The organism is Pseudomonas sp. BF-R-19 (assembly GCF_019956445.1).
GTDB lineage: Bacteria > Pseudomonadota > Gammaproteobacteria > Pseudomonadales > Pseudomonadaceae > Aquipseudomonas > Aquipseudomonas fluorescens_BH.
In genome coordinates this window covers 226671-282422 of sequence record NZ_JAHBDN010000037.1, presented here as the reverse complement: position 1 = coordinate 282422, position 55752 = coordinate 226671, and the positions used below count along the sequence as shown (strand labels likewise).

Here is a 55752-nt window from a genome sequence, read left to right as displayed (position 1 = left end):
CTGGCGCTGGTGTTCGAGCCGGGCCGCTTCATCGTCGCCAACGCTGGTGTATTGCTGACCCAGGTCGAATACCTCAAGCACACCGAACACAAAGACTTCGCCATCGTCGACGCCGCCATGAACGACCTGATCCGCCCGGCGCTGTATCAGGCCTGGATGGACGTCACGGCCGTGCGCCCGCGCGCCTCCGCTGCCCGTGCCTACGACATCGTCGGCCCGATCTGCGAAACCGGCGACTTCCTGGCCAAGGATCGTCAGCTGGCGCTGGAAGAAGGCGACCTGCTGGCCGTGCATTCGGCCGGTGCCTACGGGTTTGTCATGAGCTCCAACTACAACACCCGCGGCCGTACCGCAGAAGTGTTGGTGGACGGTGATAAGGCATTTGAAGTGCGTCGCCGTGAAACGGTAGCCGAGTTGTTTGCTGGCGAAAGCCTGCTGCCGGAGTAAAACCATGCTGCTGCGTTTTACCAAGATGCACGGCCTGGGCAATGATTTCATGGTCCTCGACCTGGTCAGCCAGCACGCGCACATTCTGCCCAAGCACGCCAAGCAATGGGGCGACCGGCACACCGGCATCGGTTTCGACCAGTTGCTGATCGTCGAGGCACCGAGCAACCCGGACGTGGATTTCCGCTATCGGATTTTCAACTCCGACGGCTCCGAAGTGGAGCAGTGCGGCAACGGTGCGCGCTGCTTCGCCCGTTTCGTGCTCGACAAACGCCTGACCGCAAAGCGGCAGATCCGCGTCGAGACCAAAAGCGGCGTCATCGAACTGGATGTGCGTAACGACGGCCAGATCAGCGTCAACATGGGCGCCCCGCGCCTGGTGCCGGCGGATATTCCGTTCCAGGCGCCGGAGCAGGCCAAGAGTTATCAGGTCGACGTCGACGGCACCCCGGTCGATCTGGCCGCCGTGTCCATGGGCAACCCCCATGCCGTGCTGCGGGTCAGCGATATCAACAACGCGCCGGTGCATGAGCTGGGCTCGAAAATCGAACATCACCCGCGCTTCCCGGCACGGGTCAATGTCGGTTTTCTCCAGGTCATCGACCGGAGCCGCGCGCAGTTGCGCGTCTGGGAGCGTGGAGCCGGGGAAACCCAGGCTTGCGGAACCGGCGCCTGTGCCGCTGCAGTGGCCGCGATCAGCCAGGGGTGGATGGATTCGCCGCTATTGATCGACCTGCCTGGCGGGCGCTTGTCCATCGAATGGGCAGGCCCTGGCCAACCGGTGATAATGACCGGCCCGGCAGTGCGCGTATATGAAGGACAAGTGCGTCTTTGAGTGAGCGAAATCCATGACCGACAAGCCTCCGGTACCCGCACGACAAGCTGACGAATCACCGTCCGAAAGCCTGGAGGCGGCGGCTGTAGCCGCGTACCTGGAGGCTCATCCGGACTTCTTCGTCGAGCACGAAGAACTGCTCCCGTCCCTGCGCATCCCCCATCGGCGCGGAGATACCGTCTCGCTGGTGGAGCGTCAGATGACCATCCTGCGCGACCGCAACATTGAACTGCGCCATCGCCTGTCGCATTTGATGGACGTGGCCCGGGACAACGACCGCCTGTTCGAAAAGACCCGTCGCCTGATCCTGGCATTGATGGATGCCGCCAGCCTGGAAGACGTGGTGATGTGCGTCGAAGACAGCCTGCGCCAGGAATTCCAGGTGCCCTTCGTCAGCCTCATCCTGCTCGGCGACAACGCCATGCCGGTGGGCCGCTGGGTCACCCACGCCGAAGCTCAAGTGGCCATCGGCGGTTTGCTCTCGGAAGACAAAAGCGTCAGCGGCAGCCTGCGCGAGCATGAACTGGACTTCCTGTTCGGCGAAGAACAGCGCAAGCAAATCGGTTCCACCGCGGTCGTCGCCATCAGCCACCAGGGCATCCACGGCATACTGGCGATCGCCAGCCGTGATCCGCAGCACTACAAAAGCTCGGTGGGCACCTTGTTCCTGAGCTACATCGCTGAAGTCATGGGTCGCGTGCTGCCACGGGTCAACAACTCCCTGCGCTCGGTACGCTGAACATGGAACGACAACTGGACGCTTACTGCGAACACCTGCGCAGTGAGCGGCAGGTGTCGCCGCACACACTGTCGGCCTATCGCCGCGACCTGGATAAAGTGCTGGGCTGGTGCGTCAAACAGAATATCGGCAGCTGGACGGCGCTGGACATCCAGCGCCTGCGCAGCCTGATTGCCCGTCTGCACGCCCAGGGCCAATCGTCCCGCAGCCTGGCGCGATTGCTGTCGGCCGTTCGCGGGCTCTATCACTATTTGAACCGCGAAGGCCTGTGCGACCACGATCCGGCCAATGGCCTCGCGCCGCCCAAAGGCGAACGCCGCCTGCCGAAAACCCTCGATACCGACCGCGCGCTGCAACTGCTGGAAGGTGGTGTGGAGGATGACTTTCTGGCACGTCGGGACCAGGCGATTCTCGAACTGTTTTATTCCTCCGGGCTGCGGCTGTCGGAGCTGACGGGGCTCAATCTCGATCAGCTCGACCTGGCTGACGGCATGGTCCAGGTGCTCGGTAAAGGCAGCAAGACCCGCCTGCTGCCGGTAGGAAAAAAGGCCCGCGAGGCCCTGGAGCAGTGGCTGCCACTGCGGGCCATGGCCAACCCGGCGGACGATGCAGTGTTTGTCAGCCAGCAAGGTCGACGTCTCGGCCCCCGGGCGATCCAGGTGCGGGTCAAGGCTGCCGGCGAGCGCGAACTGGGGCAGAACCTGCACCCGCACATGCTGCGGCACTCTTTTGCCAGCCATTTGCTGGAATCCTCCCAGGACCTGCGGGCAGTGCAGGAACTGCTCGGCCACTCGGACATCAAGACCACGCAGATCTACACCCACCTGGACTTCCAGCACCTGGCCACGGTCTACGACAGCGCCCACCCACGGGCCAAACGCATTAAGGGCGACGATTCATGAGCATTCAGTTGATCACCTTCGACCTCGACGACACCCTGTGGGACACCGCCCCGGTAATCGTCAGCGCCGAAGCCGTTTTGCGTGAATGGCTGACCGAGCACGCGCCCAACCTGGGGGCGGTGCCGGTGGAGCATCTGTGGACTATTCGTGAGCGTGTATTGAGCAACGAGCCTGGCCTCAAGCACCGCATCAGCGCCCTGCGTCGGCGGGTGCTGTTCCATGCACTGGAAGAGTCTGGCTACACCCATGCAGAAGCCTCGGATCTGGCGGACAAGAGTTTTGAAGTGTTTCTGCACGCTCGCCATCAGATCGATGTGTTTCCGGAGGTCGAACCGACCCTGGAAATCCTCGCCAACCATTACGCCCTCGGCGTGGTCACCAATGGCAACGCCGATGTGCGCCGGCTGGGCCTGGCGGATTACTTCAAGTTTGCGCTGTGCGCCGAAGACATCGGCATTGCCAAACCCGACGCACGACTGTTCCAGGAGGCCTTGCAGCGCGGTGGCGCGACCGCTGAAACGGCGGTGCATATTGGTGATCATCCTGGCGATGACATTGCCGGTGCGCAGCAAGCGGGAATGCGGGCAATCTGGTTCAACCCGGCAGGCAAGGTCTGGGAAGCCGAACGGCTGCCGGATGCGGAGATTCGCAGCCTGACCGATTTGCCGGCATTGCTGGCGCGGTGGAATTCGGTGTCGGCCTGACGAAAAAACCTGTGGGAGCGGGCTTGCTCGCGAAGGCGGTGTACCAGCCACCTCCAATATTGAATGTGATGGCCTCTTCGCGGGCAAGCCCGCTCCCACAGGGACTTCGTCCAGCTCAAAAAGCTTTGTTTCATGCATGAAAAAGCCCGCGGCGACGGCGGGCTTTTTCAGCAAGCGGGTAGCAGGCTCAGATAGGCCGGCTGCCGTACTTGTTATCAGGCTTCTTGGGCGGATCGGCGACCACATTGGCCTCCACTTCCTGCACCTTGCCACCCTTGGCCAAAAACTCCTCCATGGCCCGCGCGAGAGCATCGCGTTCCTTGTTCTTGGCTTCGACACTCGGCAGCTCATCGACCGATACCGCTGCCTTGGCCTTGCCTTTGGCGGTCGGGACCGGCGCATCACCGCCGTCGTCTTCAGCGACGTCTTCCGCCGCTGCTTCCAGACCTTCTTCGGTTTCGTCGTCGTCGCCTACTTCGAGGTCGTCGTTTTCCAGATCATCGTCGCTCATGTTCTACCTCATGACTTGCGAAAAGCAGATTAGTTATAGCCCAGCTTTGCCCTCTGTCGAAGGCTGCAGGAAAAAATTCAACAGCCGCTGCTGACCAGCGGCTATGCCTCTTCACCGTGCACGGTGGCGAGGACTTTACGGGCACCGCCATGATCACGGTGCTCGCCCAGATAAACGCCTTGCCAGGTCCCCAACGCCAACCGGCCTGCCGCTATCGGCAAACTGAGCTGACAGCCAAGTACGCTGGCCTTGAAGTGCGCCGGGAGGTCGTCCAGGCCTTCGTCGTTATGCTCATAGCCGTCTGTTCCTTGTGGGATCAGACGATTGAAAAATCGTTCGAAGTCGCGACGTACCGCCGGATCGGCGTTCTCGTTGATGGTCAACGACGCCGAGGTATGCTGCAGCCACAAATGCAACAGACCGACCCGACACGCCTTGAGTTCAGGCAGGCCGGCGAGTAACTCGTCCGTTACCAGATGAAAGCCCCGAGGCCTCGCCCGCAAGGTAATCAGAGTCTGTTGCCACATACAGTTCTCCGCACGTTCGGGGCGCATTCTAGCGCGCTCTGGGAAAAAACAAAGACCCTAATATTCCTTCAATCCTGTAAGCCTTTGGCTGCACAAAAACACCCGACGTAAACATCGTAAAACCTGTAGGAAAAAACCTTTCAGCTCAGCCTTCAACGACAAATTCCAGACAAAAAAATGCCCGGCAAGCCGGGCAGTTTTTTTAGTGCTTGCTTACAAGTTGTAGCCGCGTTCGTTGTGAAGCGCCAGATCGATGCCGACCGCTTCTTCTTCTTCGTTGATACGCAGGCCCATGACCGCATCCAGCACCTTGAGGATGATGTATGTGGCGATCGCGGTGTAGATCACCGTGAAGCCTACGCCTTTGCACTGAATCCACACTTGTGCGGCGATGTCGGTCACGGTGCCGAAGCCACCCAAGGACGGAGCAGCGAACACACCGGTCAGGATTGCGCCGAGGATACCGCCGATACCGTGCACGCCGAAGGCGTCCAGGGAATCGTCATAGCCGAGCTTGCGCTTGAGGGTGGTGGCGCAGAAGAAGCACACCACGCCAGCTGCCAGACCGATTACCAGCGCGCCCATCGGGCCAACGGTGCCGGCAGCCGGGGTGATTGCCACCAGACCGGCAACCACGCCCGAAGCGATGCCCAGTGCGCTAGGTTTGCCGTGGGTGAGCCACTCGGCAAACATCCAGCCCAGTGCAGCAGCGGCGGTAGCAATCTGAGTTACCAGCATTGCCATGCCGGCGGTGCCGTTGGCCGCAGCGGCGGAACCGGCGTTGAAACCGAACCAGCCGACCCACAGCATGGCCGCGCCCATCAGGGTGTAACCGAGGTTGTGCGGCGCCATCGGTGTGGTCGGGAAGCCCTTGCGCTTGCCCAGCACCAGGCAGGCAACCAGACCTGCTACACCTGCGTTGATGTGCACCACGGTGCCGCCGGCGAAGTCGAGCACGCCCCAGTCCCACATCAGGCCACCGTTGCCGGACCAGACCATGTGCGCGATCGGCGCATACACCAGGGTGAACCAGATGCCCATGAACACCAGCATCGCGGAGAACTTCATCCGCTCGGCGAACGCACCGACGATCAGCGCCGGGGTGATGATCGCGAAGGTCATCTGGAAGGTGACGAACACCGCCTCAGGGAACAGCGCCGCAGGGCCGGTCAGGCTGGCTGGCGTGATGCCGGCGAGGAATGCCTTGCCCATGCCGCCGAAGAACGAGTTGAAGTTGACGACGCCCTGCTCCATGCCCGTGGTGTCGAACGCGATGCTGTAGCCATAAATGACCCACAGGACGCTGATCAAACCGGTAATGGCGAAGCACTGCATCATCACGGAAAGAATGTTTTTAGACCGGACCATGCCGCCGTAGAAAAGCGCGAGGCCGGGAATGGTCATGAACAGCACCAAGGCTGTCGAGGTCATCATCCAGGCAGTGTCGCCGGAGTTGAGGACTGGGGCCGCCACTTCGTCTGCCGCCAGAGCAAGGCTGGGCATTACGATGGACAACAGGGCGCCTAGCCCTGCGAATTTACGCAGAGTCATATTGTTTTCTCCTGGGGCGTTGGGTTTGTGGCGGCTTAGATTGCGTCGGTATCGGTTTCGCCGGTACGGATGCGAATCGCCTGTTCCAGATTGACCACGAAGATCTTGCCGTCCCCGATCTTGCCGGTGTTGGCAGCCTTAGTGATGGCCTCGATTACCCGGTCCAGATCCTTGTCGTCGATGGCGACGTCGATCTTCACCTTGGGCAGGAAATCGACCACGTATTCCGCGCCGCGATACAGCTCGGTGTGACCCTTCTGCCGACCAAAGCCTTTGACTTCAGTGACGGTAATGCCCTGCACGCCGATCTCGGACAGCGACTCGCGTACGTCGTCCAGCTTGAACGGCTTGATGATGGCAGTGACTAGCTTCATGAAAACTCTCTCCCGAATTGGTGGACTTGCCCCAGGAAAACAAACCCGACTCAAGTCTAAGCGCAGTGCCTGGCTTTGTAACGCATCGTCGGCCTTACCTGCCCGTCCGACGCCAGTTAACCGCTCCTTGCGAAACACTCCCCGCGTTCCGCCTGGCGCACTGCATTCGTCACAGCGACTGCATCAGTGCATGGGTTACCAGCATCTAAGCAGAAAGCTTGCCATCTCCACAAAACTCATAGTTTTCAATCTTTTGCTGGCAGATGTCTGCCATATCGCAACAACACTCGCCTGGTTACGCACAATAACGGTGCGACGCCGTCCGTCCCCATGCGCGAAAAGCGTGCGCCCTTCGCCTGCGCAAATGACTATAGACACTGCGTGATACACTGCCCGTCATTGTTTCCAGGACATTGCCCATGCTCGCGCCCAAAGACTTCCTCGACGCCCTCACCGGCACCGCCTCCCGCCTTTTCAGCGGTGACACGCCTCTGCCGAAAGCTGAAATCGAAAGCCAGTTCAAAATGTTGCTGCAGAGCGGCTTCAGCAAACTGGATCTGGTGAGTCGGGAAGAATTCGATAGCCAGATGGTTGTGTTGGCGCGCACCCGGGCTCGGCTGGAAAGTCTTGAAGCGAAAGTGGCGGAGCTGGAAGCGAAGCTCAATCCGCCGACCGAATAAATTCTGTTGTGAAATGCAGTCCCCTTGTGGGAGCGAGCCTGCTCGCGATTGAAGGTCGGAACGACCTTGCGCTTCACCTGTAGGACCTGCCGAAGGCTGCGATCTTTTGATCTTCAGCCCCGCAACAATCCCGGCAACGTCCTACAAACATCACACCGCCGTCCGATTGCGTCGCTAAGCCCCGGTTCCTAAGCTCATCTCGGCTGAATATTCAGCACTGGGTTTGGCGACCCGGATAGCATGTGACGCACCGCAACCACGTTCGATACTGGGCATTATTCCCTTCTCGAATTATGGCGGCTGGGCGTGGGAGACCTTCGGGTCTGCCGGTTTTTCGCATGCACCGGTTCGCCAACCCGCGCACAGCTGCCACCCTTTTCGTTTGGCGACGAACAGCGGCAGTTTCCTTCATGCGAATTTGGGTACTGCTCGATGGACGAAAATTATCTAATACCTCACGTCTTCACCCGCCACAAACTCCACCTCCACGCTCTCCTAATACAAAACCAACCCTGGTTCAGCGCCCGCGACCTAGGCCGATTGCTACGCATCTACCTCAACGACCGCCAACTCCGAAAACTCGATCCCGACCAATACCAAACAGCCAAAACCCTCATCCACGGTCACATCGAAAACATCCTGCTGATCAGCGAATCCGGCGTTTACGCATTACTGGTCTACCACTACTGCCCCGAATACAGAGCCCTGCGTGAATGGCTCACCCACGAAGTTGTTCCCGCCCTGCGAGATGCCCAATACCCCACCACAACCGAACGCCCGCAACTGAGCCTGCTCAACTGGCCGGAAATGTCGTTGAGCCTGCTGCACTGGAACAACCAGCCGTGGATTCGGTTGCAGGATGTGCCGCAGATGATGACAGAGCAGGATCAGGCAAGACGCCCGGTAAAACCGTGGTGGAAGCGGGCTTCACTCATCTTGCAGTCGCTTTGAATATTTAACGTTCAACTACGCTCGATCTGGGCTGAGCGCAACTCGTAGGTCGATTGCAGATTCAGCCAGAACTCGGGCGTGGTGTTCAGGTTGATGGATAGCTTTTGCGCCAGACCAACACTGACACCGCTCCGCTGATTCACAACATCGCTTATTTCCGCCTCCGGCTCGTTCAACGAGCGAGCCAGAGCATCGGTTGTAACGCCCAGTGGCTTCAAAAACTCCTCGCTGAGAATTTCGCCAGGATGAATCGGGCGCATTCCATTCCTGTTCATTCACGCCTCCTAAGGCTGCATTCAGCGAGATCATAAGCAGCAACCTTCATCCGGCAAGGCCATCCACGCTCTTTCACCGATGTCCTTCATCTTTCTCGGCAAGGTCCTACAAAAAGCGGCGCTCCGGCCTGATTTATCAGTCCTCACCCTTTTCTTTACGCTTTTCGCCTTGTTACTCGATAGACGCTAGCAATGAGAAGAAAAGGAAAAGGCACCGAACTTCGAAACCAGACTTACAAATCAGATGCACGAAAGCTCGCATATAAAATGTTCGTCAAGGACTGTAAATCTCGGGCCAGGAAACTCAACACCGAAGCGGTTAGGTTCGACCCAATAACTCCAGCTGCGATTACTGCCTGCCTCCCGTGGTTGGAAGCTGCACTCTTCCCATGGGAAAGCGTGTCGAACTGGAAGTGCAAAGATGCCAAGGGATTGGATTTGGCCATCTGGTACGAACAGAAACTATGTGGTCTGTGTTATGCCACTCCGCGTAAAAGCGCTATTTGCATAAAGATAATTCTTTTGCAGGGTCACCCAGACAGGTCTCATCCTCTTCGTGGTTTGATCGCCCCGATGGCACTGCTGGCTACAGATACCTATGCACGAATGCTAGGGTGCAAAGAAATAGAGATTCAGGATCCTGGCCCAAATGTCGTCCCCTACTACCAGAACCTCGGATTCAGCTTCGACCAGAACAATCGACTTGTCATTTACCTGGACGATTAATAGTATCGATCTCACTCCCAGGCACAGGAGGTGTCCATGATTCAAAGAAAGCGAAAAGCCAAGCTTTTACTCATCATTCAATATCATGCTGAAGCACTTCGGCTAGGCGGCAAGATTTCAGCCAATCAACAACGATTTCTTGATGTCGCTGCGGCTCACGGTAAAGACCTTGAACCTCCGGGCTTACTTGCCGGTAAAAGAACCTGAAACTGTCTACCAAAGAACCGCCCGAATGGCGGTTTTTTCTGCCCGCCCGTCCGGCGATGGCTCGCAACATCCTGCGAAAATTCACCTTCCCTGACACCACGCGAAATGCTCATCTCCTGACTACCCTTGAAAAACCGCAGGAAGCGGCTCCCCGTAATTTCAAGGAACGACCATGTCCCTCTCCATCGTCCACAGCCGTGCCCAGGTCGGCGTGGAGGCGCCAGCCGTTACTGTTGAAGTCCATCTGGCCAACGGTTTGCCGTCTCTGACCATGGTCGGCCTGCCCGAGGCGGCGGTGAAGGAAAGCAAGGATCGGGTGCGCAGCGCGATCATCAATTCGGGGCTGCAGTTTCCGGCACGACGGATCACGTTGAATCTGGCGCCCGCGGATTTGCCCAAGGATGGCGGGCGGTTCGATCTGGCGATTGCCTTGGGGATTCTCTCGGCCAGCGTGCAGGTGCCGACGCTGACGCTGGATGATGTGGAGTGTCTGGGCGAGTTGGCGCTTTCCGGCGCAGTGCGGCCGGTCCGCGGGGTACTGCCGGCGGCATTGGCGGCGCGTAAGGCCGGGCGCTGGTTGATGGTGCCGCAGGCGAATGCCGAGGAGGCTTGTCTGGCATCGGGGTTGAAGGTCATCGCAGTGGACCATCTGCTGCAGGCGGTGGCGCATTTCAATGGGCACACACCCATCGAACCTTACGTTTCCAACGGGTTGCTCTACGCCAGCAAACCCTATCCTGATTTGAATGAAGTTCAGGGGCAAATGGCGGCCAAACGCGCGCTGCTGATTGCGGCAGCGGGTGCGCATAACCTGCTGTTCAGCGGGCCACCGGGTACGGGCAAGACACTGCTGGCGAGCCGATTACCAGGGCTGTTGCCACCCTTGGCCGAAAACGAAGCACTGGAGGTCGCGGCGATTCAGTCAGTCGCAAGCTGTGTGCCGCTGAGCCACTGGCCGCAGCGACCGTTTCGCCAGCCGCATCACTCGGCATCAGGTCCTGCACTGGTCGGTGGCGGCTCGAAACCGCAACCCGGCGAAATCACCCTTGCCCATCATGGCGTGCTGTTCCTCGATGAGCTGCCGGAGTTCGACCGCAAAGTGCTGGAAGTGCTAAGGGAGCCGCTGGAGTCCGGGCATATCGTGATCTCGCGGGCGAAGGATCGAGTTCGGTTTCCGGCGCGCTTCCAGTTGGTGGCGGCGATGAATCCGTGTCCCTGTGGATATCTGGGCGAGCCCACGGGCCGCTGCTCCTGCACGCCGGACATGGTGCAGCGTTATCGCAACAAACTGTCGGGGCCGTTGCTCGATCGCATCGACCTGCACCTGACTGTTGCCCGCGAAGCCACGGCATTGAATCCTGCGTTAAAACCCGGCGACGACACTGCCACCGCCGCCGAGTTGGTTGCCGATGCACGAGAACGGCAACAAAAGCGCCAAGGCTGTGCCAATGCCTTTCTCGACTTGCCGGGCCTGCGCAGACACTGCAAGTTATCCACAACAGACGAAACCTGGCTGGAGACGGCGTGTGAACGACTGACCTTGTCACTGCGAGCGGCCCATCGACTGCTCAAGGTAGCGCGCACTCTTGCGGACCTTGAACAAGTCGATGAGATCAGACGCGAGCACTTGGCCGAAGCGCTGCAATATCGGCCAACAAGCCAGTAGCTCAAATTTGTAAGTGTTTTTTTGAGAAAAACGTCATTTCCAAATGTTTTTTTCGACCAATAAGCGGTTTTTCGGAAAGATGGCGAAAATCACCCCTTGGTAAGGTCAACCAACGGCGTCTGCCGCACCTCAGTCTCCCGCCCACCTTGAATCTCGCTCACCTGCTTCAACGCCTTATCCACAGCGGTCTTATCCGCCAGCAAGCCGTAGCTGATGCGGAACTGCTTCTGCTCCTTCGGCCCAATCATTGGCACCAGGTTCAGTGGCCGCTGATACCGGCGGTTGTAGGAAAAACTCGTGCCTGGCTCCAGCCCCGTGACATAGCCCTGCCCTTGGGTATCGGTGTTTTTCCACAGGGAGAACACGGGCAGTGTTTGAGTGTTGAAACCGACCGAGACGCCCAGGCTGCCGGCCTTGTTATGCAGGACGGTCAATGTATCGCCCTTGGCATCGGCGTACGGCACTACGTTGTAAACCGTTTCGTCGTAGTCCTTGGTCGGTGCGCGGTAGGTTTGCCAGTCCGGCAAATCGCTTTTGGCTTTATCGTTGAACGGCGACACCTGTTTCACCGGCGCGGCGAATCGGGCGCCCTGCTCCAGGAATGGGGTGCTGAAGTTGCTGTGATACAGCGCCTGGTATTCCTTTGGATAGTCGCCGTTGTTGGTCAGGGTGTCGTTGAGGGCGAACGCTACGCTGCCGGGCTCGGTGACCAGTTCGGTCGCGACCGAGAAGTCGACTTTCTTGAAAGCCTGCTCTTTCAGCTCGCCGCGCAGGCTGATGGCGTACGGCGGTTTTTCATCAATGTGCAGGGTGACTTTGTTGGCCGGGATATTGGCAGCGCGACCGTGCAGGGTCAGCAGTTCGCCGTTGTCGATGCCGGGGTGGCCGACCCATTCGTAGCCGCAGCGGGTGACCAGTTCATTGAAGCCTTCCAGCCAGCCCAGGCCACCACGGCCGTTGAGCTCGATGAAGGACGGATTGACCACTTCCTTGACTGGCGAATCCCAACCCATGCGCACGCTACCGACCGAGGCCTGCAGGACGTTCATGCCGCGAGTTGGAACTACCGAAAGTTTCATCGTGCCGTTATCGATGTCGACGATGCTGACGCCTTCCTGCCGACCGCCGTGCAAGGTGCGCAGGGTCACGCTGAAAGGTTTGTCGATTTTTACGCCGAGTTGCTGGCTGGTGATTTGCCAGTTCTGGGCGGCTTTGTCGGTGTCGAGCAGGACGTAATCCCAGGCTAGGGCTTGGGAGGCAGCGGACAGTGCGCTGAGGGCAACGAAGAGTTTGAGTGGAGTCATGGCAATAGCCTTTCTTGGAGTTGTGCCATTTTTATAGACTTGATGAAACGTTTCAGCAAGCATAAAAATCGAAACATCGGTGGCAAATGCAAAGAAAGACAATTGACCCGCAGATGTGGGACAAGCGGAAATTGAGTTGATGCCATCGCGAGTCTGCTCGCGATGGCGACTTTGGCAGCGACTCAACGAAACCGGTCAACCTCATGCCGCAAGCCCGCGGTGGAATACCGGGAGATTGCCTGAGGCCGCCATTGCGGCGGTTTCATCGTTTCAGCTCAGATGCACGACATCCGGCAATTCCATGGACCGGACTTCGTTTTGCAGAAAGTCACTGAGCCGGCGCATGCGTTCGCCGCCGGGCCGGGTTTTCGGCCATACCAGGTAATAACACTCGCCACTGGCGACGGCGGTCGGCCACGGCAAACTCAGACGTCCCTGCGCAACATCCTCCGCCACCATCAGCAAATCGCCCATGGACACGCCATAACCCCGCGCGGCGGCGATCATGCCCAGTTCCAGGGTATCGAACACCTGTCCGCCCTTGAGCGACACCTGATCGGCCAGCCCCATGCGCTCCAGCCAGTTGCGCCAGTCGCGGCGGTCCGGCGTCGGGTGCAGCAACTCGGTGTTGGCCAGGCGCTCGACATCCCAGGGCTGGTCGCCCCGCAGGTTGGGCGCGCCGACCGGGATCAATTCCTCGGGGAACAGGTAACTCGCCTCCCAGTCCGGGGGGAAATGTCCGTTACCCAGCAGCACCGCACAGTCGAACGGCTCGTCGTTGAAGTCCACCGAATCGATGTCCATCCACGCACTGGTCAGTTGCACTTCGTTACCCGGCTGCAGATGACGGAAGCGACTGAGGCGCGCCAGCAACCAGCGCATGGTCAGGGTCGACGGGGCTTTCATACGCAGGATGTCGTCTTCGGCGCGCAAGGTATTGCAGGCGCGCTCCAGGGCCGTGAAGCCTTCGCGAATGCCCGGCAACAGCAAGCGGGCCGACTCGGTCAGCTGCAGGTTACGGCCACTGCGGTGAAACAAGCGGCAGGCAAAATGCTCTTCGAGCGTACGAATATGTCGGCTGACCGCACTTTGGGTAATCGACAGTTCTTCGGCTGCGCGGGTAAACGAGCTGTGCCGCGCCGCCGCTTCGAATGCGCGCAGAGCATACAAGGGAGGAAGACGACGGGACATTGGGAAAGCTCCTACTGCGGGTTTCGCCCACACTAGCAGAAACTCTCCAGCATGAGTTTGAATCATGCCATCCATCCTTTTTATCCCTTTGTGCAAACCACGCAGAGCGCCGAGAATCGGTGCTTTCCTGTTCCCTTTGATAATCGAGCGTGATGACCATGCAGCATCCAGCACGTACTGAACTCTGGGCCATCCTGCGGCTGGCGGGGCCGCTGATTGCCTCGCAGTTGGCGCACATGCTGATGGTCCTCACCGACACCCTGATGATGGCGCGCCTGAGTCCCGAGGCGCTGGCCGGTGGCGGGCTCGGTGCGGCGACCTATTCGTTCGTGTCGATTTTCTGCATCGGCGTGATCGCGGCGGTCGGCACTCTGGTGGCGATCCGACAGGGTGCCGGTGATATCGTCGGAGCTACCCGGCTGACCCAGGCCGGGTTGTGGCTGGCATGGCTGATGGCGCTGGTCGCCGGTTTGCTGCTGTGGAACCTCAAACCGGTGCTGCTGCTGTTCGGCCAGACCGAAAGCAACGTCAACGCAGCCGGGCAGTTTCTGATCTTCCTGCCGTTCGCCCTGCCCGGCTACCTGAGCTTCATGGCACTGCGCGGGTTCACCAGCGCCATTGGCCGTGCGACGCCAGTGATGGTCATCAGCGTTGGCGGTACGGTTGCCAACTTCCTGCTCAACTATGCGCTGATTACCGGGATGTTCGGCCTGCCGAAACTGGGGCTGACGGGCATCGGGCTGGTTACGGCGATTGTCGCCAACCTGATGGCGCTTGCGCTGGCGTGGCACATTCGTCGGCATCCGGCTTATGAGGCCTATCCACTGCGCCAGGGCCTGTCGCGGCTGAACCGCCAGTACCTGAAGGAGCTGTGGCGCCTGGGCTTGCCGATTGGCGGCACCTACGCGGTGGAAGTCGGGCTGTTTGCCTTCGCCGCGCTGTGCATGGGCACCATGGGCAGTACGCAACTGGGCGCACACCAGATCGCCCTGCAAATCGTTTCGGTGGCGTTCATGGTCCCGGCGGGTATTTCCTACGCGATCACCATGCGCATCGGGCAGCACTACGGCGCCGGGCAACTGCTGGATGCGCGGCTGGCCGGGCGGGTCGGCATTGCGTTCGGGGCGGCGGCGATGCTGTGTTTCGCCATGGTCTTCTGGCTATTGCCAAACCAGTTGGTCGGCCTGTTTCTCGACCACAACGACCCGGCGTTTCGCGATGTCATCAACCTTGCCGTGAGCCTGCTGGCGGTGGCGGCATGGTTCGAGCTGTTCGACGGCGTGCAAACCATTGCCATGGGCTGCATTCGCGGACTCAAGGATGCCAAGACTACTTTCCTCGTCGGCCTGGGTTGCTATTGGCTGATTGGCGCACCGGCGGCGTGGTGGATGGCGTTCCACCTGGACTGGGGGCCAACGGGTGTCTGGTGGGGGCTGGCGCTGGGGCTGGCGTGTGCGGCGGTGAGCCTGACGTTGGGTTTTGAGTGGAAAATGAAGCGGATGATCAAGCGCGAGCCGGTGGCGCGGGACGGTTTCACTGTCGCTCAGCCCGACTGAAATCCCCTGTGGGAGCGAGCTTGCTCGCGATAGCGGAGTATCAGTCGACATCAATGCTGACTGAACTGGCCTCATCGCGAGCAAGCTCGCTCCCACAGGTTTTGGATCAACTGAAAAGTCGCGATCAGCTCACGACTTCCAACATCGGCTGCTGACTGGAGCCAAACGTCAAATACTCCACCAGCTCGGCCAGCGGCAATGGCATGCTGATCAAATATCCCTGCACCTGATCGCATTCAAACCCACGCAGCAGATCCAGTTGCTCCGGCGTTTCCACGCCTTCTGCGACCACCTCAAGGTTGAGGTTGTGCGCCAGGTTGATCATCGCGTGGACCAGTTTGCGGTTTTCCTCACGCTGTTCCATGCCGCCGACAAAGCTCTTGTCGATCTTCAGCAAGGTGATCGGCAGGCTGTTGAGGTGCACGAACGACGAGAACCCGGTGCCGAAGTCGTCGAGGGAGAAGCGCACACCGAGGCGCCCGAGGGCGTCCATGGTCTGCTTGACCAGGTCGCTGCGGCGCATCACGGCGGTTTCGGTCAGCTCGAATTCCAGCCACTGCGCCTCGACACCGCGCTCGGCAATCAGGCGACTCAGGGTCGACAGCAACTGGCTGTCCTGGAACTGCCGGAACGACAGGTTGATCGCCATGTGCAACGGCGGCAAACCCAGTTCAAGCAGCGCCTGCATGTCGCGCAAGGCCCGGGAAATCACCCAATAGCCCAGCGGCACGATCAGGCCGCTTTGCTCAGCCAGCGGTACGAATTCGCTCGGCGGCAGCAAGCCGCGCTCGGCATGCCGCCAGCGCACCAACGCTTCGAGGCCGACGATCTGCCCGTCTTCGAGGTTCAGGCGTGGCTGGTAGTGCAATTCCAGTTCATCGCGACGCAGTGCCCGGCGCAGCTCGGTTTCGAGGTCGGCGATGCTGCGGGCATTTCGATTGATGCGTTCGTTGAAAATGTGAAAGGTGCAGCCCTGGGTGCTTTTGGCTTGCTGCATGGCGATGTGCGCATGCCACATCAGCGGATCCGCATCGGTCTGGGCCCGGGCGTAGGCGATACCCAGGCTGGAACCGATCAGCAGGCTTTCGCCATCGACCCAATAAGGTTCGGCCAGCGCTTCGCTGATGCGCTCGGCCATCCACTCGGCACGCTGGGGAGCGCGACGGGTGTCGATCAGCAGAGCGAATTCATCACTGCCCAGGCGCGCCAGTTGATCGCCGACCTCAAGCTGGCACTTGAGCCGCGCCACCACTTGCAAGATCAGGCGGTCACCGGCCTGATGGCCGAGGGCATCGTTGGCGTAACGGAAATTGTCGAGGTCGAGATGACCGAGGGCCAGGCCACGACCGTCGTTTTCCGCCAGCCGCGCCGTCAGCAGGGTCTGGAAACCCTGGCGGTTGGCGATGCCGGTGAGCGGATCTTGCTCGGCCAGGCGTTGCAGAGTGTTTTCCAGGACGCCCCGCTCGCGCACATGGCGCAGGCAGCGGCGCAACATGCCGGAATCGAGCAGGTCGCGCACCAGCCAGTCACTCACACCGTCGGGCGGGGTCAGCGGCTCATGGTCGAGCAGCAACACCGTCGGCAGGCTGCAACGGCCCGGCGCCGGTTGAAGTTGCGGGATGGTCAATAACACCGCGCTGCGGTTGTCATCGAACAGGCTGCTGACCGACTCCCAACTCGGCGCGCTGATGAGAACGGCCGAGCTCCCCATAGGAACCAGACACTCGCGCAACAACGCTGCCCACGCTGGCTCTTCAGCCAGTAGCAGCAAACGCAAGGGTTCGACAGGCGTAGACAAGCTAGCTCCCTAGACTCTGCAAAGATGTAGGCGACGGGCATTATGCCGTTCCGATGATCAATGACAATGACATCAGTTGGCAAAACGAGCCCTTTGTATCCGGAATTACGAACATTAGCCGCAAATCCGTTGCGCATCCTGCGTGAAAATAACAAAACCGGCGATTACAGATAGCGTGGTACGTCACAAGTCGGACAGAGCAGCACAATTCGCTGAGCCTGTTAAAATGCCGGCCCATTTTGTGACTGACTCCTGAATTTACCTATGTCCCGACTCAATCCCCGGCAGCAAGAAGCCGTGAGCTACGTCGGCGGCCCTCTTTTGGTGCTCGCCGGTGCAGGCTCCGGCAAGACCAGCGTGATCACGCGCAAAATCGCGCACCTGATCCAGAACTGCGGCATTCGCGCCCAGTACATCGTCGCCATGACCTTTACCAACAAGGCCGCCCGCGAAATGAAGGAACGGGTCGGCACGCTGCTTCGTGCCGGTGAAGGTCGCGGGCTGACGGTCTGCACGTTCCACAACCTGGGCCTGAACATCATCCGCAAGGAGCACGTGCGGCTGGGCTACAAGCCGGGCTTCTCGATCTTCGACGAGACCGACGTCAAGGCCCTGATGACCGACATCATGCAGAAGGAATACTCGGGCGACGACGGCGTCGACGAGATCAAGAACATGATCGGCGCCTGGAAAAACGACCTGATCCTGCCGGCCCAGGCCCTGGAAAACGCGCGCAACCCCAAGGAACAGACCGCCGCCATCGTCTACACCCACTACCAGCGCACGCTCAAGGCGTTCAACGCGGTGGACTTCGACGACCTGATCCTGCTGCCGGTGAAGCTGTTCGAAGAGCACGCCGACATCCTGGAAAAGTGGCAGAACAAGGTGCGCTACCTGCTGGTCGACGAATACCAGGACACCAACGCCAGCCAATACCTGCTGGTGAAAATGCTCATTGGCAAGCGCAACCAGTTCACCGTGGTAGGCGACGACGACCAGTCGATCTACGCCTGGCGCGGCGCTCGCCCGGAAAACCTGATGCTGCTCAAGGACGACTACCCGTCCTTGAAGGTGGTAATGCTGGAGCAGAACTACCGCTCCACCAGCCGCATCCTGCGTTGCGCCAACGTGCTGATCTCGAACAACCCCCACGAATTCGAAAAGCAACTGTGGAGTGAAATGGGCCACGGCGACGAGATCCGCGTGATCCGTTGCCGCAACGAGGATGCCGAGGCCGAGCGCGTGGCCATGGAAATCCTCAGCCTGCACTTGCGCACCGACCGCCCGTACAGCGATTTCGCGATCCTGTATCGCGGCAACTACCAGGCCAAGCTGATCGAACTGAAGTTGCAGCATCACCAGGTGCCGTATCGCCTGTCCGGCGGCAACAGCTTTTTCGGGCGTCAGGAAGTAAAAGACCTGATGGCCTACTTCCGCCTGATCGTGAACCCGGACGACGACAACGCGTTCCTGCGGGTAATCAACGTGCCGCGCCGCGAGATCGGCTCGACCACGCTGGAGAAGCTGGGCAACTATGCGACCGAGCGCAAGATCTCGATGTACGCCGCCACCGACGAGTTGGGTTTGGGCGAGCATCTGGACTCACGCTTCACCGATCGCCTGTCGCGCTTCAAGCGTTTCATGGACAGGGTGCGCGAGCAGTGCGCCGGCGAAGACCCGATCTCGGCCCTGCGCAGCATGGTCATGGACATCGACTACGAGAACTGGCTGCGCACCAACAGCTCCAGCGACAAGGCCGCCGATTACCGCATGGGTAACGTCTGGTTCCTGATCGAGGCGCTGAAAAACACCCTGGAAAAAGACGAAGAAGGCGAGATGACCGTCGAGGACGCCATCGGCAAACTCGTCCTGCGCGACATGCTCGAGCGCCAGCAGGAAGAAGAAGATGGCGCCGAAGGCGTGCAGATGATGACCTTGCATGCGTCCAAGGGCCTGGAATTCCCCTACGTGTTCATCATGGGCATGGAGGAGGAAATCCTCCCGCACCGTTCCAGCATCGAAGCCGACACCATCGAAGAAGAGCGTCGCCTGGCCTACGTGGGCATTACCCGCGCGCGCCAGACCCTGGCCTTCACCTTCGCCGCCAAGCGCAAGCAGTACGGCGAGATCATCGACTGCGCGCCGAGCCGCTTCCTCGATGAGTTGCCGCCGGACGATCTGGCCTGGGAAGGCAACGACGACACACCGACCGAAGTCAAGGCCGTGCGAGGCAACAACGCATTGGCGGATATACGCGCGATGTTAAAGCGCTAGAATTGACCACTTTTTTAAAACCTTAGGGCGCACAAGGCGCCAACAGAGGACAGCTTCATGGAAGCCCTGCACAAGAAAATTCGCGAAGAAGGCATCGTGCTTTCCGACCAGGTCCTGAAAGTCGACGCCTTTCTGAACCACCAGATCGACCCGGCCCTGATGAAGCTGATCGGCGACGAATTCGCCACGCTGTTCAAGGATTCGGGCATCACCAAAATCGTCACCATCGAAGCTTCGGGCATCGCCCCGGCGATCATGACGGGCCTGAACCTGGGTGTGCCGGTGATTTTCGCCCGCAAGCACCAGTCCCTGACCCTGACCGAAAACCTGCTGTCGGCGACCGTGTACTCGTTCACCAAGCAAACCGAAAGCACCGTGGCCATCTCCCCGCGCCACCTGACCAGCAGCGACCGCGTGCTGATCATCGATGACTTCCTGGCCAACGGTAAGGCGTCCCAGGCACTGATTTCGATCATCAAGCAGGCCGGCGCCACCGTGGCGGGCCTGGGCATCGTGATCGAGAAGTCGTTCCAGGGTGGGCGTGCGGAGCTGGATTCGCAGGGTTATCGCGTAGAGTCGCTGGCCCGCGTGAAATCGCTGAAAGATGGCGTCGTAACCTTCATCGAGTAAGCCGCCACACCGCAATCCCCCCTGTGGGAGCGGGCTTGCTCGCGAATGCGGTGTGTCAGTCGACTTGTTTGTGACTGATACACCGCATTCGCGAGCAAGCCCGCTCCCACATTTGATTTATGTTGGCTGTTATTGCGCGGTGGCCTTGAGGCCTGTGAGCAGCAACCGCTGATACAAGTCCTCCTTCATCCCCTCCGGGTTGGCCAGTTGCATGCGTTGCAGATGCTCCTGGAACAACGCAGGCTCCGGCGCATCCAGCGCCGCCTTGCCCAATTCCAGCACCTCGCTCAGCTTGAACTTGCTCTTGAGCCAGTTCAGTGCCCGCAACAGATCACGCTCGACCTCGGTGAAATCACAGCCCAGCGGATACTCCGGAAACAGCTGCGGATGCCTCGCCTGAATCGCCCGCAAACGCTGCGGACTGTTATCGGTAAAGCGCGGATCGAGACGGAAGTCCTTGGGCAGTTTGCCGACTTTCTGCGCCTGTTCGATCAATCCCGGCTGAAAACGCGAGTCGCTGATGTTGAGCAAGGCCTCGATCACTGCCGCATCGGTTTTGCCGCGAAGATCGGCGATGCCGTATTCGGTGACCACGATGTCCCGCAAGTGCCGGGGAATCGTGCAGTGACCATACTCCCAGACGATATTCGAGCTGACATCGCCGCCAGACTCACGCCAGCTGCGCAGCAACAAGACCGAGCGCGCGCCTGCCAGCGCATGCCCCTGCACCACGAAGTTGTATTGCCCACCTACGCCGCTGAGCACACGTCCGTCTTCGAGCTGATCCGCCACTGCGGCACCGAGCAAGGTCACGGTGAACGCGGTGTTGATGAACCGCGCATCCAGGCGCTGCAAGCGCTTGAGTTCTTCCTGGCCGTAGAGCTCGTTGATGTAGCTGATGCGGGTCATGTTGAATGCAAGCCGTTTGCTTTGCGGCAATTCGCGCAAGCGTTCGTAGTAGCTGCGCGGACCGAGGAAGAATCCGCCGTGCACCGAGATGCCATCGGTTTGCGCAGCCTCGTCGAGGGTGCCGGCATTTGCCTGCTGTTGGGTCGCCACGTCCGGATAAACCTTGCGCCGCACGATCCCGGCATCGGCCAGCACCAGCAAGCCATTGACGAACATTTCGCTGCAGCCATACAGGCCATTGGCGAAGGCTTCGATGCCGCCTTCGCGCTCGATCAGTTGCGTCCAGTGGCTGAGGTTTACGTCTGCCAGCAAAGCCCTGTATCCGTCGTTGTCGGCTTGCCGCGCCAGCAGAGCCGCCGTCAGCGCATCGCCCATGGAACCGATGCCGATCTGCAAGGTGCCGCCGTCACGCACCAGGGTGCTGGCGTGCAGGCCGATGAAATGGTCCTGACACCCCACCGGCATATTCGGCGTGGAAAACAGCGTGGTGTTGTCCTTCTCATCGATCAACAGGTCAAAGGTGTCGATGCCGAGTTCCGCATCGCCGGGCATGTAAGGCAGATCGTTGTGCACCTGGCCGACCATCAGGATGGTTTCTCCGGCGGCGCGGCGCTTGGCAATCAACGGCAACAGGTCGAGGGTGATGTCCGGGTTGCAGCTCAGGCTCACGCGGTCGGGATGTTCGGCATGGCTGGCCACCAGCTGCGCCACCAGATTCAATCCGGCGGCATTGATGTCCCGCGCCGCATGGCTGTAATTGCTGCTGACGTAATCCTGTTGCGCCGTGGCACTGTTGAGCAGGCTGCCGGGCTGCATGAAGAACTGCTGGATGTGGATGTTGCCCGGTAGAACGTCGCGGCGCAGGTCGGCGAGAAATTCCAGCTCCGGATAATCGCCGAAGACCCGTTCGATAAAGGGTTCGAGAAATCGCTTTTGCAGACCATCGCCCAAGGGCGGGCGCCCCAGACACAACGCGGTGTAGATCGTCAGCCGTCGCTCGGGCGACTGTGCGATTCGCCGATACAGTGCGTTGACGAAGTGATTGGGTTTGCCCAACCCCAGAGGCAGGCCCATGTGGATATGCGCCGGTAACCGTGCCAAGACGTCATCGACTGCCTGTTCGATAGAGCAGAGCTGAACCATTCGATCCTCCCTTGCATTCCATGGTATGGGGTTGGACCGAGCTTGCCGGGTCTTTGCTGCAATGAACAGCCTGTAAAAACTGTAGGAGCGAGCTTGCTCGCGATGGTCGTCAACGATAACGCGGCGAGTCTGACACCACGCAGCGTCTGTGAGTCCTTCGCGAGCAAGCTCGCTCCTACAGAGGGGTCGCGGCGTTTATCGATACTGCAGGTACAAAAAAGCCGCTTGAAAGCGGCTTTTTTGCGAAAGAGGCGGGCTGGTTACAGACCGGACATCTCTTTGATGGCGCCCTTGAGCTCGTCGTCGGAGCAGTCGGCGCAGGTGCCTTTAGGCGGCATCGCGTTGACGCCGGTAATGGCTTTGGCCAGGATGCCGTCGAGGCCGCCCTGGTGATCGGCGCGTTCTTTCCAGGCCGCTTTGTCACCGATTTTCGGCGCGCCCAGCAGGCCGGTGCCGTGGCAAGCGTTGCAATGTTTGGCAATAACATCTTTAGGCGCCTTGGCACCGCCACCGCCGCCGGCCGAAGCGGCCACTTCCATGCCCTTGCACTCTTTACCCTGAACACAAACCTGGCCAACTGGCTCAAGGCGTTTGGCAATTTCGTCGTTGGTCGCAGCCTGAGCGCTGACACTGACAGCCCATAGGGCCAATACGGTTGCTGGTGCAGCCAGCATTTTCATAATTAGGTTCACGCGTTCACCCTCAATGGTGGCTAGTCACGCCTACGGCCACGGTTCGCAGGCGGGCGCAAGTATAGCGGTAACCCCGTCGCACTGAAACAACCCCAAAGTCGGAGGGGTCTTAGGCCGCGAGGGAAAAACAGCCAGGGCGCCTCTGCGATGCTGGCAGGACGCCTCTTTTCTTAGAAATTCGCCGGCGTGGCTGCGCTGATTAGTCGCGCCGGCACATCGAACGGATTACGGAAACGGTGTGGCTTGGTACTTTCAAAGTAGTAGCTATCGCCGGCTTCGAGGACAAAAGTTTCGAGACCGACCACCAGTTCCAGTTTTCCTTCGACCAGGATGCCGGTTTCCTCGCCCTCATGGGTGAGCATCTCGTCACCGGTGTCGGCGCCTGGCGGATAGATTTCATTGAGGAATGCGATAGCCCGGCTCGGGTGCGCCCGACCGACCAGTTTCATGGTCACGGCGCCATCGGAAATATCGATCAGCTCGTTGGCCTTGTAGACGATCTGGGTCGGTTTTTCCTGCAGGATTTCTTCGGAAAAGAACTCGACCATGGACATGGGAATCCCGCCCAACACCTTGCGCAGCGAACTGATCGAAGGGCTCACGCTGTTCTTTTCGATCATCGAAATCGTGCTGTTGGTGACCCCCGCCCGTTTGGCGAGCTCACGCTGGGAAAGGCCTTTGAGCCTACGGATGGATTGCAGTCGTTCACCGACGTCCAAAGCTTGCGCCTCCAGGATTCAGGATTGTTGGAATAGTGAGCGTTATCATGGCGACAGCGTTCAGTATTTACAACACCTTGACCTGAATCCTGCTCAGCGAGGCGACTTCCGGTCTGGAGCCCTGCTCACTAAGCCCCGGAATAGAGCAGTGGCACTCGGCGCAGGTTGCAGAAAATCTGGTAAGGAATCGTGCCGGCAGCCATGGCCACATCACTGGCGAGGATGTTTTTGCCCCACAATTCGACGGTCGAACCAAGACCGGCCTGCGGCACATCGGTCAGGTCGATACAGAGCATGTCCATCGACACCCGGCCGATCAACTGGCTGCGCTGCCCGGCAACCAGCACTGGCGTGCCGGTCGGTGCCAGACGCGGGTAGCCGTCGGCGTAACCCATGGCCACGACGCCAATGCGCATCGGTTTAGGGGTGATGAATTTGGCGCCGTAACCGACGGGCTCGCCAGCCGGCAACTCGCGCACACTGATCACTTTCGACTCCAGGGTCATGACCGGTTGCAGGCGCGATGCCACTTCGTTGGCTTCTTCGAAGGGCGTGGCGCCATAGAGCATGATGCCCGGGCGCACCCAATCGCTCGGAATCTGCGGCCAACCGAGCACCGCCGGCGAGTTGCGCAGGCTGACCTCGGCGGACAAGCCCTTGCGCGCCGCTTCAAATACCGCCACCTGATCGGCACTGGCCTGCTCGTGCAGTTCATCGGCACGCGCAAAGTGGCTCATCAGCACCACTTTCGCGACTTTGCCGCTGGCTAGCAGCCGTTGATAGGCCGCCTGATAATCCGCCGGGTGCAGCCCCACGCGGTGCATGCCCGAATCGAGCTTCAGCCACACGGTGATCGGCTTGCTCAACCCCGCTTTCTCGATGGCTTCGAGCTGCCACAGTGAATGCACCACGCACCAGAAATCATGCTCGACGATCAGCGCCAGCTCATCGGCTTCGAAAAAACCTTCCAGCAGCAGGATCGGCGCACGAATGCCCGCTGCCCGCAGCTCCAGAGCCTCTTCGATACACGCCACGGCAAACCCGTCCGCCTCGGCTTCCAGCGCCTGGGCGCAACGCACCGCGCCATGGCCATAGGCATCGGCCTTGATCACCGCGAGGGCTTTGGCCCCCGTGAGCTCACGGGCGATTCGGTAGTTGTTGCGCAGGGCTTGAAGGTCGATCAGGGCACGGGCAGGACGCATGGCGGCAGACTTCTGGTCGGGTTATCGGGAAGAAAAACCGGCGCTGGCTGACAGCGTGAACCGCCAACAGCACCGGGAGAGGGATCTGTCTGAAAGCTTATGGCAGAGCGGCGACAACCGACAGCTCGACCAGGATTTCCGGTTCGCACAATTTCGATTCAACTGTGGCGCGGGCCGGGGCGACGCCTTTTGGCAGCCACTTGTCCCACACCGCGTTCATGCCTTCGAAATGCGCGTCGATGTCTTTCAGGTAAATCGTCACCGACAGCAGATTATTTTTGTCGGTGCCGGCCAGATCGAGCAACCGCTCGATGTTGGCGAGGGTTTCACGGGTCTGCTGTTCAATCCCGGCGTTCATGTCATCGCCGACCTGTCCGGCAAGGTAAACCGTGCCGTTATGGGTGACGATCTGACTCATGCGCTCATTGGTGAGCTGGCGCTGGACTGACATGCTTTGCAGGCTCCTGGGTTTTGCTGCCATAACGGGAAATATCGAGGCCTTCGGCGCTGATCTGCGGCTTTTTCTTCGCCATCAGGTCTGCCAGCAAGCGACCGGAGCCGCAGGCCATGGTCCAGCCGAGCGTGCCGTGACCGGTGTTCAGGAACAGGTTCTTGAACGGGGTGGCGCCAACGATCGGCGTGCCATCCGGCGTAGTCGGACGCAGACCGGTCCAGAAATCGGCCTGGGCCAGATCGCCGCCCTGAGGATAAAGGTCGTTGACAATCATCTCCAGGGTTTCCCGGCGACGCGGGTTCAGCGACAGGTCAAAACCGGCGATTTCAGCCATGCCGCCAACGCGGATGCGGTTGTCGAAACGGGTGATCGCGACCTTGTAGGTCTCGTCGAGAATGGTCGAAGTCGGAGCCATCGCCGGGTTGGTGATCGGCACGGTCAGGGAGTAGCCCTTGAGCGGGTACACCGGCGCCTTGATCCCCAGCGGCTTGAGCAGTTGCGGCGAGTAGCTGCCGAGGGCCAGCACGTAGCGGTCGGCAGTTTCCAGCTTGCCGTCGATCCATACGCCGTTGATGCGGTCACCGGCGAAGTCGAGGCGCTGAATGTCCTGGCCGAAACGGAATTGCACACCGAGGTTCGCGGCCATCTCGGCAAGCTTGGTGGTGAACATCTGGCAGTCGCCAGTCTGGTCGTTCGGCAGGCGCAAGGCACCGGCGAGGATGTCAGTGACGCTGGCCAGGGCCGGCTCAACGCGGGCAATGCCGTCGCGGTCGAGCAGCTCGAACGGCACGCCGGACTCTTTCAGCACGGCGATGTCTTTCGCGGCGCCATCAAGTTGAGCCTGGGTGCGGAACAGTTGGGTCGTACCAAGGCTGCGGCCTTCATAGGCAATGCCGGTTTCGGCGCGCAGTTCATCGAGGCAGTCACGGCTGTACTCGGACAGACGGACCATGCGCTCCTTGTTCACCGCGTAACGGCTGGCGGTGCAGTTGCGCAGCATCTGCGCCATCCACAGGTACTGGTCGATGTCGGCCGTGGCCTTGATCGCCAAGGGCGCGTGGCGCTGCAACAGCCACTTGATGGCCTTGAGCGGCACGCCAGGCGCGGCCCACGGCGAGGCATAACCCGGCGAAACCTGCCCGGCGTTGGCGAAACTGGTCTCCATGGCGGCAGCTGGCTGCCGGTCCACAACCACCACTTCAAACCCGGCACGGGCCAGATAATAAGCACTGGTGGTACCGATGACGCCGCTACCCAAGACCATGACGCGCATTTTCATATCCCTCATCGCGGCTAACCGCTGACGTTTGTTATTCAGAGCTTTAGATGCGCGCAGTGTAAAAAAGATTCGCCAGTGCTTTTCACTATATAAGCGCCTATATTTGGCGACAATTCTCGGCAAAAACCCTTTTCACGGAGGCGCATCCCCTATGCGTACCAACACTCAGACCAAACGTGAGCTGGACAAGATCGACCGCAACATCCTGCGGATCCTGCAAGCGGACGGGCGGATTTCCTTTACGGAGCTTGGGGAAAAGGTCGGGCTCTCGACCACGCCCTGTACTGAGCGGGTCCGGCGTCTGGAGCGCGAAGGGATCATCATGGGCTACAACGCCCGGCTCAATCCGCAGCACCTGAAGGGTAGTCTGCTGGTGTTTGTCGAGATCAGCCTGGACTACAAATCCGGCGATACTTTCGAAGAGTTCCGACGTGCGGTGCTGAAATTGCCCCATGTGCTGGAGTGTCACCTGGTGTCAGGGGATTTCGACTACCTGGTGAAAGCGCGGATTTCCGAGATGGCCTCGTACCGCAAGTTGCTGGGCGACATCCTGCTCAAGCTGCCCCACGTGCGCGAGTCCAAGAGTTACATCGTGATGGAAGAGGTGAAGGAGAGCCTGACTTTGCCGATTCCCGATTGAGATGCGCGGTGCATGTTCAGCCGCTTTCGCGAGCAAGCCTGCTCCCACAGTGGATCAGTGTCGAACACAAACTCTGTGTTCATTGAAGATCGAATGTGGGAGCGGGCTTGCTCGCGAATGCAGGCGACTCGGTCTCTCTTAAACCAACACCTGTCGGTTCGAAGCCATGTACTCGAACACCTGCTTCTCCACCCGCGGATGAATCAATTCCACCGGCCCGCGCCCATTCGGGCACGGCAAGGTCTTGGTGGTGCCGAACAACCTGCAAATCAGCGGCCGCTCGTCATACACCGTGCAACCATTCGGCCCCAGATGCACACAGTTGAGTTCTTCCATAGCGGCATCCTGCTCGGCGTGGGTCTTGCGCGGCAGACGCGACATTTCTTCGGGCGAGGTGGTCACCGGCCCGCAGCAGTCATGGCAGCCGGGAACGCACTCGAACGAGGGAATCTGTTGTCGCAATGTGCGGATTGTCTGGCTGTTGCAGCTCATTGAAGCGGTGACCAATAGCGGAATAGAGCGCGATTCTGACGCAAAAGCCCCGATCCAGACAGCACCAGCCGACCAATGTTGCCCGTCCGGGAAGGTCCGGCTTATGCTCCGTAAGGTTTTCCAAACGTAAGAATCAGGAACACGCACATGAATGCCCGTGCTCAACAGCCTGCCCTGAACCACACCGCGTCCTACTACGCCGCCAGCAGCCTGCCGCAGCCCGAGCTTCCGGTGCTCAAAGGTGAAGTGCTGGCCGATGTCTGTGTGGTGGGCGGCGGGTTTTCGGGGTTGAACACGGCGCTTGAGATTGCCGAACGCGGTCTCAGCGTGGTGTTGCTTGAAGCCCATAGAATCGGCTGGGGCGCCAGTGGACGCAATGGCGGGCAGCTGATTCGCGGCGTCGGCCACGGCCTCGATCAGTTCACCAATGTCATCGGTGTCGAAGGCGTGCGGCAAATGAAACTCATGGGCCTGGAAGCCGTGGAAATCGTCCGTCAACGGGTCGAGCGCTTTCAGATCCCCTGCGACCTGACCTGGGGCTACTGCGATCTCGCCAATAAGCCCCGTGACCTTGAAGGTTTCGCCGAGGATGCCGAAGAACTGCGCAGCCTCGGTTATCGCTACGAGACCCGTTTGCTGCAAGCCAATGAGATGCACACCGTGGTCGGCTCCACGCGTTACGTCGGTGGCCTGATCGACATGGGCTCGGGGCACCTGCATCCACTGAACCTGGCCTTGGGCGAAGCCGCAGCGGCACAACGACTGGGGGTCCAGCTGTTCGAGCACTCGGCCGTGACCCGCATTGACTATGGCCCCGAGGTCAAGGTCCATACCGCCGAGGGCTCGGTGCGCGCCAAAACCCTGGTGCTGGGTTGCAATGCCTACCTCAATAACCTCAACCCGGAGCTCAGCGGCAAAGTCCTGCCCGCCGGCAGCTACATCATCGCCACCGAACCGTTGAGCGAAGAACTGGCTCACGCCCTGCTACCGCAGAACATGGCGGTCTGTGACCAGCGGGTGGCGCTGGACTACTACCGGCTCTCGGCGGACCGGCGCCTGCTGTTTGGCGGCGCCTGCCATTACTCGGGCCGTGACCCGAAAGACATCGCCGCGTACATGCGCCCGAAAATGCTCGAGGTTTTCCCGCAGCTGAGCGCAGTGAAGATCGATTACCAATGGGGCGGCATGATCGGCATCGGCGCCAATCGCCTGCCGCAGATCGGGCGACTCAAGGACCAGCCGAACGTGTACTACGCCCAGGCCTATTCCGGTCATGGCCTGAATGCCACGCACCTGGCCGGCAAGCTGCTGGCCGAAGCGATTAGCGGGCAGCACGGTGGTGGTTTTGATTTGTTCGCCAAGGTGCCGCACATCACCTTCCCCGGCGGCAAGCATCTGCGCTCACCGTTGCTGGCGCTGGGGATGTTGTGGCATCGGCTTAAAGAGTTGGTCTGAAAGATTGTCGGTGTCAGCTCTGACGCCTTCGCGGGCAAGCCCGCTCCCACAGTTGATCCGTGTCGAACACAAAATCTGTGTTCGCTGAAGATCTAATGTGGGAGCGGGCTTGCTCGCGAATGGGCCTAAAAATCACCATGGATTTCAGATCCGCCAGAAAGGCTTCAGCCCCTCCTCCCGCGCCTGCTCCCGCGTCAGCCCGATATCCTTGAGCTGATCGGCCGTCAGGGCCAGCAAGGCCTTGCGCGTGTGCAGGCGACGCCAGAACTGGTCCCAGCGACTCAGGCCGGACGACGCATTGCCCATGCCCGCCTCCCGCGTGCCGTTGTTCTGCCCGGTCGCCAGTTCCTGACTGTGTAACGTCAGCCGCACATCGCTCAAACCGTTCATCTTGGATGCTCCTGTTTACTTGGGTAGCCAGAGGTTCCATGATGCGTGGGCGCGCAAAAGCATTACAGATTCAAAGCATTTGTATTTATTCCATACAGTCTTGCCGATTCCGCCACTGAATCCTCATTTTTCGCCCGATCTGTACTGGTTAACCGATCACCCTTATCGAGGCTGCACCATGACCCTTTACGTCAACCTCGCCGAATTGCTCGGCACACGTATCGAACAGGGCTTCTATCGCCCCGGTGACCGGCTGCCTTCGGTACGGGCGCTGAGCGTCGAGCACGGCGTCAGCCTGAGCACGGTGCAGCAGGCCTATCGGGTGCTGGAGGACAGCGGGCTGGCCATGCCACGGCCCAAGTCCGGGTACTTCGTCCCCGCCAGCCGCGAACTGCCGGATTTGCCGGCAGTCGGCCGCCCGGCCCAACGGCCGGTGGACATATCCCAATGGGATCAGGTGCTGGAGTTGATTCGCGCCGTGCCGCGCAAAGACGTGGTGCAACTGGGCCGTGGCATGCCGGACATCACCAGTCCGACGATGAAACCGCTGCTGCGTGACCTGGCGCGAATCAGCCGGCGGCAGGACATGCCCGGTCTGTATTACGACAACATCCACGGCAACCTCGAACTGCGCGAACAGATCGCTCGCCTGATGCTCGATTCCGGCTGCCAGCTGAGCGCCAGCGAACTGGTGGTCACCACCGGTTGCCACGAAGCGCTGTCCACCAGCATTCGTGCAATCTGCGAGCCTGGCGACATTGTCGCGGTGGACTCGCCGAGCTTTCACGGCGCGATGCAGACCCTCAAGGGCCTGGGCATGAAAGCCCTGGAAATCCCCACCGACCCGCTGACCGGCATCAGTCTCGAAGCGCTGGAACTGGCCCTGGAACAGTGGCCAATCAAGGTCATACAGCTGACTCCCAACTGCAACAACCCGTTGGGCTACATCATGCCGGAGTCGCGCAAACGCGCATTGCTGACGCTTGCCCAGCGCTATGACGTGGCGATCATCGAGGACGATGTGTATGGCGAACTGGCCTATACCTATCCGCGCCCACGCACGATCAAGTCCTTCGACGAGGACGGTCGCGTCCTGTTGTGCAGCTCGTTTTCCAAGACCCTGGCGCCGGGCCTGCGCATCGGCTGGGTCGCGCCCGGTCGCTATCTGGAACGGGTGCTGCACATGAAATACATCAGCACCGGATCCACAGCGCCACAGCCGCAGATCGCCATCGCCGAGTTTCTCAAGGGTGGCCACTTCGAACCACATTTGCGGCGGATGCGCACGCAATACCAACGCAATCGCGACGTGATGATTGATTGGGTGACCCGCTATTTCCCGGCCGGCACTCGCGCGAGTCGCCCACAAGGCAGCTTCATGCTGTGGGTCGAACTTCCGGAAGGTTTCGACACCCTGAAACTGAATCGTGCATTGCACGACCTGAGCGTACAGATTGCCGTGGGCAGCATTTTTTCCGCCTCCGGCAAGTACCGCAATTGCCTGCGCATGAACTACGCTGCCAAGCCAACACCGCAGATCGAAGACGCGGTGCGCAAGGTCGGTGCGACAGCGATCAAACTGCTGGAGGAAACCGATCAGCTCTGCGACTGACTTTTATTCGGGGATCAGCGTCCATATGCCTATCTGCGCCGCCAAACGGAACGATCCTACGTGAGAGTCAGACAGCCCCTGCTTGCTCTTCTGCTACTCGCCGCGTTCCTGGGCGGTTGCTCCAGCTTCGACGTTCAGCGTGTGCCGAGCCAGGCGCTGCCGGCTGCAGACTCCGCATTCGGTCGCTCGGTCCAGGCGCAAGCCGCACCCTACAACGGACAATCGGGTTTTCGCCTGCTATCGGACAGTACCGAGGCCTTCACCGCCCGCGCCGAACTGATCCGTAACGCCCAAAGCAGCCTCGACTTGCAGTACTACATCGTGCACGACGGCATCAGCACGCGCATGTTGATTGAGGAGTTGCTCAAAGCCGCCGACCGGGGCGTCCGGGTGCGGGTGCTGCTCGACGACACCGCCAGCGACGGCCTGGACCAGGTCATTGCCACCCTCGCCGCGCATCCGAACATCCAGATCCGCGTGTTCAACCCGCTGAACCTGGGCCGCAGTACGGGGGTGACGCGCACCGTGGGCCGGCTGTTCAACCTGTCGCAACAGCATCGACGCATGCACAACAAGTTGTGGCTGGCGGACAACAGCATGGCCATCGTCGGCGGGCGTAATCTGGGGGACGAGTATTACGATGCCAAGCCCAACATGAATTTCACCGACATCGACATGCTCAGTGTCGGCCCGGTCGCCGAGCAACTCGGGCACAGTTTCGACCAGTACTGGAACAGTGCCCTGAGCAAGCCGATCGACGAATTCCTGTCGAGCAAACCCACACTCCGGGACCTGGAAAACACCCGCGCCCGACTGGAAGAGTCCCTGGCGGAAACGCGCAAACAGAATCACGCGCTCTACAAACACCTGATGACCTTCACCACCCACCCACGCCTGGACATCTGGCGCCGCGAACTGATCTGGGCCTGGAACCAGGCATTGTGGGATGCGCCGAGCAAGGTACTGGCCAAGGGCGAACCCGATCCGCAGTTGCTGCTGACCACGCAACTCGCACCTGAACTCAATAACGTCAGCAAAGAGCTGATCATGATCTCGGCCTACTTTGTGCCCGGCCAGCCGGGGCTGGTGTACCTGACCGGGCGCGCCGATGCCGGCGTTTCCGTGAGTTTGCTGACCAATTCACTGGAAGCCACGGATGTTCCGGCGGTGCACGGTGGTTACGCGCCCTATCGCAGGGCGCTGCTGGAGCACGGCGTAAAGCTGTACGAATTGCGCAGCCAACCCGGCGAGGAAGGCGGCAGCGGTAGTGGGCCGCATCTGTTTTCCAGCAACGCCTATCACAGCTCTGACTCCAGCCTGCACAGCAAGGCGATGATCTTCGACCAGCAGAAGTCCTTTATCGGCTCGTTCAATTTCGATCCGCGCTCGGTGCTGTGGAACACCGAAGTCGGCGTGCTGGTGGACAGTCCGGAATTGGCCGCACGGGTCCGTGAACTGGCGCTGCAGGGTATGGCACCGGCCCTGAGTTATCAGGTGGAGCTGGAAAACGATCAGATCGTCTGGACCACCGAAGACGACGGGAAAATGCACACCCTGGCCAAGGAGCCAGGGAGTTGGTGGCGGCGCTTCAATGCGTGGATGAGCAATACGGTTGGGCTGGAGAAGATGTTGTAAGACTCGACCGCCACAGTTCTCCGATGCTCATCAGGCTGGCTGAGCAGTGCCAAACGCCCCTTGCCGCGACACCACAATCAACACCCCCAAGGCCCCTACCGCCATCAGCAATGGCAACGCATGGCCGTTGATCCACTGACTGCCGGCACCCGCCAGCAGCGGCCCGATCAGGCAACCGATCCCCCACAGTTGGGCGATGTGCGCGTTAGCCCGCACCAACGCATCGTCGCGATAACGCTCGCCGATCAGGATCAACGACAAGGTGAACAACCCGCCAGCGCTGGCGCCGAACAGCACCCACAAGGGCCAGATCAGCAGTGTGTCGATCAGCAACGGGATTGCCAGGCTCGACATCAGCAGGACCACTGCACAACCGGTGAACAACGCGCGCCGCGACAAGCGATCGGCCAACGCACCAATCGGCAATTGCAGCACCGCATCGCCGACCACCACCGTACTGACCATCGCCAGTGCGATTTCCGTGGTGAAGCCCTGACGCAGGCAATAGACCGGCAACAGCGTCAGGATCATCGCTTCGAACGCGGCGAACAGCGACACCGCCCAGGCAATCGCTGGCAGGCCACGACAGAAAGCGAGCAAATCACTCAAGGTCACGCTGCTGGCCTCGCTACTCGGCGCGCCACTGCGGCCCAGCAACAGTAACGGAGCAGCCATCAACAAACCGACACCCACCCAAAAGCCATAGTCGTGCTCGGTACCGAGGAAGCCCAGCAACACTGGCCCTGCCAGCTGACTCAAGGCGTAGCTGCTGCCATACAACGCCACCAGCCGCCCGCGCCATTGCTCGACCACCAGTTGATTGATCCAGCTTTCACCGATGATGAATACGAGGGTCAGGATCACCCCGATCATCAGCCGCAGCACCAACCAGACCGGATAGCTCGGCAACAGCGCCAGCAAACCGATCGAAACCGCCCCGGCCCACAGGCACAGGCGCATCAGATTGGCCGTGCCGAATCGCGCTGCCAGATGGCTGGAGATTTTCGCCCCCAGCAGGACACCGATGGCCGGCATCGCGGCCATCACGCCAATGGCAAACGAGCCGTAGCCCCAGCTTTCCAGGCGAAACGACACCAGCGGCATGCTGACACCCAGGGCCAGGCCGACACTCAGGACAGATGCCAAAACGGCGAAATACGTCGCCCAACGCATGTTCCACGCTCCTGTGGATTGATATTTTTTTCAGGACACACAAAACAATGTGGGAGCGGGCTTGCCCGCGAAGAGGTCATCACATCCAACATCAACGTTGGCTGATACACCGCCTTCGCGAGCAAGCCCGCTCCCACAAGGGATCTGTGTCGTTCGGGAGGCCTGCTCTGCAACAGACCTCCCTTAACGGCTTACAACTTGATCCAGGTCGCCTTCAGCTCGGTGTATTTGTCGAACGCGTGCAAGGACTTGTCACGACCGTTGCCGGACTGCTTGAAGCCACCGAACGGAGCGGTCATGTCACCGCCATCATACTGGTTGACCCACACGCTACCGGCACGCAGTGCGCGGGCGGTGAGGTGGGCCTTGGAAATGTCGGCCGTCCAGACCGCAGCGGCCAGGCCGTACGGCGTATCGTTGGCGATTGCGATGGCTTCTTCGGCGCTGTCGAATGCGATGACCGACAGTACCGGGCCGAAGATTTCTTCCTGGGCGATTTTCATCGCGTTACTCACGCCGTCGAAAATCGTCGGCTCAACGTAAGTGCCGCCAGTTTCCTGGAGCGTACGCTTGCCACCGGCCACCAGCTTGGCACCGTCGGCATGACCGGACTCGATGTAGGACAGCACGGTGTTCATCTGCTGGGTATCGACCAGCGCACCAACGTTGGTCGCCGGATCCAGCGGGTTGCCCGGCTTCCAGGCTTTCAGTGTTTCGATCACCAGCGGCAGGAATTTGTCCTTGATCGAACGCTCCACCAGCAGGCGCGAACCGGCGGTGCAGACTTCGCCCTGATTGAAGGCGATGGCGCCAGCTGCGGCTTCGGCAGCGTCTTGCAGGTTCGGCGCATCGGCGAACACGATGTTCGGGCTCTTGCCGCCGGCTTCGAGCCAGACGCGCTTCATGTTCGACTCGCCGGAGTAGATCAGCAGCTGCTTGGCGATTTTGGTCGAACCAGTGAACACCAGCGTATCAACGTCGTTGTGCAGGGCCAGGGCCTTGCCGACAGTGTGGCCATAACCCGGCAGCACGTTCAGCACGCCTTTCGGGATGCCGGCTTCGACAGCCAGCTCGGCGATGCGGATGGCGGTCAGCGGGGATTTTTCGGACGGTTTGAGGATCACCGAGTTACCGGTGGACAGCGCAGGACCGAGTTTCCAGCACGCCATCATCAGCGGGAAGTTCCACGGCACGATGGCGCCAACAACACCCACCGGCTCACGGGTCACCAGACCTAGCTGGTCGTGCGGGGTGGCCGCTACTTCGTCGTAGATCTTGTCGATGGCTTCGCCGCTCCAGCTCAGGGCTTGCGCCGCGCCGGGAACGTCGATGTACAGGGAATCGCTGATCGGCTTGCCCATGTCCAGGGTTTCAAGCAGAGCCAACTCTTCGGCGTGCTGTTTCAGCAGGCCGGCGAAACGGATCATGGTGGATTTGCGCTTGGTCGGCGCCAGGCGCGACCAGACACCGGAATTGAAGGTGGTGCGAGCGTTTTCCACGGCGCGCTGGGCATCGGCGGCGTCACAGCTGGCAATCTTGCCCAGCAGACGGCCATCGACCGGGCTGATGCACTCGAAGGTCTCGCCGGAAACGGCGGCGGTGTATTCGCCATTGATATAGGCGCGGCCTTCGATTTTCAGGTCGCGGGCACGTTGTTCCCAGTCGGCACGGGTCAGGGTGGTCATGCGAGTGTCCTCCTCTTATTGATACGACACCCGCGTTCTTCGCGGGTGCTGTCAGGAATTCTGCCCGGCCAGCCTGCTTTTCGGCCCAAGGCATTCACCACCCTAAACCAGCCGCATATGAAGTTTCAATATATTTGACAAAACGCTGGCAAACGGCCTTGCGATGTTCATTTTAATAAACATAGACTTTGAGCCTTTCTACGTAATCACGGGAGATAACAACAATGAATATCCAGAACGTCGTCGACTTCAGCCAGGCCACCACCGCCGCCGAACGCTACCGCCCAGACGCAGCCAAAGTGCTCAAGGGCGACCCGGAGCAAGCGGTTTACAACCACTACAACAGCCCTTGCGGTCAGTTGAACGCGGGTGTGTGGGAAGGTGCGGTCGGGCAGTGGGCGGTGAACTTCACCGAGCACGAATACTGCGAGATCCAGCAAGGGGTTTCGGTGCTACGTGACAGCGAGGGCAATGCCAAGACCCTGCGTGCAGGCGACCGCTTCGTGATCCCTGCCGGCTTCAAGGGCACCTGGGAAGTGCTGGAGCCGTGCCGCAAGATCTACGTGGCGTTTGAACAGAAGGCTTGAACCCACATCGAAACAGTCGCTGACACTCTGCCGCTGGCTCAGGGCAGCGACACCGGGTAAGACTTGCTGACAGGTGCCACGTATTTCATCGTCGGGACGGTAACGCACAGGACGTGCTGCCACCCGGCGACGCAGGCGCCCCAACCAACAGTCATGCAAGGAGGCAACATGCCAGTCTTACCCGATCAATGCGATCTCGCCATCGCCCAATACACCATCGGCCAGAAATGCACCCCGCAACTGCTTGAAGAAGTTCGCGCCCTGGCCAATGGCGCGCCAGTGCGAGCCACTGGACCCAAGTACCCTTCGAGCTGGGACCTGCGCCCGCGACGTATCAACCTGCATACCAATGCCGACAGAATCATCGTCAGCATCAACTGCGGCTGATTCGTTTCGGCACTGACAAAACAACTTGATTCCCGCGCAACAAAAAAGGCCCGTATCTCGCGATACGGGCCTTTTTCGTAAGAGGGAAAAATCAATTACTTGATTTTGCCTTCTTTGTAGATCACGTGCTTGCGAACAACCGGATCATATTTCTTGATCTCGATTTTGTCCGGGGTAGTACGCTTGTTCTTGTCGGTAGTGTAGAAGTGACCAGTACCGGCGCTCGAAATCAAACGAATCAATTCACGCATGATTAGCTCCCTTAAACCTTGCCATCGCGGCGAAGTTCGGCCAGCACGACAGTGATGCCACGCTTGTCGATGATACGCATGCCTTTGGCAGATACGCGCAGACGCACAAAACGTTTCTCTTCTTCAACCCAGAAGCGGTGATGCTGCAGGTTCGGCAGGAAACGACGACGGGTTTTGTTGTTTGCGTGGGAAATGTTATTCCCGGTTACCGGACCCTTACCGGTAACTTGACATACTCTAGACATGCCTCAGCCCTCTAAAACCACATGCCCAACCCGGCATGGGTTGGCCGCTTAATCTCTCAGTCATTTGGCGCCAGGCGCCGCGTTTCTTTAGAGGTCTTACCGGCTACACCTACAGTGAAGGAACCGGGCCCCTAGAAAAGAGCGCTGCTTTATACCAGAAAGACTGGAGAGCAACAACATTCAGTGTACGTAGAATTCACAAAAACCCCGTTTTCCGGGCTCCGAGCGCCTTGGACAAAGGCTATCGTCGATGGCGACCGCTCGTCGCAGAGTATCGCTCACCGAGTCGACCAGGGAGTTTGCTCGACCGCTGCACAGCAAAATCTGGCGCCTATAGTCCCCCCAAAATGAAAAAGGGGATAGTCATTTACAAAAGAGCCCACTAGGGTAAGCCTTTTCCAGACTGCACTTGCAGATGGGCCTTCGACCTGTAAAGGAAGCCGACCATGCGCCTTGCTGCCCTACCGCTGTTGCTCGCCCCGCTTCTGTTGAGCCCACAGGCCTTTGCCGCCGCCCTGAGCGTCTGCACCGAGGCCAGCCCTGAAGGCTTCGACGTGGTGCAGTACAACTCGCTGACCACCACCAACGCCTCGGCCGATGTGCTGATGAACAGCCTGGTGGACTTCGACACGGCCAGTGGCAAAGTGGTCGCCAGCCTCGCCGACAGCTGGGAAGTCAGCCCCGACGGCCTGACCTACGTCTTCAAGTTGCACCCACAGGTGAAATTCCATCGCACGGAGTACTTCACCCCGACGCGTGACTTGAGCGCCGAGGACGTGATTTTCAGCTTCGACCGCATGCTCGACCCGGCCAATGCGTGGCACAAAGTCGCCCAGAGCGGCTTCCCGCATGCGCAATCGATGCAGTTGCCTGCACTGATCAAGAAGATCGACGCCCTCGATCCGCAGACCGTGCGCTTCACCCTCGACCACCCGGATTCGACCTTCCTGGCGACCCTGACCATGGGCTTCGCCTCGATCTATTCGGCCGAATACGCCGACAAACTGATGAAGACCGGCACGCCCGAGAAGCTCAACAGCCAGCCGATCGGCACGGGGCCGTTCGTTTTCACCCGTTTCCAGAAGGACGCCTCGGTTCGCTACAAAGCCAACCCAGAATACTTCGGCGGCAAACCTTCTGTAGATCCGCTGATCTTCGCCATCACCCCCGACGCCAATGTGCGCCTGCAGAAATTGCGCCGTAATGAATGCCAGATCGCACTGTCGCCCAAGCCTCTGGACGTACAGGAAGCGCTGAAAGAGCCGACGCTGAAAGTCGAAAAGACTGACGCATTCATGACCGCATTCGTCGGCATCAACAGTCAGCATCCGCCACTGGACAAGCCTGAAGTCCGCCAGGCCATCAACCTTGCCTTCGACAAGGCCAACTATGTCAAAGCCGTGTTCGAAGACACTGCCGAGGCGGCCAACGGTCCGTACCCGCCCAACACCTGGAGCTACGCGAAAGGCCTGCCGGGTTACCCTCACGACATCGCGAAGGCCAAAGCCTTGATGGCCAAGGCCGGACTCAAGGACGGCTTCCAGACCACCATCTGGACCCGCCCTTCCGGCAGCCTGCTCAACCCCAACCCAAGCCTTGGCGCTCAACTGCTTCAGTCTGACCTTGCAGAAATCGGCATTCAGGCTGAAATCCGCGTGATCGAATGGGGCGAGCTGATCCGCCGCGCCAAGGCCGGTGAGCACGACTTGCTGTTCATGGGCTGGGCTGGCGACAACGGCGACCCGGACAACTTCCTCACGCCGCAGTTTTCCTGCGCCGCGGTCAAGTCCGGCACCAACTTCGCCCGCTACTGCAATCAGGACCTGGACAAGCTGATCAGCGCCGGCAAGACCACCGGCGAGCAAGGTGTGCGCAGCAAGCTCTACGAACAGGCCCAGGCGCAGATCCAGCAGCAGGCGCTGTGGCTGCCCCTGGCCCACCCGACGGCCTTTGCGTTGACGCGCAAGGATGTCGAGGGGTACTCGGTGAGCCCGTTCGGGCGACAGGACTACTCCAAGGTCAACTTCAAGTAATCTGGCACAACACAAAACCTGTGGGAGCGGGCTTGCCCGCGATAGCGGACTTTCAGGCAACATTTGCGCTGAATGTACCGCCGCCATCGCGGGCAAGCCCGCTCCCACAGGGTTCTGCATTCCTCCACCAGATCTACATCCACCCATACTCCGCCATCGACAACGGATCGCCGTCTCCAATGATGAAATGGTCGAGCACCCGCACGTCAATCAACTCCAGCGCCTTTTGCAGGCGCTTGGTCAGCACCCGGTCGGACTGACTGGGGTCGGTGTTGCCCGAAGGATGGTTGTGGCAGAGGATCAATGCCGCTGCGTTGTTGGCCAAGGCGCGCTTGACCACCTCTCGCGGATGAACGCTGGTGTTGTCGATGGAGCCGCGAAACAGCGTCTCATACGCCAGTACCTGATGCCTGGAATCGAGAAACAGGCAACCAAACACCTCGTGTGGCTCGTGGCGCAGCATCGATTTCAGGTACTCGCGAACCGCGTGCGGATTCTCCAGTGCCGATTTTTGGCGCGCACGCTCGGCCAGATGACGCCTGCTCATTTCTTGCGCAGCCTGCAACTGTGCAAATTTCGCCGGCCCAAGTCCCAACTGCTTGCCGAACGTTTCCTGATCGGCCTCAAGCAGCAAACGCAGGCTGCCAAACTGACTCAACAGGTGTCGCGCCAAATCTACGGCGCTTTTACCTACCACGCCCGTGCGTAAAAAGATCGCCAGCAATTCGGCGTCCGAAAGGCTTCCCGCGCCCTGTTCAAGCAACCTCTCCCGCGGCCGTTCCGCCGCCGGCCAATCGCGAATACTCATAGCACCTCCCTGTCTGTGGGCACCGCTGTTCCGTAGCGGTCGCTGTGATATCGTAGCCCATCTTTTTTGCGGGCGAATTCATCCTGGGGAGGGGGTTTCGCCACGTATGTCACCAACGAATTGAAAGGCAGGCCTATGCAGCGGCTGTATCGGAAACGCATTGTTCTGGGCGTCGGCGGCGGTATCGCTGCCTACAAAAGCGCCGACCTGGTTCGCCGCCTGATCGATCAGGGCGCCGAAGTGCGCGTGGTCATGACCCGTGGCGGCGCAGAGTTCATCACCCCGCTGACCATGCAGGCCCTGTCCGGGCACCCGGTCCACCTGGACCTGCTGGACCCGGCGGCCGAAGCGGCCATGGGCCACATCGAGCTGGCCAAATGGGCCGATCTGGTGCTGATCGCTCCCGGCACCGCAGACCTGATCGCCCGCCTGGCCCAAGGCATTGCCAACGATCTGCTGACCACGCTGGTGCTGGCCACCGACGCAGTGGTCGCCGTTGCACCGGCAATGAACCAGGCCATGTGGCGCGATCCGGCGACCCAGGCCAACCTGCACACACTCGAAAGCCGCGACATCAAGGTCTTCGGCCCGGCCTCCGGCAGCCAGGCCTGCGGCGACGTCGGCCTGGGACGCATGCTCGAAGCCATTGAACTGGCCCAGTGCGCCGCCGACTGCTTCCAGCGTCAGGCGCTGACCGGCAAGCACGTACTGATCACCGCCGGCCCGACCCAGGAAAACATCGACCCGGTGCGCTACATCACCAACCACAGCTCCGGGAAAATGGGCTTTGCCCTGGCCGAAGCCGCGGTGGAGGCCGGTGCCCGCGTGACCCTGATCACCGGTCCCGTGCACCTGCAGACCCCGGATCGTGTCACCCGCATCGACGTGGTCAGCGCCCGCGACATGCTGGCCGCCTGCGAAGCGGCGATCCCTTGCGACCTGTTCATCGCCTCGGCAGCAGTCGCGGACTACCGCCCGGAAGTCGTTGCCCCACAGAAACTCAAGAAAGATCCTACGAACGGCGACGGCTTGTTGCTACAGATGGTGCGTAATCCGGACATCCTGGCCACCATCGCCACCCGCCCCGACCGCCCGTTCAGTGTCGGTTTCGCCGCCGAGACCGAACACCTGCTCGATTACGCTGCACGCAAGTTGAAAGACAAGAACCTCGATCTGATCGTCGCCAACGACGTCGCCAATCCGAGCATTGGCTTCAACAGCGAAGAAAACGCCTGCAGCGTCATCGACCGCGAGCTTCACGCCACACTCTTCGCCCAGACCAGCAAGAGCAAGATTGCTCGCCAGCTGATCACTTTTATCGCCGAACGTCTGAACCAGGTTTAATTTACATGCACGCTTTGCAAGCCAAGATCCTCGACCCCCGCATCGGTACCGAATTCCCGCTGCCGCAATACGCCACACCAGGCTCCGCCGGCCTCGACCTGCGCGCCATGCTGGAACAGGACACCGTGATCAAGCCGGGTGAAACCGTGCTGATCCCCACCGGCCTGTCGGTCTATATCGGTGACCCGAACCTGGCAGCGCTGATTCTGCCGCGCTCGGGGATGGGCCATAAGCACGGCATCGTGCTGGGCAACCTGGTGGGGCTGATCGACTCCGACTACCAGGGCCCATTGATGGTCTCTTGCTGGAACCGTGGTCAGACCGAATTCACCATGCCGGTCGGCGAGCGTCTGGCACAACTGGTGCTGGTGCCGGTGGTGCAGGCCCACTTCGAGATGGTTGAAGAGTTTGTTGAAACCGAGCGCGGCACAGGCGGTTTCGGCCATACCGGTACCCGTTGATTCGATAGAGATCCATTGTGGCGAGGGAGCTCGCCACAAAATTCAAAATGTCATCTTCAAGGTTTAGCTCCGAAAATCAAGGCATTGCCCGGTCAATCCCCCGCCGCCAGGGGCGTCATGGCCCTTTCATACCACGAACTCTCTGTGGAAAACGCCGTCATACCCTTCAGTTTGAACCTGCCGTCAAATGAACCGGCGGCCTGTCCAGTCACTTTCGAGATGGAGCATTTCCACAGATGAACACCCCGGCCAAAGTCGCACCCAAGTTCCCTGACAGCATCTTCCGCGCCTACGACATCCGCGGCACCGTCCCGGAATTCCTGAACGCTGAAACCGCTTACTGGATCGGCCGCGCCGTCGGCTCCCAAAGCCTGGCCCAGGGCGAGCCAAACGTGTCCGTCGGTCGCGATGGCCGTCTGTCCGGCCCGGAACTGGTCGCACAACTGATCAAAGGCATCGCCGACAGCGGCTGCCACGTCAGTGATGTCGGCCTGGTCCCGACTCCGGCGCTCTACTACGCCGCCAACGTACTGGCCGGCAAATCCGGTGTGATGCTCACCGGCAGCCACAACCCGTCGAACTACAACGGCTTCAAGATCGTCATTGCCGGCGACACCCTGGCCAACGAACAGATCCAGGCCCTGCACGACCGCCTCAAGACCAACGACCTGAGCAGCGGCCAGGGCAGCATCACCCAGGTCGAGATCCTCGACCGCTACACCACCGAAATCGTCCAGGACATCAAGCTGGCCCGTCGCCTGAAAGTGGTCGTCGACTGCGGCAACGGCGCGGCCGGCGTGATCGCCCCGCAACTGATCGAAGCGCTGAACTGCGAAGTCATCCCGCTGTTTTGTGAGGTCGACGGCAACTTCCCGAACCACCACCCGGACCCGGGCAAGCCTGAAAACCTCGTGGACCTGATCAATAAGGTCAAGGAAACCAAGGCCGACATCGGCCTGGCCTTCGATGGCGATGGCGACCGCGTCGGCGTGGTGACCAACACCGGCAGCATCGTCTACCCGGACCGCCTGCTGATGCTGTTCGCCCGCGACGTCGTGGCGCGTAACCCGGGCGCCGAGATCATCTTCGACGTCAAATGCACCCGTCGCCTGTTTGCGCTGATCAAGGAATACGGCGGCCGGTCGTTAATGTGGAAGACCGGTCACTCGTTGATCAAAAAGAAAATGAAACAATCCGGCGCCCTGCTGGCTGGCGAAATGAGCGGGCACATCTTCTTCAAGGAGCGCTGGTTCGGTTTCGACGACGGCATCTACAGCGCCGCACGCTTGCTGGAGATCCTCAGTAAGGAGAAATCCTCGGCCGAAGAGCTGTTCGCGACCTTCCCGAACGATATTTCTACGCCGGAAATCAATATCCATGTGACCGAAGAGAGCAAATTCAGCATCATTGATGCATTGCACGATGCACAGTGGGGCGAAGGCGCTGACCTGACCACCATTGACGGCGTGCGAGTCGACTATGCCAAAGGCTGGGGCCTGGTACGCGCATCCAACACCACACCGGTGCTGGTGCTGCGTTTCGAGGCCGATGACGAGGCTGAATTGCAGCGCATCAAGGACGTTTTCCACGCCCAGTTGAAGCGTGTTGCACCTGATCTCCAACTACCGTTCTGATTCACCCGGAGCCCTGAATGACCCTCGAACGCGAAGCCGCCGCCAACACCGCCAAGGTCCTGTCCGAAGCGTTGCCTTACATCCGCCGTTATGTCGGCAAGACACTGGTGATCAAATACGGCGGCAACGCGATGGAAAGCGAGGAGCTGAAAACCGGCTTCGCCCGCGACATCGTGCTGATGAAGGCCGTGGGCATCAACCCGGTGGTGGTTCACGGTGGCGGCCCGCAAATCGGTGACCTGCTCAAGCGCCTGTCGATCGAGAGCCATTTCGTCGACGGTATGCGCGTCACCGACGCCGCGACCATGGACGTGGTGGAAATGGTCCTCGGCGGCCAGGTCAACAAGGACATCGTCAACCTGATCAACCGTCATGGCGGCAGCGCCATCGGCCTGACCGGTAAAGACGCCGAGCTGATTCGCGCGAAGAAGCTCACCGTTACCCGTCAGACGCCGGAAATGACCACCCCGGAAATCATCGACATCGGCCACGTGGGCGAAGTAGTTGGCATCAATACCGACCTGCTGAACCTGCTGGTCAAGGGCGATTTCATTCCGGTGATCGCGCCCATCGGCGTCGGTGCTAACGGCGAGTCGTACAACATCAACGCTGACCTGGTGGCCGGCAAAGTCGCCGAAGCGCTGAAAGCCGAGAAACTGATGCTGCTGACCAACATCGCCGGCCTGATGGACAAGTCGGGCACGGTCCTGACCGGCCTGACAACCCAGCAAGTCGACGACCTGATCGCCGACGGCACCATCTACGGCGGCATGCTGCCGAAGATCCGTTGCGCACTGGAAGCGGTCCAGGGCGGTGTGGGCAGCTCGCTGATCATCGACGGTCGCGTGCCGAACGCGATCCTGCTGGAAATCTTCACCGATACCGGCGTGGGCACCCTGATCAGCAATCGCAAGCGTCCTTAAGCGATAGCGCAAACAAAAAGACCCCGCTCGGCCTGGCTGAGCGGGGTCTTTTTCATACGGCGACAAACTTGTGGGGGTGGCGGTGCGGCGATCCGACTTGCCCGCGATAGCAATCTATCAACCAACATCCCTGTCGACTGACACTACGTCATCGCGGGCAAGCCCGCTCCCACAGGGATTTGTGGTCAGACACCAAACTGCGCGCGGTAGGCTTCCACGGCTGGCAGATGCTGCTTGAGCTGCGGATCGTCCGCGAGGAATTCCAGCACCTGATTCAGCGAAACGATGCTGATGACCGGAATGCCAAAGTCACGCTCGACTTCCTGGATCGCCGACAACTCGCCGTTGCCACGCTCCTGACGGTTCAGGGCGATCAGCACGCCGGCGGCCTTGGCTCCGTCCTGGGAAGCGATGATTTGCATCACTTCACGGATCGCGGTGCCGGCGGTGATCACGTCGTCGATGATCAGAACGTCGCCGGTCAGGGGTGCGCCAACCAGGCTGCCGCCTTCGCCGTGGGCCTTGGCTTCCTTGCGGTTGAAGCACCATGGCAGGTCACGGTTGTGATGCTCGGCCAGGGCCACGGCGGTGGTCGCCGCCAACGGGATGCCCTTGTAGGCCGGGCCGAACAGCACGTCGAACGCAATGCCGCTCTCGGCAATAGCTGCGGCGTAGAAGCGCCCCAGCTGCGCCAGGGCCGAACCCGAGTTGAACAAGCCGGCGTTGAAGAAGTAAGGACTGGTACGCCCGGACTTCAGGGTGAACTCACCGAAGCGCAAAACGCCGCGATCGATGGCAAAACGAATGAAATCGCGCTGATACGCTTGCATGAAAAAAACCCCAAATACCACGGATTTAGCTAATTAGCTTGACGCCGTGTATCATACACGCACGCGATTTTTGGGGCCATTTATGCGGATCATCAGTGTGAACGTCAATGGTATTCAGGCTGCAGTCGAGCGTGGTTTGCTCAGTTGGCTGCAAGCACAGAATGCCGACGTCATCTGCCTGCAGGACACCCGTGCCTCCGCCTTTGAACTGGATGACCCAGCCTTCCAACTGGATGGCTACTTCCTTTATGCCTGCGATGCTGAAGTCCCTGCCCAAGGCGGCGTGGCTTTGTATTCGCGGTTGCAACCGAAGGCTGTCATCAGCGGTCTCGGCTTCGAGACGGCCGACCGCTACGGGCGCTACCTGCAAGCCGATTTCGACAAGGTCAGCATCGCGACCTTGCTGCTCCCTTCGGGGCAGAACGGCGATGAAGACTTGAACCAGAAGTTCAAGCTAATGGACGACTTCGCCCGTTATCTGGATAAACAGCGGCGCAAACGTCGCGAGTACATTTATTGTGGCTCGCTGTACGTGGCGCAACAGAAGCTGGATATCAAGAACTGGCGCGACAGCCAGCAATCTCCGGGCTTCCTGGCACCTGAACGTGCCTGGATGGACGAAATTGTCGGCAACATGGGTTATGTCGACGCCCTGCGCGAAGTCAGCCGTGAAGGCGACCAGTACAGCTGGTGGCCGGACAACGAACAGGCGGAGATGCTCAACCTCGGTTGGCGCTTCGACTATCAACTGCTGACCCCGGGCCTGCGCCGCTTCGTACGTAGCGCACGCCTGCCACGCCAGCCGCGGTTCTCACAACACGCGCCGCTGATCGTGGACTACGACTGGACGCTGACGATCTAAGTGATTTTTCACTGGTCGGCCTGATAGACAGTTGAAAAAAATGCCCGTATCGCAAGATACGGGCATTTTTTATGCGCTCTATTCAGGGGGTCCCAACGGCCTGAACTTCAAACCTCGGCGAAAAACGGCAGTGCAAGGTACAACTTGATGACGATGACATTAATGATGTCGATGAAGAAAGCACCCACCATTGGCACCACCAGGAACGCTATCTGAGAAGGCCCATAGCGCTGTGTCACCGCTTGCATATTGGCGATGGCCGTTGGCGTGGCACCCAGTCCAAAACCGCAATGCCCTGCCGCCAATACAGCCGCGTCGTAGTTACTACCCATCATCCTGAATGTCACAAAAATCGCAAACAGGGCCATGACCAACGTTTGTGCAGCCAGGATGATAAAGATCGGCAACGCCAGTGCAGCCAGATCCCACAACTTGAGCGACATCAAAGCGATTGCCAAAAACAGCGACAAACTGACATTCCCCAGCACGGAGACTTCTCGCTCAAACACCTGATACACGCCAAGCGCCGAAAGCCCGTTCCGTAAAAGCACGCCCACGAACAACACGCAAACAAACGTCGGCAACTCAAATGCGGTTCCCTGAAGCCACCCATTCAGGAGTGAGCCCGCCAGCAGGCTGACAGCAATCAAAGCCAGTGTCTCGACTAGCGAAAACGATGTGATCGAGCGCTCTTTGTTCGGTTGTTCAAAGCCCTTGGGCAGCCGTGGCTTTTCCTGCTCGCAGCCGGGTGTCTGGACACGACTGATGAGCAGGCGGGCAACAGGCCCACCAATCAAGCCGCCCAGCACCAGGCCAAACGTTGCAGAAGCCATTGCCAACTCAGAGGCAGAGGCCAGACCGAACTTCTCGCTGAACGTCGCCCCCCATGCAGCACCTGTACCGTGACCGCCTGCCAGAGTAATCGAGCCTGTCAACAAGCCCATCAACGGATCGAGCCCCAACGCCGTTGCGAGCCCGATGCCCATGGCATTCTGGATCACCAGAAGCCCGACAACCGCCAGCAGAAAGATCCCCACTATGCGTCCGCCCTTCTTCAGGCTGGCGAAGTCTGCGCTCAAGCCAATCGTGGCAAAAAACGCCAACATCAAGGGAGTTTGCAGCGAGGTATCAAATCGGATTTCAATATCGAGGGTTCTCAAAACCAGAAGACCCAAGGCAACCACCAGGCCGCCTGCTACAGGTTCCGGGATATTATAAGTACGTAAAAAACCGACACGCGAGACAAGAGCGTGCCCCAACAAAAGCACTAAAGAGGCGGCGACAAGTGTTCCATAAAAATCGAGCTGAAGCATTTGGGATATTCTTGCTTTTACATTCAGGGGCGAACTTTTTACCTGGACACGCCTCTTGAACAGGTTGATCAATCTCAACACTGACTAGTATTAGATTCAGAGGCCGTCAATGGCCAGAATATATCGAAATATTTCTTTATAAATATTACTTGCGGCAACTTTATCAATCGCCAAGTCTCATTGCCAAGCATACAAACCGTACTGAGCTTTGCAGTTTGTGACTAAACGTGTAAGAAATTTTATTTGCACGAATGAACTTCGTTTGAATAGCGAGCAACCAAGTACGCAACATTAGAGATTAATCTGATTGCAAAAAAACAAATGCCCCAACATGTCGGGGCATTTGTATTGAACTGCGCTTAAAATAGCATCAGCGTCCTGGCTTACTTGATCAACCGCCAGGTGAACGGGTACCGATAAGGCTGCCCTTCATTGGCCTTCACCCCGGCGATGATCGTCAGCACCAGCGCACCGATCGCGACCAGGCCAAACAGGAAGAACCCGATAATCACCAGCATCAGCAGGAAGCAGATAGCCGAGGCGATCGCGACGGTTAACTGAAAGTTCAGCGCTTCCTTGCCCTGGGCATCGATGAACGGGTCCATCTCGCGCTTCATCTGCCAGAGAATCAGCGGGCCGATGATCGTGCCGAACGGAATCCAGATCCCCAGCAAGGCGGACAAGTGGCAAAACATGGCCCACTGACGCACCTCTTGGCTCGGCGTGGGCAGCGGCAGTTGCTCGTCACTCATGGTGTCCTCCTTGCCTGGAGCAGTCCGGTCAGTCAGCCAATGCGGCCTTTTGCAGTTCGAAGATCTCGTTCATGCCTTTCTTGGCCAGTTCAAGCATCGCGTTCAGCTCTTCAGGCTGGAACGGCGCGCCTTCGGCAGTGCCCTGGACTTCGATGAAACCGCCAGCGCTGGTCATCACCACGTTCAGATCAGTCTCGGCGGCCGAGTCTTCCAGGTAATCGAGGTCGAGCACAGGCTCCCCCTTGTACATGCCCACGGAAACCGCAGCGATCATTTGCTTGACCGGGTCGCCGCCCTTCAGGCCGCCACGCTTCTTGATCACTTTCAAGGCATCGATCAGCGCAACCATGGAACCGGTGATCGAAGCCGTGCGGGTACCGCCATCGGCCTGGATCACGTCGCAGTCGACGTACAGGGTGACGTCACCCAGCTTGGACATGTCCAGCGCAGCGCGCAGGGAACGACCGATCAGACGCTGGATTTCCAGGGTGCGGCCGCCTTGCTTGCCACGGCTGGCTTCACGCTGGTTACGCTCGCCGGTAGCGCGCGGCAGCATGCCGTACTCGGCGGTCAACCAACCCTGGCCCTGGCCTTTCAGGAAACGCGGTACGCCCGGTTCAACGCTGACGGTGCAGATGACCTTGGTATCGCCGAACTCGACCAGCACAGAACCCTCGGCGTGTTTGGTGTAGTTGCGGGTGATGCGGATCGAGCGGAGCTGATCGGCAGCGCGACCACTTGGACGTATCATAGGGAGTACCTGTACTGGGGACGGAAAACTGCGGAGCATTATAGAGCCGACGGCCGCCACTGGGCACTTCTAAAAAATTCCGCCGACGACCGAGGGCTCTGCACCGCGCGTCGGTGCAGGCCTGCCGCTCTTTGTCACACCGTGTGTTTGGGCGCATCCGCGCCACTGCGCTACAATCCTGCGCCTTTGCTGCCAGTCGGCTTTAATTCATTGATATCGGATTCCCGGAACCTCGGTTCTGTGCCGATCTGCCTTGCGAGGTACCTCCATGGTGCACAGCATGACCGCCTTCGCCCGCGTCGAGAAAGCCGGCGTCCAGGGCACCCTGAGCTGGGAGCTGCGCTCGGTCAACAGCCGCTACCTGGAACCCCACCTGCGCCTGCCGGAATCCTTCCGCGACCTCGAGGGCGCTGTTCGTGAAGCCCTGCGCCAGGGTGTATCGCGGGGCAAGCTCGAATGCACCCTGCGCTTTACCGAAGAAAACACCGGCAAAGCACTGCAAATCGATCAGGAGCGCGCCGCGCAACTGGTCGCCGCCGCCGAGACCATCGCCAGCCTGATCAAGAACCCGGCAGCGCTGAACCCGCTGGAAGTCCTGGCCTGGCCCGGCGTACTGGTAGGCGACGCCACCGACCCGCAAGCCTTGAACGCCGAAGCACTGGCACTGTTCAACCAGGGCCTCAAGGAACTGAAGGCCGGCCGCGAGCGCGAAGGCGCGGAGCTGGCGCGGCTGATCAACGAACGCCTGAATTCCATCGAAGAAGATGTGGTGACCTTGCGCGAACTGGTCCCGCAAATGCTCGCCACCCAGCGCCAGAAAGTCCTCGACCGCTTCGCCGACATGAAGGCCGAGATGGATCCGCAGCGCCTGGAGCAGGAAATGGTCATGCTCGCGCAAAAAAGCGACGTCGCCGAAGAACTGGATCGCCTGAGCACTCACATCATCGAAGTTCGCCGGGTGCTCAAATCCGGCGGTGCCGCCGGTCGGCGCCTGGACTTCCTGATGCAGGAACTCAACCGCGAAGCCAATACACTGGGCTCCAAAGCCTTCGACCCGCGCAGCACCCAGGCTGCGGTCAACCTCAAGGTGTTGATCGAGCAGATGCGCGAACAAGTGCAGAATATTGAGTAAGGCTACCCCCGACATGACACACAGCACCGGCACCCTGTACATCATTTCCGCCCCTTCGGGCGCGGGCAAGAGCAGTCTGGTCAAGGCCCTGACCGACGCAAATCCGGAGATCCGCGTCTCGGTCTCCCACACCACCCGCGCCATGCGTCCCGGTGAAGTGAATGGCGTGAACTATCACTTCGTCGACCGCAGCGAGTTCGTGAAGATGATCGAGCACGGGGATTTCCTCGAGCGCGCCGAAGTGTTCGGCAACCTCTACGGCACGTCGCAAAGCCACCTGCAGCAGACCCTGGACGAAGGCCACGATCTGATTCTGGAAATCGACTGGCAAGGTGCCGAGCAAGTGCGCAAGCTGATGCCTCAGGCCCGCTCGATCTTCATTCTGCCGCCGTCATTGCAGGCCCTGCACCAGCGTCTGACCAATCGCGGCCAGGACAGTGACGAAGTCATTGACGGCCGGATGCGCGAAGCCGTCAGCGAAATGAGCCACTACGTCGACTACGACTACCTGATCATCAACGACGATTTCGCCCACGCGCTGCACGATCTGAAGGCGATTTTCCGCGCCAATCAGCTGATTCAAAAGCGTCAGCAGCAGCGTCACGGCAAATTGCTGGCTGAATTGCTCGGTTAATCAGCTCTTCCCAAAACCGCTGCAAGGGCTTTACATTGGCACTTGCAGCGCGTTGAAGGGCTTGGTCAAAAAATCAGCGCTTCCCTAAACGCTGGTGATTTTTTAAACTGTCGAGTCCGCTCGCCCATCCGGGCAGCGCGCATATTGCATTTGCTACGAGGAAGACCATGGCCCGCGTAACCGTTGAAGACTGCCTAGAACACGTGGATAACCGCTTTGAGCTGGTCATGCTCTCTACCAAGCGTGCCCGTCAACTGGCCACCGGCGGCAAAGAGCCGAAAGTAGCATGGGAAAACGACAAGCCTACCGTCGTCGCCCTGCGCGAAATCGCTGAAGGCCTGATCGACTACGCAGCTATCGCCGAAGCCGAAATCGTTGAAGATGAACCGCTTTTTGCTGCATTCGAGGACGAGTCCAACGAGGCCGTCTAAGCCTATGCCTGGTCGACGTAGCACGGCGCGGGATAAAAGCTTACGGCAGGAGACATCATGCCGAGCATAGACGCCCTCGCCGATCGCTTATCGACCTACCTCGGCAAAGACCAGGTCAACCTGGTCCGCCGAGCGTATTTCTACGCCGAACAAGCCCACGACGGCCAACGCCGCCGTAGCGGCGAGGCGTACGTCACGCACCCACTCGCGGTTGCGAATATTCTTGCCGACATGCACATGGACCATCAGAGCCTGATGGCTGCGATGCTGCATGACGTGATCGAAGACACCGGCATTGCCAAGGAAGCGCTGCAAGCGCAGTTCGGCGAAACCGTGGCCGAACTGGTCGACGGGGTCAGCAAACTGACCCAGATGAACTTCGAGACCAAGGCCGAGGCACAAGCCGAAAACTTCCAGAAAATGGCCATGGCCATGGCCCGCGACATTCGCGTGATCCTGGTCAAGCTGGCCGACCGCCTGCACAACATGCGCACGCTGGAAGTGCTGTCCGGCGAAAAACGCCGGCGCATCGCCAAGGAAACCCTGGAAATCTATGCGCCCATCGCCAATCGGCTGGGCATGCACGCCATCCGCATAGAATTTGAAGACCTCGGCTTCAAGGCCATGCACCCGATGCGTTCCGCGCGGATCTACCAGGCGGTCAAACGCGCCCGGGGCAACCGCAAGGAAATCGTCAACAAGATCGAAGAATCCTTAAGCCACTGCCTGGCCATCGATGGCATCCAGGGCGAGGTCAGCGGTCGCCAGAAACACCTCTATGGCATCTACAAGAAAATGCGCGGCAAGCGCCGGGCCTTCAACGAGATCATGGACGTCTACGCGTTCCGGATCATCGTCGACAAGGTCGATACCTGCTACCGCGTGCTGGGCGCTGTACATAATTTGTACAAGCCGCTGCCGGGGCGCTTCAAGGATTACATCGCGATCCCCAAGGCCAACGGCTATCAGTCGCTGCACACCACGCTGTTCGGCATGCACGGTGTTCCGATCGAGATCCAGATCCGCACCCGTGAAATGGAAGAGATGGCCAACAACGGCATCGCCGCCCATTGGCTGTACAAATCCAGCGGCGACGAACAGCCGAAAGGCACCCATGCCCGCGCCCGCCAGTGGGTCAAGGGCGTGCTGGAAATGCAGCAACGCGCCGGCAATTCGCTGGAATTCATCGAAAGCGTGAAGATCGACCTGTTCCCGGACGAGGTCTACGTGTTCACGCCCAAAGGCCGGATCATGGAGCTGCCCAAGGGCTCCACGGCGGTCGACTTCGCTTACGCGGTTCACACCGACGTCGGCAACAGCTGCATCGCCTGCCGGATCAATCGTCGTCTCGCGCCATTGTCCGAACCGCTGCAAAGCGGCTCCACGGTCGAGATCGTCAGCGCCCCAGGTGCGCGGCCGAATCCGGCCTGGCTCAATTTCGTGGTCACCGGCAAGGCGCGCACACACATCCGCCATGCACTGAAACTGCAACGCCGTTCCGAATCCATCAGCCTGGGCGAGCGCCTGCTGAACAAGGTCCTCAACGGTTTCGACAGCTCGCTGGAAAAAATCCCGGCCGAGCGCGTCAAGGCCATGCTGGTCGAGTACCGCCTGGAACTGATCGAAGATTTGCTCGAAGACATCGGTCTGGGCAATCGCATGGCCTATGTGGTGGCCCGCCGGTTGCTGGGCGAAGGCGAACAGTTGCCAAGTGCAGAAGGCCCGTTGGCGATTCGCGGCACCGAAGGCCTGGTACTCAGCTACGCCAAGTGCTGCACGCCGATCCCGGGCGACCCGATTGTCGGTCACCTGTCCGCCGGCAAAGGCATGGTCGTGCACCTGGACAACTGCCGCAACATCAGCGAAATCCGCCATAACCCGGAAAAATGCATCCAGCTCTCGTGGGCCAAGGATGTCACCGGCGAATTCAACGTCGAACTGCGCGTCGAACTGGAACACCAGCGCGGCCTGATCGCCCTGCTGGCCAGCAGCGTCAACGCCGCCGACGGCAACATCGAGAAAATCAGCATGGACGAACGCGATGGTCGCATCAGCGTGGTCCAGTTGGTGGTCAGCGTGCACGACCGCGTGCACCTGGCCCGCGTGATCAAGAAACTGCGCGCCTTGACCGGGGTGATTCGCATCACCCGCATGCGTGCCTAAGCCCTCATTACAAGGAGTCCTACATGACCAAGACTGTTATCACCAGCGACAAGGCCCCGGCCGCCATCGGCACTTACTCCCAGGCGATCAAGGCTGGCAACACCGTTTACATGTCGGGTCAGATTCCCCTGGACCCAAAAACCATGGAACTGGTTGAAGGCTTCGAAGCCCAGACCGTCCAGGTGTTCGAGAACCTCAAGGCCGTGGCTGAAGCTGCTGGCGGTTCGTTCAAGGACATCGTCAAGCTGAACATCTTCCTCACCGACCTGAGCCACTTCGCCAAGGTCAACGAGATCATGGGCAAGTACTTCGACCAGCCTTACCCTGCACGCGCCGCCATCGGCGTAGCAGCCCTGCCAAAGGGTTCGCAGGTTGAAATGGATGCCATCCTGGTCATCGAGTAATGCGTGCGGCGCAGCCTCGGGCTGCGCCGACTGCTCTGCTGTAAAGAATGCTTGAAAGGATTCCACCCATGCGCAACGCGCTTGCTCTCTCGCTGCTCGCCCTGTTCCTGGGCGGATGTGCCAGCAACCCTGCCGACCGCGACATCAGCGGCACCTGGATCAACCAGGTGGCGATCGATGCTGCCGCCAAAGGCGTCCCCCTGCGTGAAGCACTCCAGGCCTATGGCCCCAACCTGGAATGGGACATCAACACCAAGGCCGGTCAGGCCCGCTACACCAACGGTTTTGAAAATGTCGACGGCAAGCTGCTGGGTGAAGAGTCCGGCGCCTGGAAAGTCGACTTTTATGGCAGCTCGGCCAGTGAGTTGAAGCGTGACGGCAAGCAACTGAGCCAGTCCGCCAGCGACAACGAACCTGAGCAAGTCTTCGACCGCGTACAGATCCAGGTACCGGATGGCGCACCGATGGGCGCCAGCTTCGAACGTGCGCTGTATTCCGCCTACATGGGCGGCGGCTGGACAATCGTCAATGGCCCAGGCGAAGGCAACACGGTTCAATTCCAGGCCGACGGCCAGGTGACCGGCCTTCCCGGCAGCGATCGTTATGCGTTGTGCCTGGCCGGCGATTGCGCATCCATGAGCGGTGGCAATGACAACATGTGGCTGCAACTCAATGGCCAGGGCAACGCCTGGATCTTTGCGCGCAAAGGCAAGGAACTGGAGATTTTCCAGACCGTGAACACGGCGCAGGCGGACGAGATGCCCTCGTTCACCCCGGGTGAGCGCAAGTGGTTGCTCGAGAAGCAATAAGCGTCCGTTGAAGCACCACAAAACACTGTGGGAGCGAGCTTGCTCGCGATGAGGCCATAACATCCAATATCATCGTTGACTGTTATGCCGCCATCGCGAGCAAGCTCGCTCCCACAGGTGTTTACGGTGCCTGGAAGTCAGCAGCGCCCCTCAAGAATCGCCGCATACCCCTCGCGGAAACTCGGGTACTTCGGCACCCAGCCCAACGCTTTTGCCCGCGCATTACTGCAGCGCTTACTGCCAGTGCGTCGCACGCTGTCGCCATCCGCCCATTCGGTCACGCCCAAGTACTCACGCAACCAGCCCACCACATCCGCCAGCGCTGCCGGCGCGTCATCGACGCCGATGTAGACATCATCCAGCGCCACGCCGCGCCGATCCGCCTCAAGCAGGCACCCGATCAACCCGGCGGCATCGTCGGCATGAATCCGATTGGCATACAAAGGCGGCTCGACCGCCACGCGATAACCCCGGCGCACCTGGGTCAGCAGCCATTCACGGCCGGGGCCGTAAATGCCAGTCAGACGCACGATGCTCGCCGGAATGCCGCTTTTGAGGGCAAGTTGCTCGGCTTCGAGCATCACACGCCCGGAATAGCCCGCCGCCACGGCCGGTGAGGCCTCGTCGACCCATTCGCCATTCTGCTGACCGTAGACACTGCTACTGGAAACAAACAACAGGCGACTGGGCATCTGCCCGTAGTCGTCCAGCCACTCCAGCACATGCTCCAGGCCCTGGACATACGCAGCGCGGTAGCCGGCTTCGTCGTGATCGGTGGCCGCAGCGCAATACACCAGGTAATCCACAGCGCCGATTGGCCAGGTAGCCGGGCAGTCTTTGTTGAACAGGTCACCGGCCACGCCGATGACACCCTTGGGCAGGCGTGAAACGTCGCGTCGCAGGCCATGGACCTCCCACCCCGCCGCCAGCAATTGTGTGGCCAGGCGGCTGCCGACATCACCGCAGCCGGCGATCAAAACAGTAGGCGCAGACATCAGAAAACTCCCATCGGAAAGCCACAGACTAGCGCCGGCAATAGACAGGCGGCTAGCAATGCAGGAAAAAAAGAGACGCTATTACTTCTGTTAACAAGAATTACTTGCAATAATGCGCCCCACTTTTGTTCTCGGCCTTTCGAGGCCTGGAAGAACATCACCCGTTTTTTCTCTCAGGTCCGGCCAGCATGACACGCAATCAAATCTCCGCTTCGCCAACCAAACGACCTCGCGCCTGGAGCGCGGTGGCCGCCCTGTTCCTCAGCCTGATGCTCGCGCCAGTCGCCGCTTTCGCCGATGCCCAGGCGCCAGCCACACCGGCCGCCACCGCGCCGGCTCCGGCCGATCACGCCGCCCCGGTCGCTGCTCCGGCCGCTGCTCCGGCCGCGACCGATCCTGCCCAGGCCGCACCGGCAGAAGCGTTGGGTGAAGACGTCCCAGAAGTCCTCGAAGCCGACAACACCTTGGGCATGGCTCATGACCTGTCGCCTTGGGGCATGTACCAGAACGCCGACATCATCGTGAAAATCGTGATGATCGGTCTGGCCATCGCTTCGATCATCACCTGGACCATCTGGATAGCCAAGGGCTTCGAGCTGATGGGCGCCAAGCGTCGTCTGCGCGGCGAAATCGCCCACCTGAAAAAAGCCGCCACCCTGAAAGAGGCCAGCGCTA

Annotated in this window: 56 protein-coding genes and 1 pseudogene (2 of these 57 running past the window's edge); 31 read left to right on the top strand and 26 right to left on the bottom strand. The window is 60.0% G+C overall.

All coding sequences use genetic code 11. The features are described 5' to 3' along the window. The 5 genes in view from lysA to KGB28_RS07440 are tightly spaced (at most 13 nt apart) and all read left to right on the top strand, a layout consistent with a single transcriptional unit that may run on beyond the window. Window positions 1-447: the 3' portion of a diaminopimelate decarboxylase gene (gene lysA, locus KGB28_RS07460; protein ID WP_223443836.1), read on the top strand. 801 nt of this gene lie to the left of the window's left edge; only the last 447 of its 1248 coding nucleotides appear in the window; its start codon lies off the left edge, out of view; the stop codon is at window positions 445-447. 4 nt (window positions 448-451) lie between these two features. Further along, the gene (gene dapF, locus KGB28_RS07455; protein WP_223443835.1) at window positions 452-1282 is read left to right on the top strand and encodes a diaminopimelate epimerase; all 831 of its coding nucleotides are present in this window, start codon (window positions 452-454) and stop codon (window positions 1280-1282) included. 13 nt (window positions 1283-1295) lie between these two features. Further along, window positions 1296-2021, top strand: a complete 726-nt coding sequence (locus KGB28_RS07450; RefSeq protein ID WP_150724918.1) for a DUF484 family protein — start codon at window positions 1296-1298, stop codon at window positions 2019-2021. A gap of 2 nt (window positions 2022-2023) precedes the next feature. Further along, window positions 2024-2923 carry a tyrosine recombinase XerC gene (xerC, locus tag KGB28_RS07445; protein WP_223443834.1) on the top strand — a complete coding sequence of 300 codons (900 nt, stop codon included), beginning with the start codon at window positions 2024-2026 and terminating at the stop codon, window positions 2921-2923. Beyond that, window positions 2920-3627: an HAD family hydrolase gene (locus tag KGB28_RS07440; protein WP_223443833.1), complete on the top strand. Its 708-nt coding sequence runs from the start codon at window positions 2920-2922 to the stop codon at window positions 3625-3627. Before xerC ends, KGB28_RS07440 begins: the two co-directional genes overlap by 4 nt. A gap of 187 nt (window positions 3628-3814) precedes the next feature. Here the strand turns inward: KGB28_RS07440 and sutA are convergent, their stop codons facing one another. The 4 genes from sutA to glnK form a co-directional block, all read right to left on the bottom strand. Then, window positions 3815-4138 carry a transcriptional regulator SutA gene (gene sutA / locus KGB28_RS07435; RefSeq protein ID WP_008050867.1) on the bottom strand — a complete coding sequence of 108 codons (324 nt, stop codon included), beginning with the start codon at window positions 4136-4138 and terminating at the stop codon, window positions 3815-3817. A gap of 101 nt (window positions 4139-4239) precedes the next feature. After that, a complete protein-coding gene (locus KGB28_RS07430; protein ID WP_150724915.1) occupies window positions 4240-4665 on the bottom strand; it encodes a secondary thiamine-phosphate synthase enzyme YjbQ in 426 nt (141 codons plus the stop codon). A gap of 213 nt (window positions 4666-4878) precedes the next feature. Next, complete coding sequence (locus KGB28_RS07425) at window positions 4879-6216, bottom strand: ammonium transporter (RefSeq protein ID WP_056726351.1); 1338 nt, start codon at window positions 6214-6216, stop codon at window positions 4879-4881. 35 nt (window positions 6217-6251) lie between these two features. After that, window positions 6252-6590, bottom strand: coding sequence for a P-II family nitrogen regulator (gene glnK, locus KGB28_RS07420; protein WP_002555808.1), 339 nt, complete (start codon window positions 6588-6590; stop codon window positions 6252-6254). 419 nt (window positions 6591-7009) lie between these two features. On the opposite strand from glnK, the gene KGB28_RS07415 reads away from it, so the two are divergent. Both KGB28_RS07415 and KGB28_RS07410 read left to right on the top strand, forming a co-directional pair. Beyond that, on the top strand, window positions 7010-7270 hold the full coding sequence (locus KGB28_RS07415) for an accessory factor UbiK family protein (RefSeq protein ID WP_046038993.1): 261 nt from the start codon (window positions 7010-7012) through the stop codon (window positions 7268-7270). A gap of 432 nt (window positions 7271-7702) precedes the next feature. Beyond that, window positions 7703-8221: a Bro-N domain-containing protein gene (locus KGB28_RS07410; RefSeq protein ID WP_223443832.1), complete on the top strand. Its 519-nt coding sequence runs from the start codon at window positions 7703-7705 to the stop codon at window positions 8219-8221. A gap of 11 nt (window positions 8222-8232) precedes the next feature. On the opposite strand, the gene KGB28_RS07405 is transcribed toward KGB28_RS07410, so the two are convergent. Further along, entirely contained in the window at window positions 8233-8496 is a 264-nt protein-coding gene (locus KGB28_RS07405) for a HigA family addiction module antitoxin (RefSeq protein ID WP_223443831.1), read from the bottom strand. A gap of 762 nt (window positions 8497-9258) precedes the next feature. On the opposite strand from KGB28_RS07405, the gene KGB28_RS07395 reads away from it, so the two are divergent. Then, complete coding sequence (locus KGB28_RS07395; RefSeq protein ID WP_223443830.1) at window positions 9259-9429, top strand: hypothetical protein; 171 nt, start codon at window positions 9259-9261, stop codon at window positions 9427-9429. Between the two features lie 172 nt (window positions 9430-9601). After that, a complete protein-coding gene (locus tag KGB28_RS07390; protein WP_223443829.1) occupies window positions 9602-11095 on the top strand; it encodes a YifB family Mg chelatase-like AAA ATPase in 1494 nt (497 codons plus the stop codon). 89 nt (window positions 11096-11184) lie between these two features. Here KGB28_RS07390 and KGB28_RS07385 read toward each other — a convergent pair whose 3' ends face one another. Beyond that, window positions 11185-12399: an aldose 1-epimerase family protein gene (locus KGB28_RS07385; RefSeq protein WP_223443827.1), complete on the bottom strand. Its 1215-nt coding sequence runs from the start codon at window positions 12397-12399 to the stop codon at window positions 11185-11187. A gap of 270 nt (window positions 12400-12669) precedes the next feature. Beyond that, window positions 12670-13590 (bottom strand): LysR substrate-binding domain-containing protein, encoded by a 921-nt coding sequence (locus KGB28_RS07380; RefSeq protein ID WP_150724909.1) that lies wholly within the window; start codon window positions 13588-13590, stop codon window positions 12670-12672. A gap of 158 nt (window positions 13591-13748) precedes the next feature. Here KGB28_RS07380 and KGB28_RS07375 point away from each other — a divergent pair, with 158 nt between their 5' ends. Then, entirely contained in the window at window positions 13749-15146 is a 1398-nt protein-coding gene (locus tag KGB28_RS07375; RefSeq protein ID WP_223443826.1) for a NorM family multidrug efflux MATE transporter, read from the top strand. 124 nt (window positions 15147-15270) lie between these two features. Here the strand turns inward: KGB28_RS07375 and KGB28_RS07370 are convergent, their stop codons facing one another. Further along, window positions 15271-16944, bottom strand: coding sequence for a putative bifunctional diguanylate cyclase/phosphodiesterase (locus KGB28_RS07370; RefSeq protein ID WP_223443824.1), 1674 nt, complete (start codon window positions 16942-16944; stop codon window positions 15271-15273). Between the two features lie 264 nt (window positions 16945-17208). On the opposite strand from KGB28_RS07370, the gene rep reads away from it, so the two are divergent. Further along, window positions 17209-19218, top strand: a complete 2010-nt coding sequence (gene rep, locus KGB28_RS07365) for a DNA helicase Rep (RefSeq protein ID WP_223443822.1) — start codon at window positions 17209-17211, stop codon at window positions 19216-19218. A 57-nt stretch (window positions 19219-19275) separates the two neighbouring features. After that, the gene (locus tag KGB28_RS07360) at window positions 19276-19848 is read left to right on the top strand and encodes a xanthine phosphoribosyltransferase (protein ID WP_217829247.1); all 573 of its coding nucleotides are present in this window, start codon (window positions 19276-19278) and stop codon (window positions 19846-19848) included. Window positions 19849-19977: 129 nt separating this feature from the next. Here the strand turns inward: KGB28_RS07360 and KGB28_RS07355 are convergent, their stop codons facing one another. The 6 genes from KGB28_RS07355 to dadA all read right to left on the bottom strand — a co-directional run bounded on the left by KGB28_RS07355 (window position 19978) and on the right by dadA (window position 26240). After that, window positions 19978-21900, bottom strand: coding sequence for an acetyl-CoA hydrolase/transferase C-terminal domain-containing protein (locus KGB28_RS07355; RefSeq protein ID WP_223443821.1), 1923 nt, complete (start codon window positions 21898-21900; stop codon window positions 19978-19980). A gap of 260 nt (window positions 21901-22160) precedes the next feature. Further along, window positions 22161-22580, bottom strand: coding sequence for a c-type cytochrome (locus KGB28_RS07350; protein ID WP_150725225.1), 420 nt, complete (start codon window positions 22578-22580; stop codon window positions 22161-22163). Between the two features lie 182 nt (window positions 22581-22762). Next, on the bottom strand, window positions 22763-23311 hold the full coding sequence (locus tag KGB28_RS07345) for a cupin domain-containing protein (RefSeq protein WP_008023455.1): 549 nt from the start codon (window positions 23309-23311) through the stop codon (window positions 22763-22765). Window positions 23312-23439: 128 nt separating this feature from the next. Continuing rightward, window positions 23440-24513 carry an alanine racemase gene (gene alr / locus KGB28_RS07340; RefSeq protein WP_223443818.1) on the bottom strand — a complete coding sequence of 358 codons (1074 nt, stop codon included), beginning with the start codon at window positions 24511-24513 and terminating at the stop codon, window positions 23440-23442. Window positions 24514-24610: 97 nt separating this feature from the next. Continuing rightward, window positions 24611-24964, bottom strand: coding sequence for a RidA family protein (locus tag KGB28_RS07335; RefSeq protein WP_223443816.1), 354 nt, complete (start codon window positions 24962-24964; stop codon window positions 24611-24613). Next, the gene (dadA, locus tag KGB28_RS07330) at window positions 24936-26240 is read right to left on the bottom strand and encodes a D-amino acid dehydrogenase (protein ID WP_095943447.1); all 1305 of its coding nucleotides are present in this window, start codon (window positions 26238-26240) and stop codon (window positions 24936-24938) included. The genes KGB28_RS07335 and dadA overlap by 29 nt, the downstream gene beginning before the upstream one ends. 157 nt (window positions 26241-26397) lie before the next feature. On the opposite strand from dadA, the gene KGB28_RS07325 reads away from it, so the two are divergent. After that, window positions 26398-26886, top strand: a complete 489-nt coding sequence (locus KGB28_RS07325; RefSeq protein WP_007975155.1) for an Lrp/AsnC ligand binding domain-containing protein — start codon at window positions 26398-26400, stop codon at window positions 26884-26886. Window positions 26887-27024: 138 nt separating this feature from the next. Here KGB28_RS07325 and KGB28_RS07320 read toward each other — a convergent pair whose 3' ends face one another. Beyond that, the gene (locus KGB28_RS07320) at window positions 27025-27378 is read right to left on the bottom strand and encodes a YkgJ family cysteine cluster protein (protein ID WP_223443814.1); all 354 of its coding nucleotides are present in this window, start codon (window positions 27376-27378) and stop codon (window positions 27025-27027) included. A gap of 147 nt (window positions 27379-27525) precedes the next feature. Here KGB28_RS07320 and KGB28_RS07315 point away from each other — a divergent pair, with 147 nt between their 5' ends. Then, on the top strand, window positions 27526-28833 hold the full coding sequence (locus KGB28_RS07315) for an NAD(P)/FAD-dependent oxidoreductase (protein WP_223443812.1): 1308 nt from the start codon (window positions 27526-27528) through the stop codon (window positions 28831-28833). A 144-nt stretch (window positions 28834-28977) separates the two neighbouring features. Here the strand turns inward: KGB28_RS07315 and KGB28_RS07310 are convergent, their stop codons facing one another. Continuing rightward, the gene (locus KGB28_RS07310; protein WP_223443810.1) at window positions 28978-29223 is read right to left on the bottom strand and encodes a DUF1127 domain-containing protein; all 246 of its coding nucleotides are present in this window, start codon (window positions 29221-29223) and stop codon (window positions 28978-28980) included. Window positions 29224-29401: 178 nt separating this feature from the next. Here KGB28_RS07310 and KGB28_RS07305 point away from each other — a divergent pair, with 178 nt between their 5' ends. Further along, a complete protein-coding gene (locus tag KGB28_RS07305) occupies window positions 29402-30835 on the top strand; it encodes a PLP-dependent aminotransferase family protein (protein ID WP_223443808.1) in 1434 nt (477 codons plus the stop codon). A 60-nt stretch (window positions 30836-30895) separates the two neighbouring features. Continuing rightward, on the top strand, window positions 30896-32470 hold the full coding sequence (locus KGB28_RS07300; RefSeq protein WP_223443806.1) for a phospholipase D family protein: 1575 nt from the start codon (window positions 30896-30898) through the stop codon (window positions 32468-32470). A 30-nt stretch (window positions 32471-32500) separates the two neighbouring features. On the opposite strand, the gene KGB28_RS07295 is transcribed toward KGB28_RS07300, so the two are convergent. After that, window positions 32501-33643 (bottom strand): MFS transporter, encoded by a 1143-nt coding sequence (locus tag KGB28_RS07295; RefSeq protein ID WP_223443804.1) that lies wholly within the window; start codon window positions 33641-33643, stop codon window positions 32501-32503. Between the two features lie 191 nt (window positions 33644-33834). Further along, complete coding sequence (locus tag KGB28_RS07290) at window positions 33835-35328, bottom strand: aldehyde dehydrogenase (RefSeq protein WP_223443802.1); 1494 nt, start codon at window positions 35326-35328, stop codon at window positions 33835-33837. A gap of 224 nt (window positions 35329-35552) precedes the next feature. Here KGB28_RS07290 and KGB28_RS07285 point away from each other — a divergent pair, with 224 nt between their 5' ends. Continuing rightward, complete coding sequence (locus KGB28_RS07285) at window positions 35553-35915, top strand: cupin domain-containing protein (RefSeq protein ID WP_223443800.1); 363 nt, start codon at window positions 35553-35555, stop codon at window positions 35913-35915. Between the two features lie 168 nt (window positions 35916-36083). Further along, on the top strand, window positions 36084-36302 hold the full coding sequence (locus KGB28_RS07280; RefSeq protein WP_150753847.1) for a peptidase inhibitor: 219 nt from the start codon (window positions 36084-36086) through the stop codon (window positions 36300-36302). A gap of 95 nt (window positions 36303-36397) precedes the next feature. Here KGB28_RS07280 and rpmG read toward each other — a convergent pair whose 3' ends face one another. Next, window positions 36398-36553, bottom strand: a complete 156-nt coding sequence (gene rpmG, locus KGB28_RS07275; RefSeq protein WP_003177274.1) for a 50S ribosomal protein L33 — start codon at window positions 36551-36553, stop codon at window positions 36398-36400. Window positions 36554-36564: 11 nt separating this feature from the next. Continuing rightward, on the bottom strand, window positions 36565-36798 hold the full coding sequence (gene rpmB, locus KGB28_RS07270) for a 50S ribosomal protein L28 (protein ID WP_007975166.1): 234 nt from the start codon (window positions 36796-36798) through the stop codon (window positions 36565-36567). A 446-nt stretch (window positions 36799-37244) separates the two neighbouring features. Here rpmB and KGB28_RS07265 point away from each other — a divergent pair, with 446 nt between their 5' ends. Continuing rightward, the gene (locus KGB28_RS07265; RefSeq protein ID WP_223443798.1) at window positions 37245-38831 is read left to right on the top strand and encodes an ABC transporter substrate-binding protein; all 1587 of its coding nucleotides are present in this window, start codon (window positions 37245-37247) and stop codon (window positions 38829-38831) included. A gap of 133 nt (window positions 38832-38964) precedes the next feature. Here KGB28_RS07265 and radC read toward each other — a convergent pair whose 3' ends face one another. Next, complete coding sequence (gene radC / locus KGB28_RS07260; RefSeq protein ID WP_223443796.1) at window positions 38965-39639, bottom strand: RadC family protein; 675 nt, start codon at window positions 39637-39639, stop codon at window positions 38965-38967. Between the two features lie 135 nt (window positions 39640-39774). Here radC and coaBC point away from each other — a divergent pair, with 135 nt between their 5' ends. The 4 genes and pseudogenes from coaBC (at window position 39775) to argB (ending at window position 44001) form a co-directional block, all read left to right on the top strand. After that, on the top strand, window positions 39775-40983 hold the full coding sequence (gene coaBC / locus KGB28_RS07255; protein WP_223443794.1) for a bifunctional phosphopantothenoylcysteine decarboxylase/phosphopantothenate--cysteine ligase CoaBC: 1209 nt from the start codon (window positions 39775-39777) through the stop codon (window positions 40981-40983). Window positions 40984-40988: 5 nt separating this feature from the next. Then, window positions 40989-41444 (top strand): dUTP diphosphatase, encoded by a 456-nt coding sequence (gene dut, locus KGB28_RS07250; protein ID WP_007975171.1) that lies wholly within the window; start codon window positions 40989-40991, stop codon window positions 41442-41444. Between the two features lie 257 nt (window positions 41445-41701). Beyond that, window positions 41702-43078, top strand: a pseudogene (locus tag KGB28_RS07245) (phosphomannomutase/phosphoglucomutase); the annotation flags it as partial. A 17-nt stretch (window positions 43079-43095) separates the two neighbouring features. Beyond that, on the top strand, window positions 43096-44001 hold the full coding sequence (gene argB / locus KGB28_RS07240) for an acetylglutamate kinase (protein WP_008047078.1): 906 nt from the start codon (window positions 43096-43098) through the stop codon (window positions 43999-44001). Window positions 44002-44186: 185 nt separating this feature from the next. Here the strand turns inward: argB and pyrE are convergent, their stop codons facing one another. Then, the gene (gene pyrE / locus KGB28_RS07235; RefSeq protein ID WP_008047079.1) at window positions 44187-44831 is read right to left on the bottom strand and encodes an orotate phosphoribosyltransferase; all 645 of its coding nucleotides are present in this window, start codon (window positions 44829-44831) and stop codon (window positions 44187-44189) included. 82 nt (window positions 44832-44913) lie between these two features. On the opposite strand from pyrE, the gene KGB28_RS07230 reads away from it, so the two are divergent. Continuing rightward, window positions 44914-45693 (top strand): exodeoxyribonuclease III, encoded by a 780-nt coding sequence (locus tag KGB28_RS07230; protein ID WP_003176915.1) that lies wholly within the window; start codon window positions 44914-44916, stop codon window positions 45691-45693. Between the two features lie 107 nt (window positions 45694-45800). Here KGB28_RS07230 and gltS read toward each other — a convergent pair whose 3' ends face one another. From gltS to rph, 3 genes are all read right to left on the bottom strand, one after another. Then, a complete protein-coding gene (gene gltS / locus KGB28_RS07225; protein WP_223443792.1) occupies window positions 45801-47006 on the bottom strand; it encodes a sodium/glutamate symporter in 1206 nt (401 codons plus the stop codon). A 383-nt stretch (window positions 47007-47389) separates the two neighbouring features. Beyond that, on the bottom strand, window positions 47390-47758 hold the full coding sequence (locus KGB28_RS07220) for a DUF4870 domain-containing protein (RefSeq protein WP_223443790.1): 369 nt from the start codon (window positions 47756-47758) through the stop codon (window positions 47390-47392). Window positions 47759-47786: 28 nt separating this feature from the next. After that, window positions 47787-48509 (bottom strand): ribonuclease PH, encoded by a 723-nt coding sequence (gene rph, locus KGB28_RS07215; RefSeq protein ID WP_007989575.1) that lies wholly within the window; start codon window positions 48507-48509, stop codon window positions 47787-47789. A 268-nt stretch (window positions 48510-48777) separates the two neighbouring features. Between rph and KGB28_RS07210 the strand changes: the two genes are divergently transcribed. The 6 genes from KGB28_RS07210 (at window position 48778) to KGB28_RS07185 (ending at window position 54082) form a co-directional block, all read left to right on the top strand. Then, entirely contained in the window at window positions 48778-49641 is an 864-nt protein-coding gene (locus tag KGB28_RS07210; RefSeq protein ID WP_223443788.1) for a YicC/YloC family endoribonuclease, read from the top strand. A 13-nt stretch (window positions 49642-49654) separates the two neighbouring features. After that, window positions 49655-50275, top strand: coding sequence for a guanylate kinase (gmk, locus tag KGB28_RS07205; protein WP_046038947.1), 621 nt, complete (start codon window positions 49655-49657; stop codon window positions 50273-50275). A gap of 167 nt (window positions 50276-50442) precedes the next feature. Next, entirely contained in the window at window positions 50443-50706 is a 264-nt protein-coding gene (gene rpoZ, locus KGB28_RS07200; protein WP_007921129.1) for a DNA-directed RNA polymerase subunit omega, read from the top strand. A 57-nt stretch (window positions 50707-50763) separates the two neighbouring features. Then, complete coding sequence (gene spoT, locus KGB28_RS07195; protein ID WP_095943403.1) at window positions 50764-52869, top strand: bifunctional GTP diphosphokinase/guanosine-3',5'-bis pyrophosphate 3'-pyrophosphohydrolase; 2106 nt, start codon at window positions 50764-50766, stop codon at window positions 52867-52869. A gap of 23 nt (window positions 52870-52892) precedes the next feature. Next, complete coding sequence (locus KGB28_RS07190) at window positions 52893-53273, top strand: RidA family protein (protein ID WP_003229509.1); 381 nt, start codon at window positions 52893-52895, stop codon at window positions 53271-53273. Window positions 53274-53341: 68 nt separating this feature from the next. After that, the gene (locus KGB28_RS07185) at window positions 53342-54082 is read left to right on the top strand and encodes a hypothetical protein (RefSeq protein ID WP_223443786.1); all 741 of its coding nucleotides are present in this window, start codon (window positions 53342-53344) and stop codon (window positions 54080-54082) included. Window positions 54083-54219: 137 nt separating this feature from the next. Here KGB28_RS07185 and KGB28_RS07180 read toward each other — a convergent pair whose 3' ends face one another. Continuing rightward, window positions 54220-55077 (bottom strand): SDR family oxidoreductase, encoded by an 858-nt coding sequence (locus KGB28_RS07180; RefSeq protein WP_223443785.1) that lies wholly within the window; start codon window positions 55075-55077, stop codon window positions 54220-54222. 188 nt (window positions 55078-55265) lie between these two features. Between KGB28_RS07180 and exbB the strand changes: the two genes are divergently transcribed. Beyond that, window positions 55266-55752 carry the 5' end (the start) of a tonB-system energizer ExbB gene (exbB, locus tag KGB28_RS07175; RefSeq protein WP_223443783.1) on the top strand. It continues 497 nt past the right edge of the window, so 487 of the gene's 984 nt are visible here — the first part of the coding sequence; the start codon lies at window positions 55266-55268; the stop codon falls past the right edge of the window.

Coding starts and splice junctions, on each gene's coding strand:
- dapF (WP_223443835.1), top strand. CDS start 452: ATGCTGCTGCGTTTTACCAAGATGCACGGCCTGGGCAATGATTTCATG.
- KGB28_RS07450 (WP_150724918.1), top strand. CDS start 1,296: ATGACCGACAAGCCTCCGGTACCCGCACGACAAGCTGACGAATCACCG.
- xerC (WP_223443834.1), top strand. CDS start 2,024: ATGGAACGACAACTGGACGCTTACTGCGAACACCTGCGCAGTGAGCGG.
- KGB28_RS07440 (WP_223443833.1), top strand. CDS start 2,920: ATGAGCATTCAGTTGATCACCTTCGACCTCGACGACACCCTGTGGGAC.
- sutA (WP_008050867.1), bottom strand. CDS start 4,138: ATGAGCGACGATGATCTGGAAAACGACGACCTCGAAGTAGGCGACGAC.
- KGB28_RS07430 (WP_150724915.1), bottom strand. CDS start 4,665: ATGTGGCAACAGACTCTGATTACCTTGCGGGCGAGGCCTCGGGGCTTT.
- KGB28_RS07425 (WP_056726351.1), bottom strand. CDS start 6,216: ATGACTCTGCGTAAATTCGCAGGGCTAGGCGCCCTGTTGTCCATCGTA.
- glnK (WP_002555808.1), bottom strand. CDS start 6,590: ATGAAGCTAGTCACTGCCATCATCAAGCCGTTCAAGCTGGACGACGTA.
- KGB28_RS07415 (WP_046038993.1), top strand. CDS start 7,010: ATGCTCGCGCCCAAAGACTTCCTCGACGCCCTCACCGGCACCGCCTCC.
- KGB28_RS07410 (WP_223443832.1), top strand. CDS start 7,703: ATGGACGAAAATTATCTAATACCTCACGTCTTCACCCGCCACAAACTC.
- KGB28_RS07405 (WP_223443831.1), bottom strand. CDS start 8,496: ATGAACAGGAATGGAATGCGCCCGATTCATCCTGGCGAAATTCTCAGC.
- KGB28_RS07395 (WP_223443830.1), top strand. CDS start 9,259: ATGATTCAAAGAAAGCGAAAAGCCAAGCTTTTACTCATCATTCAATAT.
- KGB28_RS07390 (WP_223443829.1), top strand. CDS start 9,602: ATGTCCCTCTCCATCGTCCACAGCCGTGCCCAGGTCGGCGTGGAGGCG.
- KGB28_RS07385 (WP_223443827.1), bottom strand. CDS start 12,399: ATGACTCCACTCAAACTCTTCGTTGCCCTCAGCGCACTGTCCGCTGCC.
- KGB28_RS07380 (WP_150724909.1), bottom strand. CDS start 13,590: ATGTCCCGTCGTCTTCCTCCCTTGTATGCTCTGCGCGCATTCGAAGCG.
- KGB28_RS07375 (WP_223443826.1), top strand. CDS start 13,749: ATGCAGCATCCAGCACGTACTGAACTCTGGGCCATCCTGCGGCTGGCG.
- rep (WP_223443822.1), top strand. CDS start 17,209: ATGTCCCGACTCAATCCCCGGCAGCAAGAAGCCGTGAGCTACGTCGGC.
- KGB28_RS07360 (WP_217829247.1), top strand. CDS start 19,276: ATGGAAGCCCTGCACAAGAAAATTCGCGAAGAAGGCATCGTGCTTTCC.
- KGB28_RS07355 (WP_223443821.1), bottom strand. CDS start 21,900: ATGGTTCAGCTCTGCTCTATCGAACAGGCAGTCGATGACGTCTTGGCA.
- KGB28_RS07350 (WP_150725225.1), bottom strand. CDS start 22,580: ATGAAAATGCTGGCTGCACCAGCAACCGTATTGGCCCTATGGGCTGTC.
- alr (WP_223443818.1), bottom strand. CDS start 24,513: ATGCGTCCTGCCCGTGCCCTGATCGACCTTCAAGCCCTGCGCAACAAC.
- KGB28_RS07335 (WP_223443816.1), bottom strand. CDS start 24,964: ATGTCAGTCCAGCGCCAGCTCACCAATGAGCGCATGAGTCAGATCGTC.
- dadA (WP_095943447.1), bottom strand. CDS start 26,240: ATGCGCGTCATGGTCTTGGGTAGCGGCGTCATCGGTACCACCAGTGCT.
- KGB28_RS07325 (WP_007975155.1), top strand. CDS start 26,398: ATGCGTACCAACACTCAGACCAAACGTGAGCTGGACAAGATCGACCGC.
- KGB28_RS07320 (WP_223443814.1), bottom strand. CDS start 27,378: ATGAGCTGCAACAGCCAGACAATCCGCACATTGCGACAACAGATTCCC.
- KGB28_RS07315 (WP_223443812.1), top strand. CDS start 27,526: ATGAATGCCCGTGCTCAACAGCCTGCCCTGAACCACACCGCGTCCTAC.
- KGB28_RS07310 (WP_223443810.1), bottom strand. CDS start 29,223: ATGAACGGTTTGAGCGATGTGCGGCTGACGTTACACAGTCAGGAACTG.
- KGB28_RS07305 (WP_223443808.1), top strand. CDS start 29,402: ATGACCCTTTACGTCAACCTCGCCGAATTGCTCGGCACACGTATCGAA.
- KGB28_RS07295 (WP_223443804.1), bottom strand. CDS start 33,643: ATGCGTTGGGCGACGTATTTCGCCGTTTTGGCATCTGTCCTGAGTGTC.
- KGB28_RS07290 (WP_223443802.1), bottom strand. CDS start 35,328: ATGACCACCCTGACCCGTGCCGACTGGGAACAACGTGCCCGCGACCTG.
- KGB28_RS07285 (WP_223443800.1), top strand. CDS start 35,553: ATGAATATCCAGAACGTCGTCGACTTCAGCCAGGCCACCACCGCCGCC.
- KGB28_RS07280 (WP_150753847.1), top strand. CDS start 36,084: ATGCCAGTCTTACCCGATCAATGCGATCTCGCCATCGCCCAATACACC.
- rpmG (WP_003177274.1), bottom strand. CDS start 36,553: ATGCGTGAATTGATTCGTTTGATTTCGAGCGCCGGTACTGGTCACTTC.
- rpmB (WP_007975166.1), bottom strand. CDS start 36,798: ATGTCTAGAGTATGTCAAGTTACCGGTAAGGGTCCGGTAACCGGGAAT.
- KGB28_RS07265 (WP_223443798.1), top strand. CDS start 37,245: ATGCGCCTTGCTGCCCTACCGCTGTTGCTCGCCCCGCTTCTGTTGAGC.
- radC (WP_223443796.1), bottom strand. CDS start 39,639: ATGAGTATTCGCGATTGGCCGGCGGCGGAACGGCCGCGGGAGAGGTTG.
- coaBC (WP_223443794.1), top strand. CDS start 39,775: ATGCAGCGGCTGTATCGGAAACGCATTGTTCTGGGCGTCGGCGGCGGT.
- dut (WP_007975171.1), top strand. CDS start 40,989: ATGCACGCTTTGCAAGCCAAGATCCTCGACCCCCGCATCGGTACCGAA.
- argB (WP_008047078.1), top strand. CDS start 43,096: ATGACCCTCGAACGCGAAGCCGCCGCCAACACCGCCAAGGTCCTGTCC.
- pyrE (WP_008047079.1), bottom strand. CDS start 44,831: ATGCAAGCGTATCAGCGCGATTTCATTCGTTTTGCCATCGATCGCGGC.
- KGB28_RS07230 (WP_003176915.1), top strand. CDS start 44,914: ATGCGGATCATCAGTGTGAACGTCAATGGTATTCAGGCTGCAGTCGAG.
- gltS (WP_223443792.1), bottom strand. CDS start 47,006: ATGCTTCAGCTCGATTTTTATGGAACACTTGTCGCCGCCTCTTTAGTG.
- KGB28_RS07220 (WP_223443790.1), bottom strand. CDS start 47,758: ATGAGTGACGAGCAACTGCCGCTGCCCACGCCGAGCCAAGAGGTGCGT.
- rph (WP_007989575.1), bottom strand. CDS start 48,509: ATGATACGTCCAAGTGGTCGCGCTGCCGATCAGCTCCGCTCGATCCGC.
- KGB28_RS07210 (WP_223443788.1), top strand. CDS start 48,778: ATGGTGCACAGCATGACCGCCTTCGCCCGCGTCGAGAAAGCCGGCGTC.
- gmk (WP_046038947.1), top strand. CDS start 49,655: ATGACACACAGCACCGGCACCCTGTACATCATTTCCGCCCCTTCGGGC.
- rpoZ (WP_007921129.1), top strand. CDS start 50,443: ATGGCCCGCGTAACCGTTGAAGACTGCCTAGAACACGTGGATAACCGC.
- spoT (WP_095943403.1), top strand. CDS start 50,764: ATGCCGAGCATAGACGCCCTCGCCGATCGCTTATCGACCTACCTCGGC.
- KGB28_RS07190 (WP_003229509.1), top strand. CDS start 52,893: ATGACCAAGACTGTTATCACCAGCGACAAGGCCCCGGCCGCCATCGGC.
- KGB28_RS07185 (WP_223443786.1), top strand. CDS start 53,342: ATGCGCAACGCGCTTGCTCTCTCGCTGCTCGCCCTGTTCCTGGGCGGA.
- KGB28_RS07180 (WP_223443785.1), bottom strand. CDS start 55,077: ATGTCTGCGCCTACTGTTTTGATCGCCGGCTGCGGTGATGTCGGCAGC.